Source organism: Streptomyces sp. NPDC002602, from assembly GCF_042889445.1.
GTDB lineage: Bacteria > Actinomycetota > Actinomycetes > Streptomycetales > Streptomycetaceae > Streptomyces.
This window is the reverse complement of sequence record NZ_JBIAQX010000006.1, coordinates 113,077-170,453: the sequence shown is the minus strand read 5'-3', so window position 1 is coordinate 170,453 and position 57,377 is coordinate 113,077. Positions and strand designations below refer to the sequence as shown.

Annotated in this window: 53 protein-coding genes, 3 tRNA genes and 3 pseudogenes (1 of these 59 running past the window's edge); 34 read left to right on the top strand and 25 right to left on the bottom strand. The window is 70.2% G+C overall.

All coding sequences use genetic code 11. The annotated features are described in order from the left end of the window. The 6 genes from murJ to trxA all read left to right on the top strand — a co-directional run. Positions 1-1,026, top strand: partial view of a murein biosynthesis integral membrane protein MurJ gene (murJ, locus tag ACFYW3_RS19110; RefSeq protein WP_351749813.1) — the final stretch only. Its footprint begins 1,152 nt before the window's first position; the window shows 1,026 of its 2,178 coding nt (coding positions 1,153-2,178); its start codon lies off the left edge, out of view; it ends in the stop codon at positions 1,024-1,026. Between the two features lie 117 nt (positions 1,027-1,143). After that, positions 1,144-2,874, top strand: a complete 1,731-nt coding sequence (locus tag ACFYW3_RS19105) for a protein kinase family protein (RefSeq protein WP_389386834.1) — start codon at positions 1,144-1,146, stop codon at positions 2,872-2,874. Between the two features lie 164 nt (positions 2,875-3,038). Beyond that, positions 3,039-3,737 (top strand): RNA polymerase sigma factor SigM, encoded by a 699-nt coding sequence (sigM, locus tag ACFYW3_RS19100; protein WP_389386833.1) that lies wholly within the window; start codon positions 3,039-3,041, stop codon positions 3,735-3,737. Further along, positions 3,734-4,678 (top strand): anti-sigma factor family protein, encoded by a 945-nt coding sequence (locus ACFYW3_RS19095; protein WP_389386832.1) that lies wholly within the window; start codon positions 3,734-3,736, stop codon positions 4,676-4,678. Before sigM ends, ACFYW3_RS19095 begins: the two co-directional genes overlap by 4 nt. A gap of 124 nt (positions 4,679-4,802) precedes the next feature. Further along, complete coding sequence (gene trxB / locus ACFYW3_RS19090; protein ID WP_389386831.1) at positions 4,803-5,762, top strand: thioredoxin-disulfide reductase; 960 nt, start codon at positions 4,803-4,805, stop codon at positions 5,760-5,762. 54 nt (positions 5,763-5,816) lie between these two features. After that, on the top strand, positions 5,817-6,161 hold the full coding sequence (gene trxA, locus ACFYW3_RS19085; RefSeq protein WP_053683941.1) for a thioredoxin: 345 nt from the start codon (positions 5,817-5,819) through the stop codon (positions 6,159-6,161). A 66-nt stretch (positions 6,162-6,227) separates the two neighbouring features. Here trxA and ACFYW3_RS19080 read toward each other — a convergent pair whose 3' ends face one another. The 9 genes from ACFYW3_RS19080 to rpmH form a co-directional block, all read right to left on the bottom strand. Next, the gene (locus ACFYW3_RS19080) at positions 6,228-6,851 is read right to left on the bottom strand and encodes a GNAT family N-acetyltransferase (protein ID WP_351749803.1); all 624 of its coding nucleotides are present in this window, start codon (positions 6,849-6,851) and stop codon (positions 6,228-6,230) included. A 90-nt stretch (positions 6,852-6,941) separates the two neighbouring features. After that, on the bottom strand, positions 6,942-8,030 hold the full coding sequence (locus ACFYW3_RS19075) for a ParB/RepB/Spo0J family partition protein (protein WP_389386830.1): 1,089 nt from the start codon (positions 8,028-8,030) through the stop codon (positions 6,942-6,944). Further along, on the bottom strand, positions 8,027-9,118 hold the full coding sequence (locus tag ACFYW3_RS19070; RefSeq protein ID WP_389386829.1) for a ParA family protein: 1,092 nt from the start codon (positions 9,116-9,118) through the stop codon (positions 8,027-8,029). Before ACFYW3_RS19070 ends, ACFYW3_RS19075 begins: the two co-directional genes overlap by 4 nt. Before the next feature lie 285 nt (positions 9,119-9,403). Then, entirely contained in the window at positions 9,404-10,120 is a 717-nt protein-coding gene (rsmG, locus tag ACFYW3_RS19065) for a 16S rRNA (guanine(527)-N(7))-methyltransferase RsmG (protein WP_351749798.1), read from the bottom strand. 109 nt (positions 10,121-10,229) lie between these two features. Then, positions 10,230-10,739 carry a R3H domain-containing nucleic acid-binding protein gene (locus ACFYW3_RS19060; protein WP_053683933.1) on the bottom strand — a complete coding sequence of 170 codons (510 nt, stop codon included), beginning with the start codon at positions 10,737-10,739 and terminating at the stop codon, positions 10,230-10,232. Positions 10,740-10,753: 14 nt separating this feature from the next. Then, a complete protein-coding gene (yidC, locus tag ACFYW3_RS19055) occupies positions 10,754-11,860 on the bottom strand; it encodes a membrane protein insertase YidC (RefSeq protein WP_351749796.1) in 1,107 nt (368 codons plus the stop codon). A gap of 3 nt (positions 11,861-11,863) precedes the next feature. Then, entirely contained in the window at positions 11,864-12,145 is a 282-nt protein-coding gene (gene yidD / locus ACFYW3_RS19050; protein ID WP_078950077.1) for a membrane protein insertion efficiency factor YidD, read from the bottom strand. Then, positions 12,142-12,516 carry a ribonuclease P protein component gene (gene rnpA / locus ACFYW3_RS19045; protein WP_351749794.1) on the bottom strand — a complete coding sequence of 125 codons (375 nt, stop codon included), beginning with the start codon at positions 12,514-12,516 and terminating at the stop codon, positions 12,142-12,144. Before rnpA ends, yidD begins: the two co-directional genes overlap by 4 nt. Positions 12,517-12,538: 22 nt before the next feature. After that, positions 12,539-12,676 (bottom strand): 50S ribosomal protein L34, encoded by a 138-nt coding sequence (rpmH, locus tag ACFYW3_RS19040; RefSeq protein WP_008741645.1) that lies wholly within the window; start codon positions 12,674-12,676, stop codon positions 12,539-12,541. Positions 12,677-13,041: 365 nt separating this feature from the next. Between rpmH and dnaA (ACFYW3_RS19035) the strand changes: the two are divergent. The 12 genes and pseudogenes from dnaA (ACFYW3_RS19035) to ACFYW3_RS18980 all read left to right on the top strand — a co-directional run. Further along, positions 13,042-13,581, top strand: a pseudogene (dnaA, locus tag ACFYW3_RS19035) (chromosomal replication initiator protein DnaA); the annotation flags it as partial. A gap of 135 nt (positions 13,582-13,716) precedes the next feature. Further along, positions 13,717-14,847: pseudogene (gene dnaA, locus ACFYW3_RS19030) on the top strand (chromosomal replication initiator protein DnaA); the annotation flags it as partial. Between the two features lie 902 nt (positions 14,848-15,749). Next, a complete protein-coding gene (dnaN, locus tag ACFYW3_RS19025; protein WP_053683927.1) occupies positions 15,750-16,880 on the top strand; it encodes a DNA polymerase III subunit beta in 1,131 nt (376 codons plus the stop codon). A gap of 178 nt (positions 16,881-17,058) precedes the next feature. Continuing rightward, entirely contained in the window at positions 17,059-17,934 is an 876-nt protein-coding gene (gnd, locus tag ACFYW3_RS19020) for a phosphogluconate dehydrogenase (NAD(+)-dependent, decarboxylating) (RefSeq protein ID WP_053683925.1), read from the top strand. Between the two features lie 101 nt (positions 17,935-18,035). Next, the gene (recF, locus tag ACFYW3_RS19015; protein ID WP_389386828.1) at positions 18,036-19,172 is read left to right on the top strand and encodes a DNA replication/repair protein RecF; all 1,137 of its coding nucleotides are present in this window, start codon (positions 18,036-18,038) and stop codon (positions 19,170-19,172) included. Continuing rightward, positions 19,169-19,744 (top strand): DUF721 domain-containing protein, encoded by a 576-nt coding sequence (locus ACFYW3_RS19010; protein ID WP_389386827.1) that lies wholly within the window; start codon positions 19,169-19,171, stop codon positions 19,742-19,744. Before recF ends, ACFYW3_RS19010 begins: the two co-directional genes overlap by 4 nt. Positions 19,745-20,186: 442 nt before the next feature. After that, positions 20,187-22,241, top strand: coding sequence for a DNA topoisomerase (ATP-hydrolyzing) subunit B (gyrB, locus tag ACFYW3_RS19005; RefSeq protein WP_351749791.1), 2,055 nt, complete (start codon positions 20,187-20,189; stop codon positions 22,239-22,241). 41 nt (positions 22,242-22,282) lie between these two features. Beyond that, positions 22,283-24,895, top strand: coding sequence for a DNA gyrase subunit A (gene gyrA, locus ACFYW3_RS19000; RefSeq protein ID WP_351749789.1), 2,613 nt, complete (start codon positions 22,283-22,285; stop codon positions 24,893-24,895). 3 nt (positions 24,896-24,898) lie between these two features. Next, the gene (locus ACFYW3_RS18995; protein WP_389386826.1) at positions 24,899-25,531 is read left to right on the top strand and encodes a DUF3566 domain-containing protein; all 633 of its coding nucleotides are present in this window, start codon (positions 24,899-24,901) and stop codon (positions 25,529-25,531) included. Positions 25,532-25,684: 153 nt separating this feature from the next. Next, positions 25,685-25,758 (top strand) — tRNA-Ile (locus ACFYW3_RS18990). 145 nt (positions 25,759-25,903) lie between these two features. Further along, positions 25,904-26,038 carry a DLW-39 family protein gene (locus tag ACFYW3_RS18985; RefSeq protein WP_208809277.1) on the top strand — a complete coding sequence of 45 codons (135 nt, stop codon included), beginning with the start codon at positions 25,904-25,906 and terminating at the stop codon, positions 26,036-26,038. A 122-nt stretch (positions 26,039-26,160) separates the two neighbouring features. After that, a complete protein-coding gene (locus ACFYW3_RS18980) occupies positions 26,161-27,474 on the top strand; it encodes a hypothetical protein (RefSeq protein WP_389386825.1) in 1,314 nt (437 codons plus the stop codon). A 141-nt stretch (positions 27,475-27,615) separates the two neighbouring features. Here the strand turns inward: ACFYW3_RS18980 and ACFYW3_RS18975 are convergent, their stop codons facing one another. Further along, entirely contained in the window at positions 27,616-29,082 is a 1,467-nt protein-coding gene (locus tag ACFYW3_RS18975; protein WP_389386824.1) for a protein kinase, read from the bottom strand. A gap of 59 nt (positions 29,083-29,141) precedes the next feature. Beyond that, entirely contained in the window at positions 29,142-29,690 is a 549-nt protein-coding gene (locus tag ACFYW3_RS18970) for a DNA-binding protein (RefSeq protein ID WP_351749781.1), read from the bottom strand. A gap of 160 nt (positions 29,691-29,850) precedes the next feature. Here ACFYW3_RS18970 and ACFYW3_RS18965 point away from each other — a divergent pair. Further along, positions 29,851-29,923: transfer RNA gene (locus ACFYW3_RS18965), tRNA-Ala, on the top strand. A 437-nt stretch (positions 29,924-30,360) separates the two neighbouring features. Further along, positions 30,361-30,894 carry a LysM peptidoglycan-binding domain-containing protein gene (locus ACFYW3_RS18960; protein WP_389386823.1) on the top strand — a complete coding sequence of 178 codons (534 nt, stop codon included), beginning with the start codon at positions 30,361-30,363 and terminating at the stop codon, positions 30,892-30,894. A gap of 87 nt (positions 30,895-30,981) precedes the next feature. Here the strand turns inward: ACFYW3_RS18960 and ACFYW3_RS18955 are convergent, their stop codons facing one another. Further along, positions 30,982-31,671 (bottom strand): DUF5324 family protein, encoded by a 690-nt coding sequence (locus ACFYW3_RS18955; RefSeq protein WP_351372384.1) that lies wholly within the window; start codon positions 31,669-31,671, stop codon positions 30,982-30,984. Between the two features lie 175 nt (positions 31,672-31,846). Between ACFYW3_RS18955 and ACFYW3_RS18950 the strand changes: the two genes are divergently transcribed. Beyond that, positions 31,847-32,374, top strand: coding sequence for a peptidylprolyl isomerase (locus tag ACFYW3_RS18950; RefSeq protein WP_351749938.1), 528 nt, complete (start codon positions 31,847-31,849; stop codon positions 32,372-32,374). Positions 32,375-32,612: 238 nt separating this feature from the next. Next, positions 32,613-33,494, top strand: a complete 882-nt coding sequence (locus ACFYW3_RS18945) for a rhomboid family intramembrane serine protease (protein WP_389386822.1) — start codon at positions 32,613-32,615, stop codon at positions 33,492-33,494. Positions 33,495-33,646: 152 nt separating this feature from the next. Here the strand turns inward: ACFYW3_RS18945 and crgA are convergent, their stop codons facing one another. Then, complete coding sequence (crgA, locus tag ACFYW3_RS18940) at positions 33,647-33,901, bottom strand: cell division protein CrgA (protein ID WP_267798996.1); 255 nt, start codon at positions 33,899-33,901, stop codon at positions 33,647-33,649. Between the two features lie 91 nt (positions 33,902-33,992). Here crgA and ACFYW3_RS18935 point away from each other — a divergent pair, with 91 nt between their 5' ends. From ACFYW3_RS18935 to ACFYW3_RS18910, 6 genes and pseudogenes are all read left to right on the top strand, one after another. Beyond that, positions 33,993-34,769, top strand: coding sequence for a DUF881 domain-containing protein (locus ACFYW3_RS18935; RefSeq protein ID WP_351749775.1), 777 nt, complete (start codon positions 33,993-33,995; stop codon positions 34,767-34,769). Next, on the top strand, positions 34,738-35,496 hold the full coding sequence (locus tag ACFYW3_RS18930) for a class E sortase (protein ID WP_351749773.1): 759 nt from the start codon (positions 34,738-34,740) through the stop codon (positions 35,494-35,496). Before ACFYW3_RS18935 ends, ACFYW3_RS18930 begins: the two co-directional genes overlap by 32 nt. 79 nt (positions 35,497-35,575) lie before the next feature. Then, positions 35,576-35,752 carry a hypothetical protein gene (locus tag ACFYW3_RS18925; RefSeq protein ID WP_030707621.1) on the top strand — a complete coding sequence of 59 codons (177 nt, stop codon included), beginning with the start codon at positions 35,576-35,578 and terminating at the stop codon, positions 35,750-35,752. Then, positions 35,749-36,387: an aminodeoxychorismate/anthranilate synthase component II gene (locus tag ACFYW3_RS18920; RefSeq protein ID WP_053675553.1), complete on the top strand. Its 639-nt coding sequence runs from the start codon at positions 35,749-35,751 to the stop codon at positions 36,385-36,387. Before ACFYW3_RS18925 ends, ACFYW3_RS18920 begins: the two co-directional genes overlap by 4 nt. 140 nt (positions 36,388-36,527) lie before the next feature. Then, positions 36,528-37,205, top strand: a pseudogene (locus ACFYW3_RS18915) (class E sortase); the annotation flags it as partial. A gap of 106 nt (positions 37,206-37,311) precedes the next feature. Continuing rightward, on the top strand, positions 37,312-38,049 hold the full coding sequence (locus tag ACFYW3_RS18910; protein ID WP_351749772.1) for a class E sortase: 738 nt from the start codon (positions 37,312-37,314) through the stop codon (positions 38,047-38,049). 150 nt (positions 38,050-38,199) lie between these two features. On the opposite strand, the gene pknB is transcribed toward ACFYW3_RS18910, so the two are convergent. The 6 genes from pknB to ACFYW3_RS18880 all read right to left on the bottom strand — a co-directional run bounded on the left by pknB (position 38,200) and on the right by ACFYW3_RS18880 (position 46,306). Next, positions 38,200-40,245 (bottom strand): Stk1 family PASTA domain-containing Ser/Thr kinase, encoded by a 2,046-nt coding sequence (gene pknB / locus ACFYW3_RS18905; protein ID WP_351749770.1) that lies wholly within the window; start codon positions 40,243-40,245, stop codon positions 38,200-38,202. Between the two features lie 192 nt (positions 40,246-40,437). Further along, positions 40,438-41,898: a penicillin-binding protein 2 gene (locus ACFYW3_RS18900; protein ID WP_351749768.1), complete on the bottom strand. Its 1,461-nt coding sequence runs from the start codon at positions 41,896-41,898 to the stop codon at positions 40,438-40,440. Continuing rightward, the gene (locus ACFYW3_RS18895; protein WP_267798989.1) at positions 41,895-43,319 is read right to left on the bottom strand and encodes an FtsW/RodA/SpoVE family cell cycle protein; all 1,425 of its coding nucleotides are present in this window, start codon (positions 43,317-43,319) and stop codon (positions 41,895-41,897) included. Before ACFYW3_RS18895 ends, ACFYW3_RS18900 begins: the two co-directional genes overlap by 4 nt. A 31-nt stretch (positions 43,320-43,350) precedes the next feature. After that, positions 43,351-44,808 carry a PP2C family serine/threonine-protein phosphatase gene (locus ACFYW3_RS18890; protein WP_351749765.1) on the bottom strand — a complete coding sequence of 486 codons (1,458 nt, stop codon included), beginning with the start codon at positions 44,806-44,808 and terminating at the stop codon, positions 43,351-43,353. Between the two features lie 144 nt (positions 44,809-44,952). After that, positions 44,953-45,450 (bottom strand): FHA domain-containing protein, encoded by a 498-nt coding sequence (locus ACFYW3_RS18885; RefSeq protein WP_351749763.1) that lies wholly within the window; start codon positions 45,448-45,450, stop codon positions 44,953-44,955. 10 nt (positions 45,451-45,460) lie between these two features. Beyond that, positions 45,461-46,306 (bottom strand): DUF3662 and FHA domain-containing protein, encoded by an 846-nt coding sequence (locus ACFYW3_RS18880; protein ID WP_351749762.1) that lies wholly within the window; start codon positions 46,304-46,306, stop codon positions 45,461-45,463. Positions 46,307-46,597: 291 nt separating this feature from the next. Between ACFYW3_RS18880 and ACFYW3_RS18875 the strand changes: the two genes are divergently transcribed. The 6 genes from ACFYW3_RS18875 to ACFYW3_RS18850 all read left to right on the top strand — a co-directional run bounded on the left by ACFYW3_RS18875 (position 46,598) and on the right by ACFYW3_RS18850 (position 52,227). Next, positions 46,598-46,680 (top strand) — tRNA-Leu (locus tag ACFYW3_RS18875). Between the two features lie 247 nt (positions 46,681-46,927). Next, positions 46,928-48,595 carry a sensor histidine kinase gene (locus tag ACFYW3_RS18870; protein ID WP_351749937.1) on the top strand — a complete coding sequence of 556 codons (1,668 nt, stop codon included), beginning with the start codon at positions 46,928-46,930 and terminating at the stop codon, positions 48,593-48,595. A gap of 8 nt (positions 48,596-48,603) precedes the next feature. After that, entirely contained in the window at positions 48,604-49,263 is a 660-nt protein-coding gene (locus tag ACFYW3_RS18865) for a response regulator transcription factor (RefSeq protein ID WP_351749760.1), read from the top strand. Positions 49,264-49,327: 64 nt separating this feature from the next. Next, on the top strand, positions 49,328-50,761 hold the full coding sequence (locus ACFYW3_RS18860; protein ID WP_389386821.1) for a DUF2252 domain-containing protein: 1,434 nt from the start codon (positions 49,328-49,330) through the stop codon (positions 50,759-50,761). 59 nt (positions 50,762-50,820) lie between these two features. Next, positions 50,821-51,759: a hypothetical protein gene (locus ACFYW3_RS18855; protein WP_389386820.1), complete on the top strand. Its 939-nt coding sequence runs from the start codon at positions 50,821-50,823 to the stop codon at positions 51,757-51,759. A 123-nt stretch (positions 51,760-51,882) separates the two neighbouring features. Then, positions 51,883-52,227, top strand: a complete 345-nt coding sequence (locus ACFYW3_RS18850; protein ID WP_267801881.1) for a rhodanese-like domain-containing protein — start codon at positions 51,883-51,885, stop codon at positions 52,225-52,227. A gap of 31 nt (positions 52,228-52,258) precedes the next feature. On the opposite strand, the gene ACFYW3_RS18845 is transcribed toward ACFYW3_RS18850, so the two are convergent. The 6 genes from ACFYW3_RS18845 to paaA form a co-directional block, all read right to left on the bottom strand. Continuing rightward, positions 52,259-53,401 carry an acyl-CoA dehydrogenase family protein gene (locus ACFYW3_RS18845; protein ID WP_389386819.1) on the bottom strand — a complete coding sequence of 381 codons (1,143 nt, stop codon included), beginning with the start codon at positions 53,399-53,401 and terminating at the stop codon, positions 52,259-52,261. 266 nt (positions 53,402-53,667) lie between these two features. Continuing rightward, positions 53,668-54,795, bottom strand: a complete 1,128-nt coding sequence (locus ACFYW3_RS18840; RefSeq protein WP_389386818.1) for a 2Fe-2S iron-sulfur cluster-binding protein — start codon at positions 54,793-54,795, stop codon at positions 53,668-53,670. Continuing rightward, positions 54,796-55,281, bottom strand: a complete 486-nt coding sequence (paaD, locus tag ACFYW3_RS18835) for a 1,2-phenylacetyl-CoA epoxidase subunit PaaD (RefSeq protein ID WP_351749935.1) — start codon at positions 55,279-55,281, stop codon at positions 54,796-54,798. 14 nt (positions 55,282-55,295) lie between these two features. Next, complete coding sequence (gene paaC / locus ACFYW3_RS18830) at positions 55,296-56,045, bottom strand: 1,2-phenylacetyl-CoA epoxidase subunit PaaC (protein WP_389386817.1); 750 nt, start codon at positions 56,043-56,045, stop codon at positions 55,296-55,298. Beyond that, complete coding sequence (gene paaB, locus ACFYW3_RS18825; protein WP_053675581.1) at positions 56,042-56,326, bottom strand: 1,2-phenylacetyl-CoA epoxidase subunit PaaB; 285 nt, start codon at positions 56,324-56,326, stop codon at positions 56,042-56,044. The genes paaC and paaB overlap by 4 nt, the downstream gene beginning before the upstream one ends. Further along, positions 56,323-57,327: a 1,2-phenylacetyl-CoA epoxidase subunit PaaA gene (gene paaA / locus ACFYW3_RS18820; protein WP_389386816.1), complete on the bottom strand. Its 1,005-nt coding sequence runs from the start codon at positions 57,325-57,327 to the stop codon at positions 56,323-56,325. The genes paaB and paaA overlap by 4 nt, the downstream gene beginning before the upstream one ends. Positions 57,328-57,377 lie beyond the last annotated feature (50 nt).

Here is a 57,377-nt window from a genome sequence, read left to right as displayed (position 1 = left end):
TTGGGTCTGGGCACCCTGCTCGGCCTCGTGGTCCAATCCCTCGCGATGATTCCGTACCTGCGCGACGCCGGCTTCAGGCCCCGCCTGCGCTTCGACTGGAAGGGCCACGGCCTGGGCAAGGCCGCGGGCCTGGCCAAGTGGACGTTCTTCTTCGTCCTCGCCAACCAGATCGGTCTCGTCGTCGTCACCCAGCTCGCCACCTGGGCGGGCGAGGTCGCCGCCAAGCAGGGCCACGGCGGTACCGGCATCACCGGCTACAACTACGCGCTGCTGCTGTGGCAGATGCCCCAGGCCATCATCACCGTCTCGGTCATGACCGCGGTCCTGCCGCGCATCTCCCGTTCCGCCCACGACGGCGACGCCGCCGCGGTCCGCGACGACATCTCCTACGGTCTGCGCACCTCAGCCGTCGCGATCGTGCCCTGCGCCTTCGCGTTCCTCGCGCTCGGTGTCCCCATGGCCACGCTGCTCTACGCCGGCTCCGGCGCCGACGACGCCCAGAACATCGGCTTCATCCTCATGGCCTTCGGCCTTGGCCTGATCCCGTACTCCGTGCAGTACGTCGTCCTGCGCGGCTTCTACGCCTACGAGGACACCCGGACGCCCTTCTACAACACGGTCATCGTCGCCGCCGTGAACGCGGGCGTCTCGGTCATCGCCTTCCTGGTCCTCCCCGAGCGCTGGGCCGTCGTCGGCATGGCCGCCGCCTACGGCCTCGGCTACGCGGTCGGTGTCGGCGTGGCCTGGCGCCGGCTGCGCACCCGGCTCGGCGGCGATCTCGACGGTGCCCACGTGATGCGCACCTACACCCGTCTCATCGGAGCCTGCGTCCCCGCCGCCGCCGTGGCGGGCGCCGTGGCGTACGGGGTCACCCAGTGGTTGGGGAACGGAGCAGGCGGCTCCCTCGCGGCGCTGGTCACCGGCTTCATCGCCCTGGCCGCCGTCTTCCTCGTCGCCGCGAAGCGGATGCGCGTCGAAGAGCTCAACTCGATGGTCGGAATGGTCCGCGGACGTTTGGGTCGCTGATGCGCACAACCGTCGGGCCCCATCGCGTGTCGTGCATAGCGTCGGACTGTGGGCACAATTGGCATGGCTTCGCAGACTGGCCGACAGCGCGCAACGGATGGGGAGGCAGGGACGACGGTGGCGGAACGTAGCACAGCTGCCGTCGACGTGGCCGACAACGGCGGCGACGAGCCGTCGGCCGCAGAGGCGGCCAAGGCCACGGCCGACGGGGTGGACACGCAGAACGGACGAGCCGCGGACGGTTCCATGCCCGAAACGGATGGCGAACGCATCAACCCGGCCCCGGTGGCCGCACCCGAACTCCACAGCGGTCACAAGCTCGCCAGGCGCTACCGGCTGGAGGAGTGCGTCACCCGTCTGGACGGATTCAGCAGTTGGCGCGCGATGGACGAGAAGCTCCGCCGCGCGGTGGGCGTCCACCTGCTGCCCGCCGACCACCCCCGGGCGCGGGCCGTCCTGGCCGCCGCCCGCTCCTCCGCCCTGCTCGGTGACCCCCGGTTCGTCCAGGTCCTCGACGCCGTGGAGGAGAACGACCTGGTCTACGTCGTCCACGAGTGGCTGCCCGACGCCACCGAGTTGACTTCGATCCTCGCCCTGGGGCCGCTTGAGGCCCACGAGGCCTACCAGCTGGTCAGTCAGGTCTCCCAGGCCATGACCGCCGCGCACCGCGAGGGTCTGGCCCATCTGCGGCTGACGCCCAGCGCGATACTCCGCACCTCCTCCGGCCAGTACCGGATCCGCGGGCTCGCCGTGAACGCCGCCCTGCGCGGCATCACCAGCGACACCCCGCAGCAGGCCGACACCGAGGCCGTGGGCGCGCTCCTGTACGCCGCCCTCACCCAGCGCTGGCCGTACGAGAACGACGCGTACGGCCTCGCGGGCCTGCCCAAGGGGGTCGGCCTGATCGCTCCCGATCAGGTGCGCGCCGGCGTCCACCGAGGCCTCGGCGAGCTCGCCATGAGGGCCCTCGCCAACGACGGGGCCACGGCCTCTCGTCAGGAGCCCGCCTTCACCACCCCGGAGGAGCTGGCCAAGGCGGTCGCGGCGATGCCCCGCATCCGGCCGCCGGAGCCCGCCTTCACGGCGCCGCCCGAGTACCAGCAGACCACCTACCAGCAGGGCAGCTACGGACGGCCCACGCCCATGGGCCTGCCGACCGTCCAGAACCACTCCGTCACGCCCCCGCCGCCCCCGCTGCAGAGCCGCACCGGCCGCGCCCTCAAGTGGAGCGTCGCCGCCCTGCTGATCGTCGCGCTCGGTCTGGGCAGTTGGCAGCTCGCCGACACCCTCCTGGACCGCATCAACCGGGGCGGCAACAACGGCGGCGAGAACAACACGCAGACGGACTCGACGGACGACACTCCGAAGAAGCCGGAGCCGGCCAAGCCCCTCAAGATCACGCGGGCTCAAGTGATCGCCTTCGGCGGGTCCGGAGTGAAGCCCGAGACGGCCGGAAACAGCGTCGACGGTGATGCCTCCTCCGCCTGGATCACTCCCCGCTACCAGAACTACCCCAAGTTCGGGAACCTCGAAGAGAACGGCAGCGGCATCATCGTCGATCTCGGGAGCGTCCAGAACGTCTCCGAGATCGACGTGGACTTCTACGTGGCCGGACAGCGCGCCGAGATGCGCGGCGCGGCGCCGGAGGCTTCCGCACCCGACTCCCTGTCCGCGTTCCCCCAGCAGATCACCAAGCTGGAGAAGGCCGACAAGAAGCTCCAGGCCACATTGGACACCCCGGTTCGAACCCGCTACGTGCTGATCCACATCACGGAGCTGCCGGACGACGGAACGGGCGGGTACCGCGGTGGCATCAGCGAGATCAAGGTACTCGGCCGCCCCTCCTGAGCCCCACCCCCGTGTGATGAAGCCGCCGCGCCGAAAGGGCCTCCACCCCTTCGGCAGCGCGGCTTCCTCATGTCGGCCGCGACCCGCGCGCGCCCCCGATCACCCGGTGGCCCTCGTGCTCGACCCACGCAGGCCCTAATCTCCATCCCGGAAGGGAGCGAGGTGTGACGCACGAAACAACGGCCGACGGCCACAGCGACCAGGAACTGCTGGCCCTGCACGTCGACGGGGACCCCGACGCCTTCGGCGAACTCGTACGCCGTCACCGCGACCGGTTGTGGGCCGTCGCCCTGCGCACCCTCGGCGACCGCGAGGAGGCGGCCGACGCCGTGCAGGACGCCCTGGTCTCCGCCTACCGGGCCGCCCACACGTTCCGGGGAGACTCGGCGGTCACGACCTGGCTGCACCGGATCACCGTGAACGCCTGCCTCGACCGCGCCCGCAAGGCGGCCACCCGCAAGACCTCCCCGCTCGACGACACGGAGCGGCTGGAGCGGCTCCTGGAGCCCCACGAGTCCGCGGAGGCCCCCGCGGAACGCCAGGACCTCCATCGCGAGCTACTGGCCGCCCTCGGCACCCTCCCGGCCGATCAGCGGGCCGCGCTGGTCCTCGTCGACATGCAGGGATACCCCGTCGCCGAGGCCGCCCGCCTGCTCGACGTGCCGACCGGCACCGTGAAGAGCCGCTGTGCGCGGGGCCGGGCGAAACTCGTCCCGCTGCTCACTCATCTGCGCACGAATGCCGGGGATAACACCGCCACCGAGCGGGGAAGGAACCGGACGCCGGGCACATCCGTCCCACCAGCGGCAGACCCCCGGCATCCAGACCCAGACGCAGTGAAGGGCGGAGGTGGACGTCCGTGAGCCCCACAACCGGCACGATCCGGCACCCGGACGTCTCGGAGATCTCCGACCTGACCGAAGGGCTGCTCTCGCCGTCGCGTGCCGTCGAGGTACGCCGGCACCTCGACACATGCGCCCTGTGCGCCGACGTCCGTGCCTCCCTGGAGGAAATCCGCTCCCTGCTCGGCACTCTTCCGGGTCCCCCCCGGATGCCGTCCGACGTCGCGGGCCGGATCGACGCGGCTCTCGCCGCCGAAGCGCTGCTCGGGTCCACGGCACACCGCGCCGAGCCCGAGGCCGCCCAAGCGCCCGAGAACAAGGACGACAGCAAGAGCGACAGCGATGTTTCACGTGAAACATCGCCCTCCCGGGTCCCCGGATCCGAGGCCCGCCGACCCGGTGGTCACCCGGCCGGCCCAACCGGCCCCGGCCGTCGCCGCGCCCGCCGCCGGATCGCGGTCATCGCCGGACTGGCCGGAGCGGCGGCCTGCGCTCTCGGAATCCTCTTCGTCAACGGCCTCGACGACACACGTCCCCAGAGCACCGCCGGTCGCAGCGACGCGGCGACCTCGACCGGTCGGTCCGACGAGGGCACCTACACCGCACAGGGACTCCAGGACAACGTCCGGCAACTGCTCGCCTCGGCGAAGCAAGACCCTGGCGTACAGGGGGAGAAGAACAACACATACGGAATGGAGAACGCTCCTCCTTCCGGGGTGGCTCCCTCCGACCGGCGGGCCGCGCCGGTCCCCCCGTGCGTGCAGGCCGCCACCGGCCGACCCGACACCCCGATCGCCACCGAACGCGGCACCTACCGGGGCACCGACGTGTACCTGGTCGTGCTCCCGCACCCAGGCGACCCCGCCAGGGCGGACGCCTATCTGGTCGACGCCGGCTGCGGTCGCACCCCCGCGGCAGCCCCGGGAAAGCCCCTCCTGACCGGGACCTACCCGCGGACCTGACACGTTCGGGACGGCACGCGGAAAAGTGGGGAATGCGCGCGCCGTAGGATCCGTTGGGTGGGGTGAAGGTCCGCACCGGCCCCCGGTAGGCAGCACGCAGTCCGCAGAGACGAGGAAAGAACCCGTGAGCGACGTACGAAACGTGATCATCATCGGCTCCGGGCCGGCCGGTTACACGGCCGCCCTGTACACCGCACGCGCTTCGCTCAACCCCTTGGTCTTCGAGGGCGCCGTCACCGCCGGCGGTGCGCTCATGAACACCACCGAGGTCGAGAACTTCCCCGGCTTCCAGGACGGCATCATGGGGCCTGAACTCATGGACAACATGCGCGGTCAGGCCGAGCGCTTCGGTGCCGAGCTGGTCCCCGACGACGTCGTGGCCGTGGACCTCACCGGTGACATCAAGACCGTCACCGACACGGCCGGCACCGTCCACCGTGCCAAGGCCGTCATCGTCACCACCGGTTCCCAGCACCGCAAGCTCGGCCTGCCGAACGAGGACACCCTCTCCGGCCGCGGAGTCTCCTGGTGCGCCACCTGTGACGGGTTCTTCTTCAAGGACCAGGACATCGCCGTCGTCGGCGGCGGCGACACCGCGATGGAGGAGGCGACCTTCCTCTCCCGCTTTGCCAAGAGCGTCACCATCGTCCACCGTCGTGACAGCCTGCGCGCCTCCAAGACCATGCAGGACCGCGCCTTCGCCGACCCGAAGATCAAGTTCGCCTGGGACAGCGAGGTCGCCGAGATCCACGGCGAGCAGAAGCTCTCCGGCCTCACCCTGCGCAACACCAAGACCGGTGAGACCTCCGAGCTGCCCGTGACCGGCCTCTTCATCGCCGTCGGCCACGACCCGCGTACCGAGCTCTTCACGGGGCAGTTGGACCTGGACGACGAGGGCTACCTCAAGGTCGCCGCACCGTCCACGCGCACCAACCTCGCCGGTGTCTTCGGCGCCGGCGACGTCGTGGACCACACGTACCGCCAGGCGATCACCGCCGCCGGCACCGGCTGCTCGGCCGCCCTCGACGCGGAGCGCTTCCTCGCCGCGGTCGCGGACGCCGAGAAGGCCCACGCGGCCGTCTGATCCAGCACCACCCCACACCCCGCACACCCCGCAGAAGGAAATAAGGAGGCCGCTGTGGCCGGCACCCTCAAGACCGTGACCGACGCCAGCTTCGATCAGGACGTCCTGGCCAGTGACAAGCCCGTCCTGGTGGACTTCTGGGCCGAATGGTGCGGCCCGTGCCGCCAGATCGCCCCGTCCCTGGAGGCCATCGCGGCCGAGTACGGCGACGAGATCGAGATCGTCAAGCTGAACATCGACCAGAACCCGGACACCGCCGCCAAGTACGGCGTCATGTCCATCCCGACCCTGAACGTCTACCAGGGCGGCGAGGTCGTCAAGACCATCGTCGGTGCCAAGCCGAAGGCCGCCATCCTGCGCGACCTCGATGGTTTCGTCACCATCAAGCCCGTCGGCTGATCCACCGCTTGTTTCACGTGAAACGGGGCCGCCCCTTGAAGGGGCGGCCCCGTTCGCATACCCGGTTCACGACGGACGCAGCGCCGGCTCCTTGCGCGCCCTGGCTCCGCCCAACAGCCGATCCAGTGCCAGCTCCACGTCTTCCTTCCACGAAAGCGTCGACCGCAGCTCCAGCCGCAACCTCGGGTGCGCCGGATGCGGCCGTACCGTCTTGAAGCCCACCGACAGAAGATGGTCCGCCGGCAACAGACAGGCCGGGCGTTCCCAGCGCGCGTCCCCGAACGCCTCGATCGCCCGGAAGCCCCGCCTCAGCAGGTCCTTCGCGACCGTCTGGACCATGACCCGCCCCAGACCCTGGCCCTGATATCCGGGCATGATCCACGCCGTGATCAACTGCACCGCGTCCGGAGACACCGGGCTGGTGGGGAACGAAGCGGCCCTCGGCACATACGCCGGCGGTGCGTACAGCACGAAGCCCACCGGCACCTCGTCGACGTAGACCACTCGGCCGCACGAGCCCCACTCCAGCAGGACGGCGGAGATCCAGGCCTCCTTCTCCAGCTCCGGAGTACCCGCCTTCACGGCGGCCTCACCGGTGACCGGATCGAGCTCCCAGAACACGCAGGCGCGGCAACGTCGGGGCAGATCCTGGAGGTTGTCCAGCGTGAGCGGCACCAACCGACGACCCATACACGCATCGTATCCGCTGCGACAAAGGGGCGGGTCGTACCGGACAACCGGCACGACCCGCCCCTCGGCTCCGCCATCGAAGCCCTGCTTCTACTCCCCGGAGAGACCCTGGTCGAGCACCCGGCCCTCGCCCGGTGCGAGCGTCCCCAGAATCCGCTCCAGATCCTCCATCGAGGCGAACTCGACGGTGATCTTGCCCTTCTTCTGGCCCAGGTCCACCTTCACCCGAGTCTCGAACCTGTCGGACAGCCGCGTCGCCAACTCGCTCAGCGCCGGCGCCACCCGGGCACCCGCCCGGGGACCCTTCGGCTTCACGCCGCTCGCCGGCTCCGAGCCCATCAGCGTCACGATCTCCTCGACCGCGCGCACCGACAGCCCCTCGGCCACGATCCGGTGCGCCAGCTTGTCCTGGAGCTCGGAGTCCTCCACGGACAGGAGGGCCCGCGCGTGACCGGCGGACAGGACACCCGCCGCGACCCGGCGCTGCACCGAGGCGGAAAGCCTCAGCAGTCGCAACGTGTTCGACACCTGCGGACGCGAACGCCCGATCCGGTCAGCCAACTGGTCATGCGTGCAGTTGAAGTCCTTGAGCAGTTGGTCGTACGCCGCCGCCTCCTCCAGCGGATTGAGCTGCGCACGGTGCAGGTTCTCCAGAAGCGCGTCCAGCAGCAGCTTCTCGTCGTCCGTGGCCCGGATGATCGCCGGGATGGAGTCCAGCCCGGCCTCCCGGCACGCCCGCCAACGCCGCTCGCCCATGATCAACTCATAGCGGCCCGGCGCGGACTGCCGCACCACCACCGGCTGGAGCAGGCCCACCTCCTGGATGGAGGTCACCAGCTCCGCCAACGCGTCCTCGTCGAACACATCACGCGGCTGGCGCGGGTTCGGCACGATCGCGTCCATCGGAAGCTCCGCGAACGTCGCCCCGGCCACCGCATTGGCCGTCGGCGCCGCCTGCTCCGGCACCCGCACCGGCGTGGCCGCCTCCGATGTTTCACGTGAAACATCGGCTTGTGCCAGCGCGGCGAGCTTCGCCGCCGCGATACCGCGTTCGGACGTCAGCACCTGCCCGGCCGGCGAAGACGTCGAACCGTCCCCGGCCACCGGCGTCCTCTCCTGCGGAGCTGCGGGAATCAGCGCGCCGAGCCCCCGTCCCAGCCCCCTACGTCGCTCACTCACTGGATCCCCTCCGCCATGCTCTGCGTGCTGTCGACGCCTGCGCCCACATGGGCGTGTTGGGCGTCGTAATGGATTCCGGCCCCCCGCAGCGCGATCTCCCGCGCGGCTTCCAGGTAGGAAAGGGCTCCGCTGGAGCCCGGGTCGTACGTGAGAACCGTCTGCCCGTAGCTCGGCGCCTCGGAGATGCGCACCGAGCGCGGGATGCTGGTCCTCAGCACCTCCTTGCCGAAGTGCGTGCGCACCTCGTCCGCCACCTGCGAGGCCAGCCGCGTCCTGCCGTCGTACATGGTCAGCAGGATCGTCGACACGTGCAGTGTCGGGTTCAGGTGAGCCCGCACCAGATCGACGTTGCGCAGCAGCTGCCCCAGACCCTCCAGTGCGTAGTACTCGCACTGGATCGGGATCAGTACCTCGGCGCCCGCGACCATGGCGTTCACCGTCAGCAGCCCCAGTGAGGGCGGGCAGTCGATCAGGATGTAGTCCAGCGGCTGCTCGTACGCCTGGATCGCCCGCTGGAGCCGGCTCTCGCGGGCCACCAGCGACACCAGCTCGATCTCGGCACCCGCCAGGTCGATCGTCGCCGGGGCGCAGAACAGGCCCTCCACGTCCAGCACCGGCTGGACGACCTCCAGCAGGGGCCGGCTGTCCACGAGAACGTCGTAGATGGACGGCACGTCCGCGTGGTGGTCGATGCCCAGGGCCGTCGAGGCGTTGCCCTGCGGGTCGAGGTCGATCACCAGCACCCGCGCACCGTGCAGGGCCAGCGAGGCCGCCAGATTCACGGTCGTCGTGGTCTTGCCCACGCCGCCCTTCTGGTTCGCCACCACCATGACCCGCGTCTGCGCGGGTCGGGGCAGGCGTTCACCCGCACGGCCCAGCGCGTCGACCGCGATCTGGGCGGCTCGACCGATGGGTGTGTCTTCGTTGTCCACCAGGGGCGGAGGCGATGTTTCACGTGAAACATCCTCGCCCGGCGATTCAGAGCGGGGACCAGGGACCGGATCGGCCATCGGCCCCGCGAGGTTGGCGTCGGACCGCACGGTGTCACTCTCCTCGACATCAGGCTCGCGATGAACAGAGCCTGCCATGTCACCGGGGCCGCGAACCAGCGGGGCCCGAACTCCTGTGGATGAATCCACCGATGTGGACAACTCCGTCCCCCCTGCGGCCTTGCGTTCGCGAGGGGACGCGGCCGCACGACCGCGGCTGATGATTCCGTGCAGCAGAGAGCGACGTTTCACGTGAAACACGATGCCCGGACGGAGTCTCAAGCTCCCTCCGACACTCCGGCACCCCTGCCGATAGGCCCCAACACGCCTGAAATCCCCGCAGAACGCACGGGGATTTCAGTGGTCGGTGGTGCTCGACGTCCGTCAGCGGCGGCGGCGCGTACGGCTCACCCGGGCGGCCTTGGCCCGTTTGGCAGCGAACCTCACCCCACCAGGGCTTTCTCCCACCTCGACCCGCACCACCGTGGACAGGGGGTCCACGACGCCCTCGCCCACGTGCAGCACCGAGGTCTTCACCACACCGAGCTTCGCCAGCGCGACCTTCGCCGCCACCAGCTCCTCCTCGGCGGTGTCACCCTTGAGCGCCAGCATCTCGCCGTACGGGCGCAGCAGGGGGACACCCCAGCCGGCCAGCCGGTCCAGCGGAGCCACCGCGCGCGCCGTCACCACGTGCACGGGCTGCACCTTGCCGAGGACCTCCTCGGCCCGGCCGCGCACCACGGTGACGTGGTCGAGGCCCAGAAGCTCCACGGCTTCCTGGAGGAAGTTCGTCCGACGCAGCAACGGTTCCAGCAACGTGATCTTCAGATCCCGGCGCACCAGCGCCAGGGGGATGCCTGGGAGACCGGCGCCGGAGCCCACATCGCACACGGTGACGCCCTCGGGCACGACCTCGGAGAGGACCGCGCAGTTCAACAGGTGCCGCTCCCACAACCTGGGCACCTCACGCGGGCCGATCAGACCGCGCTGGACCCCCGCGTCCGCCAGCAGCTCCGCGTACCGCACGGCTTCCGGGAAAAACTCGCCGAATACCGCACGCGCCTCTTCGGGCGCCGGGGGAAGCTCAGCTGCCTCCGTCACGGGGACCGTCCTTCCGTACAGACTCACTCTTCGAACAACGGGCACTGCCAGGCTTACAAACATCGGCCCCGCCTGCGACACAGACGGGGCCGACCTCACGCTCTTCCGATCAGGCCGGAAGCACAACGACGAAGCGCTGCGGCTCCTCGCCCTCGGACTCGCTCTTCAGGCCGGCGGCCGCCACGGCGTCGTGAACGACCTTGCGCTCGAACGGGGTCATGGGAGCCAGCTTCAGCGGCTCACCGGAGGCCTTCACGTCCGCCGCGGCCTGGGCGCCGATCACGGCCAGTTCCTCGCGCTTCTTGGCGCGGAACCCGGCGATGTCCAGCATCAGACGGCTGCGGTCCCCGGTCTCGCGGTGCACGGCGAGGCGGGTCAGTTCCTGCAGGGCCTCCAGGACCTCACCGTCGCGGCCCACGAGCTTCTGCAGGTCGCGAGCCGAGTCGCTGACGATCGACACCGCGGCGCGGTCCGCCTCGACGTCCATGTCGATGTCGCCGTCCAGGTCGGCGATGTCCAGCAGGCCCTCAAGGTAGTCGGCCGCGATCTCGCCCTCCTGCTCGAGGCGGGTGAGGGTGTCGCCGCCCTCAGCGGCGGCGGTGGTGGTGCCTTCCGTCACGGGAGGGGCTCCTTCTACTTCTTGGAGGGCTTGCTGGGGGGCGTCTGACGCTTCGACTTGGTCTGCCGCTTGGGCTGCTGCCGCTTGGTCGCGACACCGCCGCTCGCCGCGTCCTCATCGGCCGTGGCCTCAGAACTCTTGATCACGGAGCCGTCCGCCTGTGCGGCCATGCCCTGCTTCGTCAGCGCGGTGATGAACTTGCGCTCGTTGTCGTTGCGGTCCGGGCCCTTGGCGACGATCGCGGCGACGATCTTCTTCTTGCCGCGGCCCTTGATGGCACCGTGCGTGGTGACGTGCTTGACCAGACGGGTCAGGTACTGGTCCTGGGCCTTGCTTCCCGGCGTCGGGTTCTGGTTGATCACGTACATCTGCTGGCCCATGGTCCACAGGTTCGTGGTCAGCCAGTAGACGAGGACACCGACGGGGAAGTTGATGCCCATGACGGCGAAGATCACCGGGAAGATGTACATCAGCATCTTCTGCTGCTGCATGAACGGCGTCTTGACCGAGAGGTCGACGTTCTTCTGCATCAGCTGGCGCTGCGTGTAGAACTGCGACAGCGACATCATCACGATCATGACCGCGGTCACGACGCGGACGCTGGTCACCGAGGCGTCCAGGCTCGCGATCTTCTCGGCGCTGTCCGTGAACTTCGCGGCGAGCGGGGCTCCGAAGATGTGCGCCTTCTGGGCGCTCACCAGCAGCGTCTCGTTGATGTAGCCGATCGGCTTGCCGTTGGCGATGTTCGCGAGCACGTGGTAGAGCGCGAAGAAGAACGGCGACTGCGCGAGGATGGGAAGGCACGAGGAGAGCGGGTTGGTACCCGTCTCCTTGTACAGCTTCATCATCTCTTCGGACTGACGCTGCTTGTCGTTCTTGTAGCGCTCCTGGATCGCCTTCATCTTCGGCTGGAGCGCCTGCATGCCACGCGTCGACTTGATCTGCTTCACGAAGAGCGGGATCAGGCAGATACGAATCAAGATCACCAAGGACACGATGGACAGGCCCCAGGCCCATCCACTGTCGGCGCCGAAGATCGCGCCGTACACCGTGTGGAACTGGACGATGATCCATGACACGGGTGTGGTGATAAAGCTGAACAGACTGGCAATCGTGTCCACTAATCAGGCTCCTTGAGCATTGCGAGATCTACGCAACGCACTGCGCAGCTGCTCGTGCCAACGCGGGCGTTTCCGGGGTGGGACATGATCCACACCGCCCGGGGACCACGGATTGCACCGCAGGATCCGCCAGGCGGTCAGAACCGTCCCCTTCACCGCACCATGCCGGTCGATGGCCGTGAACCCGTAGTGCGAGCACGAGGGGTAGTAACGGCACACCGGCCCGAGCAGCGGACTGATCGTCCACTGGTACAGCTTGATCAAAGCGAGCAGCGGGTACTTCATCGAGCCGCGCCTCCCAGTAGCCGCTGCACGGCGGCGTCCAGGTCACGGGCCAGCTCGTCGAGGCCGGCATCACCCGAACCGGGCAAGGCCCGCACCACCACCAGGCTACCGGCGGGGAGCTGGGGGAGCCGTTCGCGGACAAGATGGCGCAAACGACGCTTGACCCGGTTGCGTACGACAGCGTTGCCGACAGCCTTGCTGACGACGAAACCCGCACGCGTCGAGGGATCGATCTCCCCCGGCTCGTGCGGGTCCGTTGCACCGCTGGTACGTAGGTGTACGACGAGAAGCGGGCGTCCTGCCCGCCGGCCCCGTCGTACCGCGCTCGCGAAGTCCTCGCGCCGCCTCAGCCGGTTTTCGGGAGACAGCACGACGTCACGACCTGCGTGTGGGTTACGCGGAAAGGGCGGCGCGGCCCTTGCCACGGCGGTTCGCGAGAATCGCGCGGCCGGCACGGGTACGCATCCGCAGGCGGAAGCCGTGGGTCTTGGCACGACGGCGGTTGTTCGGCTGGAAGGTGCGCTTGCTCACTCGGGGGCTCCAGAGAATGAATCGTTGTGGCGGGACATCGCCTGGCTGTCACCGTGCGCCCACGAAGGAGATGAAACTCGCGTGTTCGCCCGAGTGGCACCGCTACATGATCACTGTGTGTGATCTTCGCCCATCGGTAGGCAGGCGGCAGCAGCCATCGACAACTCGACCTCGTCACGGTACGCGCGGCTACGCCATCCGGTCAAACCGAGCCTCGGTGGCCCCACACTGTGCACAGGCTGTGGACAACGACTTGAACCCTACCCACCGGCCTGACTACCGTTGCCTGATCCCGGATTTTTTGTCCCGACCGTCCCAAAGAACCACACATTCGTGGGACCGGGACCTGTGAGAGAGCGTGCTCTGTGGCTGACGTACCTGCCGATCTTGCCGCAGTGTGGCCACGCGTGCTCGAGAAGCTCCTCGGAGAGGGGCAGCAAGGTATCGAGCCGAAGGACAAGCAGTGGGTCGAACGCTGCCAGCCCCTCGCGCTCGTCGCCGACACCGCCTTGCTGGCCGTCCCCAACGAATGGGGCAAGCGCGTACTCGAAGGCCGCCTCGCGCCGCTCATCAGTGACGCGCTCAGTCGCGAGTGCGGCCGCCCGATCCGGATCGCGATCACGGTGGACGACTCCGCCGGCGAGCCGGCGCCGCCCACCCCCTCCTCCCAGCAGCGCGAGTCCTACGAGCCGTACGGCGGCCAGCGTTCCGGCGGCCACACCGGTCATACGGGTCACAACGGTCCCGGGGGCCACACCGGTCCCGGCGACGACCAGTTGCCGTCCGCCCGGCCCGCCTACCCGGACTACCAGCAGCAGCGCCCCGAGCCCGGCGCCTGGCCCCGCGGCGGTCAACAGGACGACTACGGCTGGCAGCAGCCCCGTCTCGGCGGCTTCCCCGACCGCGACCCCTACGCCTCCCCCCAGCCCGGCTACCTCCAGCAGTCCGAGCCCTCGGGATACGACCAGGGTGGCTACGAGCAGCAGAAGTACGAGCAGTCCTCGTACGAGCAGCAGGACTCGCACCAGCAGCACGGGTACGAACGCCAGCAGTACGAGCAGCCGCAGCAGCGCCAGATCCCCAACCGGCCGGCGCCCTCGGCCCCGTCCGGCGGCTCCACCTCGGGCCCGCTGGAGCCGACCGCCCGCCTGAACCCCAAGTACCTCTTCGACACCTTCGTCATCGGCGCCTCCAACCGCTTCGCGCACGCCGCCGCGGTGGCCGTCGCCGAGGCGCCGGCGAAGGCGTACAACCCCCTCTTCATCTACGGGGAGTCGGGGCTGGGCAAGACGCACCTGCTGCACGCCATCGGGCACTACGCGCGGAGCCTCTATCCCGGCACCCGGGTGCGTTACGTGAGCTCCGAGGAGTTCACCAACGAGTTCATCAACTCCATCCGCGACGGCAAGGGCGACGCCTTCCGCAAGCGCTACCGCGAGATGGACATCCTGCTGGTCGACGACATCCAGTTCCTCGCGAGCAAGGAGTCGACGCAGGAGGAGTTCTTCCACACCTTCAACACGCTCCACAACGCCAACAAGCAGATCGTGCTGTCCTCCGACCGGCCGCCCAAGCAACTGGTCACCCTGGAGGACCGGCTGCGCAACCGCTTCGAGTGGGGCCTGATCACCGACGTCCAGCCGCCCGAGCTGGAGACCCGCATCGCGATCCTGCGCAAGAAGGCCGTGCAGGAGCAGCTCAACGCCCCGCCGGAGGTGCTGGAGTTCATCGCCTCCCGCATCTCGCGCAACATCCGCGAGTTGGAGGGGGCGCTGATCCGGGTCACCGCGTTCGCCAGCCTCAATCGGCAGCCGGTGGACCTGGGTCTGACGGAGGACGTCCTCAAGAACCTGATCCCGGGCGGCGAGGACAGCGCGCCCGAGATCACCGCCTCCGACATCATGGCCGCCACCGCGGACTACTTCGGGCTCACCGTCGACGACCTCTGCGGCTCCTCGCGCAGCCGGGTCCTGGTCACCGCCAGACAGATCGCCATGTACCTCTGCCGGGAGCTCACCGACCTCTCCCTCCCCAAGATCGGGGCGCAGTTCGGCGGCCGTGACCACACCACCGTCATGCACGCGGACCGCAAGATCCGCGCCCTGATGGCGGAACGACGCTCCATCTACAACCAGGTCACGGAGCTCACCAACCGCATCAAGAACGCCTGACACCGGCTCTCCGGAGCCGTGCGCGGGCCCTACGAAGGTCCCGTGAGGGCCCCTCAAACCCGTTTACAGGGCGCTCCCGGACCACAGCGGGGGCGCCCTTCTTCGTCCGCGCGCCCCTGCCCTGTTCGAATACGCCCCCTACGGAGCTCGTCATCCACAGATTGGCCGACTTTCTTCCGTCCACAGCCTGGGGACGGGTTCCGTCACCCACAATCTGTCCACAGGGGTGCAGGTTGAGGGCTCATCAGCCCAGCTCAGCAGCCTGTGGAATTGTGAGCAAGGGTCATCCACAGCCTGTGGACAAAGGAAGTGTCCACAGCACCGCGCACCTCTCTGTCCACCGCCGACCCACAGGTTCCCGCATCCTGTGCACAGGCGTGGAGGACTTCTCCACACCGTTGTCCACTGTTCGGCAACCAGGAGCCCCCCGTCACCGTCCGGAGTGAAAGCGGTCACACGGAAGTCGACGTTTGGCCTGTGGAGTACTGGGGAAAAGCTGGGGACGCACCTGTGGAGTAGTGAGGGTCATCTGGGGACGGCCTGTGCAGAACTTTTCGTTCTCCACAGAGACACCGTGTTGTCCACCGGTGTCGCCCACAGGGTGTGGGGATAAAAAACGCGGGCTGACCTGCGAAAACGGGCTTATCCACCGTTTCCACAGGCCCTACTACTACCCCCATAGAGAGTTAGCTCGGATTCGGTTTTCAAGCAGGTCCTGTGCACAACTCGGAGGACACCCGCCCCGACACCTCGCTTCCGACTTGACCGCCGGCAGCAACGAGTGTCGGCGCCGTACGTCAGACTGGTCCCCGGCATCGAGGCCTCGGTCCGTCGGGACAGCGAGCCATCGAGCCGACGACGAAGGCCGGCAGACGAGCGAGCAACAGCAGGAGGCGGTTCCGGTGAAGATCCGGGTGGAGCGCGACGTACTCGCGGAGGCGGTGGCTTGGGCGGCCCGCAGCCTCCCGGCCCGGCCGCCGGTGCCCGTTCTCGCGGGCCTGCTGCTGAAGGCCGAGGAGGGCACCCTGTCCCTCTCCGGCTTCGACTACGAGGTCTCGGCCCGCGTCTCCGTCGAGGCGGACGTCGAGGAGGACGGCACCGTCCTGGTCTCCGGTCGGCTGCTCGCCGACATCTGCCGGGCCCTGCCCAACCGTCCGGTGGAGATTTCCACAGACGGTGTACGGGCGACCGTGGTCTGTGGCTCCTCGCGATTCACACTCCACACCCTGCCTGTGGAGGAGTACCCGGCGCTGCCGCAGATGCCGACCGCGACCGGCACCGTGCCCGGCGAGGTCTTCGCCTCCGCCGCGGCCCAGGTGGCCATCGCCGCCGGCCGTGACGACACGCTGCCCGTGCTGACCGGTGTCCGCATCGAGATCGAGGGCGACCGCGTCACGCTGGCCTCCACCGACCGCTACCGCTTCGCCGTCCGCGAGTTCCTCTGGAAGCCGGAGAACCCGGACGCCTCGGCCGTGGCCCTGGTGCCCGCCAAGACGCTCCTGGACACCGCGAAGTCCCTGACCAGCGGCGACACCGTCACCCTGGCCCTGTCGGGCTCCGGCGCCGGTGAGGGCCTCATCGGCTTCGAGGGCGCGGGCCGCCGCACCACCACCCGGCTGCTCGAAGGCGACCTGCCGAAGTACCGCACGCTCTTCCCGACGGAGTTCAACTCCATCGCGGTGATCGAGACGGCGCCCTTCGTCGAGGCCGTCAAGCGCGTGGCCCTGGTCGCCGAGCGCAACACCCCGGTCCGCCTGAGCTTCGAGCAGGGCGTGCTGATCCTGGAGGCCGGTTCCTCCGACGACGCACAGGCTGTGGAGCGCGTCGACGCCAAGCTCGACGGCGACGACATCTCGATCGCCTTCAACCCGACCTTCCTGCTGGACGGTCTGAGCGCGATCGACTCGCCCGTCGCGCAGCTCAGCTTCACCACGTCGACCAAGCCGGCGCTGCTCAGCGGCCGCCCGGCGATCGACGCGGAGGCCGACGAGGCCTACAAGTACCTGATCATGCCGGTGCGCCTGTCCGGTTGAGTTCCTCCCGTCGGGCCCGGCCTCGCCACCGCGAGGCCGGGCCCGACGGCGTCCGGCGCGCGTCCGGGGCGTCCGTGGCGCCCCGGGGCGCGGCCCGGCGTAGGCTCGGATCCCGGGGCGGACCCCGGTACTCCAGGGCCCCCGGCACAGACGGCCACAACGCTTAAGGAACCACCTGATGGAGCTTGGTCTCGTCGGTCTCGGCAAGATGGGCGGCAACATGCGCGAGCGCATCCGCCGCGCAGGCCACACCGTCATCGGATACGACCGCAACCCTGACCTCGCCGATGTCCACAGCCTGCGGGAACTCGTGGACAGCCTGCAGGCCCCCCGCGTGGTGTGGGTGATGGTCCCGGCAGGTGCGGCGACGCAGTCCACCATCGACGAGCTCGGCGAGCTGCTCTCGCCCGGCGACGTCGTCGTGGACGGCGGCAACTCCCGCTGGACCGACGACGAGAAGCACGCCGAGGAGCTGAAGGCCAAGGGCATCGGCTTCGTCGACTGCGGCGTCTCCGGCGGCGTCTGGGGCCTGGCGAACGGCTACGCGCTCATGTACGGCGGCGACAAGGACCACGTCGCCGCGGTCCAGCCGGTGTTCGACGCCCTCAAGCCCGAGGGCGACTTCGGCTCCGTGCACGCGGGCAAGGTCGGCGCCGGCCACTTCGCGAAGATGGTCCACAACGGCATCGAGTACGCCATGATGCAGGCCTACGCCGAGGGCTGGGAGCTGCTGGAGGCGGTGGACTCGGTCACCGACGTCCGCGAGGTGTTCCGGTCCTGGCAGGAGGGAACGGTCATCCGTTCCTGGCTGCTGGACCTCGCCGTGAACGCGCTGGACGAGGACGAGCACCTCCAGCAGTTGCGCGGCTTCGCGGCGGACTCGGGCGAGGGCCGCTGGACGGTCGAGGCGGCCATCGACAACGCCGTGCCGCTGCCCGCGATCACCGCGTCGCTGTTCGCCCGCTTCGCGTCCCGTCAGGACGACTCCCCGCAGATGAAGATGATCGCCGCGCTGCGCAACCAGTTCGGCGGCCACGCGGTCGAGAAGGTCTAGTCGGGAAGGTCCGGCGGCCCGGTACGGCCGTGCCACCGGACCTCACCACACGACCACAGCACCACAGCGAGAAGCAGGAAGCCGGGGGAGGTCGGCGCCACATGCACGTTTCGCATCTCTCACTGGCCGACTTCCGCTCGTACGCCCGGGCCGAGGTTCCCCTCGGCCCGGGCGTCACCGCTTTCGTGGGCCCGAACGGCCAGGGCAAGACCAACCTCGTCGAGGCCATCGGCTATCTGGCCACCCTGGGCAGCCACCGCGTGTCCTCGGACGCCCCGCTGGTCCGGATGGGCGCGGAGCGGGCCGTCATCCGGGCCGCCGTCACCCAGGGCGAGCGGCAACAGCTCGTCGAACTCGAACTGAACCCGGGCCGCGCGAACCGGGCCCGGATCAACCGGTCCTCGCAGGTCAGGCCGCGGGACGTGCTGGGGATCGTCCGGACGGTGCTGTTCGCGCCCGAGGACCTGGCGCTGGTCAAGGGCGACCCCGGCGAGCGCCGCCGCTTCCTCGACGAGCTGGTCACCGCCCGTTCGCCCCGCATGGCCGCGGTCCGCTCCGACTACGAACGCGTGCTGAAGCAGCGCAACACCCTGCTCAAGTCGGCGGCCATGGCGCGCCGGCACGGCGGCCGGTCCATGGACCTGTCCACCCTCGACGTGTGGGACCAGCACCTCGCCCGCGCGGGCGCGGAACTCCTGGCCCAACGCCTCGACCTGATCTCCACCCTGCTGCCGCTGGCCGACAAGGCGTACGAGCAGCTCGCGCCCGGCGGCGGACCGCTCGGGCTGACGTACAAGTCCTCGGCCGGCGAGGCGGTGGACAGCGGCGAGGCGCGCACCCGCGAGGCCCTGTACGAGGTGGTCCTCGCGGCGCTCGCCGACGTGCGCAAGCAGGAGATCGAGCGGGGCGTGACCCTGGTGGGGCCGCACCGCGACGACGTGCTGCTGCGGCTCGGTGAACTGCCGGCGAGGGGCTACGCGAGCCACGGCGAGTCCTGGTCGTACGCGCTGGCGCTGCGCCTGGCCTCGTACGAGCTGCTGCGCTCCGAGGGCAGCGAGCCGGTGCTGATCCTCGACGACGTGTTCGCGGAGCTGGACAGCAGGCGCCGGGAGCGGCTGGCCGAACTGGTGTCCCCGGGGGAACAGGTCCTGGTGACCGCGGCCGTGGACGACGACGTCCCGGGGGTGCTGGCGGGGACGCGGTTCGGGGTGTCCGGCGGTGAGGTGACCCGACTGTGAGTGATCACGAGAAGAGCCCCGGAGGGAAGAGTCCCGGGGAGAAGCGACCGGAGCAGGGGCAGCCGGAGCGCAAGGCCCCGGAACCCTCCGGGGTGGACCTGGCGCGCCAGGCGCTGGCGGCGGCGCGCGAACAGGCGCGGGCCCGCGGCAACGCGGCGACGGGAAAGAACCGTCGGCAGCAGCCGGGCCTGCGGTCCGGCGCCCGCGCCGACGGCAGGGACCCGATGCCGTTGATGGCCGCGTTGGACCGGCTGCGCACGGAACGCGGCTGGGAGATGCCGATGGCGGTGGCGGGCGTCATGGAGCGCTGGTCGGAGATCGTCGGCCCGGATATCGCCGCGCACTGTGAACCGGAACGGTACGAAGACCGTGAGCTTCATGTGCGGTGTGATTCCTCGGCGTGGGCGGCACAGCTGAAACTGCTGGCTCCGCAGCTCGTGGCGCGGCTGAACGCCGAGCTGGGGCAGGGCACGGTACGGATGATCAAGGTGTCGGGTCCGGGTGGCCGGCCGAAGAGCCACGGGCCCTGGCGCGCGCCGGGCAGTACGGGGCCGGGCGACACCTACGGGTGAGCGGCGGTCGCCCCGGGCAGGGAGCGGCGGACCGCCCGGGAGTGCCGGGCGGTGACCCCGCGGCGCCCGACCGCGCACGGTGATCACGGCGCGGAGACGGTCCGGCGACGGGCGGGTTTCGGCCGGGTCGGGGCGGGTCCGCGAACGACCCCGCGGGCGCTTCCGCGGGTGGTGTCCCTCACCGTAGCGAGAGGTTGACAGGCCGAAGCGCTCAATGCCCGTGTGAGCCTCTTTGAGCCCCTCCCCGGATATGGGGAGTCGGAGAGAGGAGGTTCAGGGCGGCACATGCGGACTCAGGTACCCGCAAACCCCCATTCAGGTCCGTGGTACCGGTAGACTGAACCGAATCCCGCCCGCTTGCGGGATCCCGCTGACAAACGCTGACAACGCAGATCGACGCAGCCGCTCCTGCTTGCATGCCTGCTGGCCCGGAGTTCGGCCTGTGCTGTGCCAGAAAGGGCGCTTCGTGGCCGATTCCGGCAACCCCAACGACAACCAGTCCACAGCCGGCGACAACGGTGAGCCCGTTGCGTACACCGGCAATCAGATCCAGGTCCTCGAGGGCCTGGACGCGGTCCGCAAGCGGCCCGGCATGTACATCGGTTCGACCGGTGAGCGTGGTCTCCACCACCTCGTCCAGGAAGTCGTCGACAACTCGGTCGACGAGGCCATGGCCGGGCACGCGGACACCATCGACGTCACGATCCTCGCCGACGGCGGTGTACGCGTCGTCGACAACGGTCGCGGCATCCCCGTCGACATCGTGCCGTCCGAGGGGAAGCCGGCCGTCGAGGTCGTCCTCACCGTGCTGCACGCGGGCGGCAAGTTCGGCGGCGGCGGCTACGCCGTTTCCGGTGGTCTGCACGGCGTGGGCGTCTCCGTCGTGAACGCGCTGTCGACGAAGGTCTCGGTCGAGGTCAAGCGTGACGGCTACCGCTGGACCCAGGACTACAAGCTGGGCGTGCCGACGGCCCCGCTCGCGAAGAACGAGGAGACCGCCGACTCGGGCACCACGGTCACCTTCTGGGCCGACCCCGACGTCTTCGAGACCACCGAGTACTCCTTCGAGACGCTCTCCCGGCGCTTCCAGGAGATGGCCTTCCTCAACAAGGGCCTGACCCTGTCGCTGACCGACGAGCGCGAGTCCGCGAAGGCGACCGTCGGCGCCGACTCCGCCGAGGAGTCCGACGACGACCAGGCGCGCACGGTGAAGTACTACTACGAGGGCGGCATCGTCGACTTCGTGAAGTACCTCAACTCGCGCAAGGGCGAGATGATCCACCCGACCGTCATCGACGTCGAGGCCGAGGACAAGGAGCGCCTCCTCTCGGTCGAGATCGCGATGCAGTGGAACTCGCAGTACACCGAGGGCGTCTACTCCTTCGCGAACACGATCCACACCCACGAGGGCGGTACGCACGAGGAGGGCTTCCGTGCGGCCCTGACGGGTCTGGTGAACCGTTACGCGCGCGAGAAGAAGCTGCTCCGCGAGAAGGACGACAACCTCGCCGGCGAGGACATCCGCGAGGGTCTGACGGCGATCATCTCGGTCAAGCTGGGCGAGCCCCAGTTCGAGGGCCAGACGAAGACCAAGCTGGGCAACACGGAGGCCAAGACCTTCGTGCAGAAGGTCGTCCACGAGCACCTCAACGACTGGTTCGACCGCAACCCGGTCGAGGCCGCGGACATCATCCGCAAGTCGATCCAGGCCGCCACGGCCCGCGTCGCCGCCCGCAAGGCCCGCGACCTCACCCGTCGCAAGGGTCTGCTGGAGTCGGCCTCGCTGCCGGGCAAGCTGTCCGACTGCCAGTCCAACGACCCGACCAAGTGCGAGATCTTCATCGTCGAGGGCGACTCGGCCGGTGGTTCCGCGAAGTCCGGCCGCAACCCGATGTACCAGGCCATCCTGCCGATCCGAGGCAAGATCCTGAACGTCGAGAAGGCCCGTATCGACAAGATCCTCCAGAACACCGAGGTCCAGGCGCTGATCAGTGCCTTCGGTACCGGTGTGCACGAGGACTTCGACATCGAGAAGCTCCGCTATCACAAGATCATCCTGATGGCGGACGCCGACGTCGACGGCCAGCACATCAACACCCTGCTGCTGACCTTCCTGTTCCGCTTCATGCGGCCGCTGGTCGAGGCCGGGCACGTCTACCTCTCGCGCCCCCCGCTGTACAAGATCAAGTGGGGTCGCGACGACTTCGAGTACGCGTACTCGGACCGCGAGCGCGACGCCCTGGTCGAACTCGGCAAGGGGCAGGGCAAGCGGATCAGGGAAGACTCGATCCAGCGCTTCAAGGGTCTGGGCGAGATGAACGCCGAGGAACTGCGCGTCACCACCATGGACGTGGACCACCGCGTCCTCGGCCAGGTCACCCTGGACGACGCCGCGCAGGCGGACGACCTCTTCTCGGTGCTCATGGGCGAGGACGTCGAGGCCCGACGCTCCTTCATCCAGCGCAACGCCAAGGACGTTCGGTTCCTCGACATCTGAGTCGGCCTCCGCTGACCGCCTGAAAGGACTTCTGACCAGCAATGGCCGATGAAACCACCCCCACCGCCGAGAATCCCGCGGCGGAGCCGCCGCAGATGCGGATCGAGCCCGTCGGGCTCGAGACGGAGATGCAGCGCTCCTACCTCGACTACGCGATGTCCGTCATCGTCTCCCGCGCCCTGCCCGACGTACGGGACGGCCTCAAGCCGGTCCACCGTCGTGTGCTGTACGCGATGTACGACGGCGGCTACCGGCCCGAGAAGGGCTTCTACAAGTGCGCCCGCGTCGTCGGTGACGTCATGGGCACGTACCACCCGCACGGCGACAGCTCGATCTACGACGCCCTGGTCCGGCTGGCCCAGCCGTGGTCGATGCGCATGCCGCTCGTGGACTCCAACGGCAACTTCGGCTCCCCGGGCAACGACCCGGCCGCCGCGATGCGCTACACCGAGTGCAAGCTGATGCCGCTGGCCATGGAGATGCTCCGGGACATCGACGAGGAGACCGTCGACTTCCAGGACAACTACGACGGCCGCAACCAGGAGCCGACGGTCCTGCCGGCGCGCTTCCCGAACCTCCTGGTCAACGGCTCGGCCGGCATCGCCGTCGGCATGGCCACCAACATCCCGCCGCACAACCTGCGCGAGGTCGCCGCCGGTGCCCAGTGGGCACTGGAGCACCCCGAGGCCTCCCACGAGGAGCTCCAGGACGCGCTCGTCGAGCGGATCAAGGGCCCGGACTTCCCGTCGGGCGCCCTCGTCGTGGGCCGCAAGGGCATCGAGGAGGCGTACCGGACCGGGCGCGGCTCCATCACGATGCGCGCGGTGGTCGAGGTCGAGGAGATCCAGAACCGCCAGTGCCTGGTGGTCACGGAGCTTCCGTACCAGACCAACCCCGACAACCTGGCGCAGAAGATCGCCGACCTGGTGAAGGACGGCAAGGTCGGCGGCATCGCCGACGTCCGCGACGAGACCTCCTCGCGGACCGGCCAGCGCCTGGTGATCGTCCTCAAGCGCGACGCCGTCGCCAAGGTCGTGCTGAACAACCTGTACAAGCACACCGACCTCCAGTCGAACTTCAGCGCCAACATGCTGGCGCTCGTCGACGGAGTGCCGCGCACCCTGTCGATCGACGCGTTCATCCGCCACTGGGTGACGCACCAGATCGAGGTCATCGTCCGGCGCACGCGCTTCCGCCTGCGCAAGGCGGAGGAGCGCGCCCACATCCTGCGCGGTCTGCTCAAGGCGCTGGACGCGATCGACGAGGTCATCGCCCTCATCCGGCGCAGCAACACGGTCGAGATCGCCCGTGAGGGCCTGATGGGCCTGCTGTCGATCGACGAGATCCAGGCGAACGCCATCCTGGAGATGCAGCTCCGCCGCCTCGCGGCCCTGGAGCGGCAGAAGATCGTCGCCGAGCACGACGAACTCCAGGCCAAGATCAACGAGTACAACGCGATCCTGGCCTCCGAGGAGCGTCAGCGTCAGATCGTCAGCGAGGAACTGGCGGCGATCGTCGAGAAGTTCGGCGACGACCGACGCTCCAAGCTGGTCCCCTTCGACGGCGACATGTCCATGGAGGACCTGATCGCCGAAGAGGACATCGTCGTCACGATCACCCACGGCGGCTACGTCAAGCGGACCAAGACCGAGGACTACCGCTCGCAGAAGCGCGGCGGCAAGGGCGTGCGCGGCACGAAGCTGAAGCAGGACGACCTGGTCGACCACTTCTTCGTGTCCACCACGCACCACTGGCTGCTGTTCTTCACGAACAAGGGCCGCGTCTACCGCTCGAAGGCGTACGAACTCCCGGACGCCGGCCGTGACGCGCGCGGGCAGCACGTGGCGAACCTGCTGGCCTTCCAGCCGGACGAGAAGATCGCCCAGATCCTCGCGATCCGCGACTACGAGGCGGCGCCCTACCTGATCCTGGCCACCAAGGGCGGCCTGGTGAAGAAGACGGCCCTCAAGGACTACGACTCGCCCCGTTCGGGTGGTGTAATCGCCATCAACCTCCGCGAGACGGAGGACGGCAGCGACGACGAGCTCATCGGCGCGGAGCTGGTGTCCGCGGACGACGACCTCCTGCTCATCAGCAAGAAGGCGCAGTCGATCCGTTTCACCGCGACGGACGACTCGTTGCGTCCCATGGGACGTGCGACGTCCGGCGTGAAGGGCATGAGTTTCCGAGGCGGGGACGAACTGCTCTCGATGAGCGTGGTGCGGCCGGGTACGTTCGTCTTCACCGCGACGGACGGCGGCTACGCCAAGCGGACGGCAGTGGACGAGTACCGCGTCCAGGGTCGTGGTGGACTGGGCATCAAGGCGGCGAAGATCGTGGAGGATCGCGGTTCGCTCGTCGGCGCGCTGGTGGTCGACGAAACGGACGAGATTCTCGCCATCACGCTCAGCGGTGGTGTGATTCGTACGCGAGTCAACGAAGTCAGGGAGACCGGCCGTGACACCATGGGCGTCCAGCTGATCAACCTGGGTAAGCGCGACGCCGTGGTCGGCATCGCGCGCAACGCGGAGGCCGGTCAGGAAGCTGACGAGGTCGACGAGATCGAGAACGAGATCGGGACCGAGGCGGCCGACGGACAGGCCGCCGAGGCCGCCGAGGGCACGCAGCCCTCGGCTGGGGAGCACGAGGAGTAAGTCGTGAGTGGAGCCGCGGGCGCCGGACCGGCCAAGACTGGAGCGAACGGTGCCCGTGGCCCCGCCGCGGACTCCCAGGGGGGAACCGTGACGGATACCCGAGGATCGCAGCCGAAGTCGCCGACCGACGCCGGTCAGAACCGGGGCGGTCAGCCCTACCAGCCCCCGCAGGCCTACTCGGCGCCCTCGGGCCCGGGGGCGGCGCGCGGGAGCCAGGCCGGGGACACGCAGCGCCGGCCGCGCACCGGGGCCCGTACGGCGCCCCGGACGCGCAAGGCGCGACTGCGGGTGGCCAAGGCCGACCCGTGGTCGGTGATGAAGGTCAGCTTCCTCCTGTCGATCGCGCTGGGCGTCTGCACGGTCGTCGCGTCGGTGGTGCTGTGGATGGTCATGGACGCGATGGGCGTCTTCTCGACCGTCGGCGGCACGATCAGCGAGGCGACCGGATCGAACGAGAGCAACGGGTTCGACCTCCAGTCGTTCCTCTCGCTGCCTCGCGTGCTGATCTTCAGCTCGGTGATCGCGGTCATCGACGTGGTGCTCATGACGGCGCTGGCGACGCTCGGCTCGTTCATCTACAACCTGTCGGCGGGCTTCGTCGGAGGCGTCGAGCTGACGCTGGCCGAGGACGAGTGACCGACCGGTTCGAGGGCCGGCTCACCGGCTGACTGACCTGCGGGGACGCCGTCGTGGCGTCCCCCGGGTCGACCTCCGGAGAGCCCCCGGGAACGGATTTTGGACCTACCGGGTGTGTGCGCTAACCTTCAGGAGTCAGCGCGCAGCGCGGATGGGGCTATAGCTCAGTTGGTTAGAGCGCATCCCTGATAAGGATGAGGCCACAGGTTCAAATCCTGTTAGCCCCACAGTGTCGAAGACCCCCAGGCCCCCGGCCTGGGGGTCTTTGTCGTTGGGCCAGTTGAGGGGTTCCCAGATAACCGATCGGTATCGGTCGGTGTGTATTGTTGGGCGCCAGAAGTCCCCAACGTCAACGAAAGACGAGGTCGCGCGGTGAAGAAGCTGCTCCTGGTCGCACTGGCCGCCATCGGCGGGCTCCTCGTGTACCGCCAGATCCAGGCGGACCGTGCCGAGCAGGACCTGTGGACGGAGGCAACCGACTCCGTGCCTTCTGGTTCTGGCGTGTGAGACCCACGATTGATCCCATGAAGCCCCGGCTGCCGCTGCTGCCGGGGCTTTGTGCTGTTCTGTGACGAAAACTTGCAGTATGCAAAGATTTGGCTTGCGCTAGCAAACTCGGGGTGCGTGTGATGGATCGGGGACGTCAGGTACGCAGCGTCGTGCTGGCGGGGATCACCGGGCTGGGGCTCGTGACGGCGCTGCCGGGGGTCGCGTGGGCGGCGGGCCCGGCGCCGCGGCCGGTGCCGACGTACCGCGCGGCGGACGGGGCCGAGCAGGTCGAGGGCAAGCCCTCCTCCGCGGACACCCCGCCGCTGGAGATCGGGACGGTGTACGGGGACACCATCGGCCCGGAGGAACGCTTCTACCAACTCCGGCTCGACGCCACGTCCGACGTGTACGTCTCCGCGGTCGTCCGCCCGCCCGCCGGCGCCAAGGTCGGCTACGGCGACGGCATCGAGGTAGAGATCATCTCCGGCGCGGGGACCCGCTGTCCCGGCTACGCGCGGGCCGGCTTCGGCTACGACCCCGTTCCGGTGAGCGCGGCGGCCGTCCGGCGGGTCAAGGAGGACGGCGAGTGCCAGGCCGCCGCCACCTACTACGCGAAGGTCACGCGCACCGCGGCCAAGGACTCCGACCGGGGACGCTGGCCGGTCGAACTCCTCGTCCTGCGCGAGCCGGCCCTCGGCGGCGCCTCCCCCACCGTCGCGCCCAGCGTCTGGCCCTCGGCCTCTCCGACCCTGCCCGGCGGTGCCTCGCTCGCCCGGACCGGCGGCACCGGCTTCAACGACGCGCGCGCCCTCGGGACGGGGGTGTGGCGCGACGACCTGAGGCCCGGACAGACCCGGTACTACCGCGTCCCGCTGGACTGGGGCCGGCAGTTGGGGATCGGCGCGGAGATCGCGGCCGCCAGGATGACGAAGGAGTACGGCACGGCGTCCAACGGCCTCACGGTCTCGGTCTACAGCCCCTACCGGGCGCTGGTCGACTCCAAGGACGCCTCCTACGACGGCAAGCAGGCCGGGGTCACGCTGCCCAAGACGGCTCCGGTGGCGTACGAGAACCGTTTCTCCGACGACGCCGAGGTGCGCGGGACGCGGGTGGCCGGCTGGTACTACGTCGCCGTGACGCTGGGCGGGAAGGTCGGGGAGTTCACCGAGGACGCGGTACCGGTGCCGCTGACGCTGCGGATGGACGTCCTCGGCACCCCCGAGAAGGCGCCCGCGTACCGGGAGAGCCTGAGCGCGGCCGGGTTCGGGGTGGACGCCGCCGACCGCACCGCCGCCAAGGAGGGACTCACCGGGCCGGAGGCCGCCGCGGCCGAGGACACCCGCTCGGTGATGCGGGCAGTGGCCACCGGCGGCTTCGGGGCGGGGACGGCACTGCTGCTCGTGCTCGGGGGATGGATCCTGCTGTCCCGGCGGGGCGGGGCGGGACGCTCGTAGCTCCGGGGCGCCTCGGATGGACGGTCGCCTGGACGCGGTGGGTCGGACGCGGGTCGGTCGCATGCGGGTCGCGGCCGGTCGTGGGTGGGTCGGTCGTGGGTGGGTCGGTCGTGGGTCGGTCGTGGGTGGGTCGGACGTGGGTCAGGCGTGGGTCAGCGCCCAGACGCCCACCGCGAAGCAGAGGAGCGCGGCGGCGAGGATCCCGGCCGTGACCTTCGCCGGGGGCGGGGGGATCCGGAAGGCGCGGGGCGCCGCCGACACGGGCGTGGTCGGGCCGGGGAGTACGGCCGGCCCGGTCGGTGAGGCTGCTGCGGACTGGGCGGACTGGGCGGACTGGGCGGACTGGGCGGGCTGCGGCGGTGCCTCGGCGCCGAGCGGGGTGATGACCGGCTCGGGTGCGGCCGGCGGGGGCAGGTGGAAGCTGCCCGTCTCGGAGGGGCCGTACGCCGTCGGGGGCGGCCCGAACGCGTCGAGGGGCGCGGGCGGCGCGGCGTACGCGGCGGGGGCGGACGTCGGGATGGGCGGGGACGTCGGGATGGGTGTGGGCGTCGGGGTGTGGACGGGTGCGGGCGCGCCCGACGACGGGGTCCGGTCCGCGGGTGGGAGCGGGGGTGGGAGCGGTGCCACGGCGCCCGCGCGCGGGTCCGTCGGGGCGGTCCCACCAGGCCCCGGGCGCGCGGGCGGGACCCCGGCGGCGGTGGGGCCCTCGGGGATCACCGAGCCGGTTTTCCGCGGGCCCTCGGGATCGAAACCGGCGGGGAGCGGGCCGAGTTGGTCGAACACCTCCACCGGTTCCTCGTCCGGTGCGGCGGGCGGAAGCAGTTCCACGGCCTCGGCAAGGGCCTTGCGGGCCCCTGTGGCGGTTCTGAACCGGCTCTGGGGGTCTGGTTGGAGGAGGTTCGCGATGACGTCCCACAGGGGCGCGGGGACGCCTTCGGGGGCATCGGGGGTGCCGTGCGCCAGGAAGCGCTCCACCAGCGCCTGGGCATCGGGCTTGCGCCCCTGGAGCAGGTACAGGGCGACCAGGCCGGTGGCGAAGAAGTCGGCGGGGAAGTCGGGCTCCGCGCCGAGGAGTTGCTCGGGGGCGACGTAACCCGGCGTACCCACGACGTAGTTGGTCTCGGTGAGCCGCGGCTCACCCTTGCGCATGGAGATGCCGAAGTCGGACAGCCGCAGGTGCGGCCGCCCGGTTCCGGTGGCCGCCATCAGTATGTTGGCCGGTTTGATGTCGCGGTGGACGACGCCCTCCGCGTGGACCGCCGCCAAGCCCGCCAGGAGCTGGTCGAGCAGCGTGCACACGAACCGGGGCGGCAGGGGGCCGTAGTCCCCGATCACGTGGGCGAGTGAACCCCCGGCGACCAGGTCCATGGTGAACAGGACCTTGTCGTCGTCCGCCGCCCAACTGGCCGGAGCGAGCACGTGCGGATGATCGATCCGCAGGGCCTGCTCACGCACGAACCGCAGCAGGGTGTGGGCGTCACTCTGCATGAGGACCTTCGCGGCGACGTACCGACGACGGCGGTGGTCCCAGGCGCGCCAGACGGCGCCCGCTCCACCCCGACCGATCGGGTCGATCAGCTCGTACCGGCCCGCGAAGACCTCACCCATCGCTGTGCCCGTCCCCCGTCGTCCTCGGCCCGTTGTCAGTCGTCGTCGTCCGTCGTGACTCAGTTCTGGTGCGACTCGTAGTGCGCCACCGCGTCGGCGGTGCGACCCGCTCCGTACACCCGGAGGAACTCTGCCAGTTCCGGATGGCTGGGGGCGAGGGTCTCCGCCGCGTCGATGATGTCCCCGGCCGCCGAGACCGAGCGCAGCAGCGACTGGATCTCACGGACGACCCGCTTGACGGTGGGCGCGCCCGAACTGGATGCCGTCTGACCGCTGTTGCTGAGGACGGATCCCCCCTGGGTCTTCTTGATCTCGTCCATCCGGTCGGTGGCCTCCCCCGCGCTGACGCTTCCGTCGGCCACCTGACCGGCGAGATCCTGCAGTGCCTGGACCCGCTGGACCACGGCCGGATTGCCGATCTTGGCGCGCTGGCCGCTCATCAGTTGGGACAGCATCGGCGCCGAAAGCCCGAGGACGGCAGCGAGGCGAGCCTGGTTCAAGCCGAGGTCATCTATGAGCCGGCGGAAGAGCGCCCCCAACGGCTCCCCGTACCAACTGCGCTGGAGCTCTCTGGCTCTGGCCGTGGCCTCTTGCTGTACAGCGTCCACTCTTACTACTCCCCTTCGCTGGTGCGAACCTCGCGAGCATCTTACGGAGAGTGGTCGCGGGGCGGGAGTCCCTATCATTTTGCGGGATGAGGGGGTACACCCGGTACTCTGTTCTGCGGAACGACCACTCCTTCTCCGGGAGCGGCCGTGTCCACTTTTCGGGGCCTTAGCTCAGTTGGTAGAGCGCTGCCTTTGCAAGGCAGATGTCAGGAGTTCGAATCTCCTAGGCTCCACACCCTTAAGACCTCCCTGACCTGCGGAAACGCTTGTCAGGGAGGTCTTTTTCGTGCCCGCGACGGGGTGCGGTTCCTCGTGGGGGGTGTGGGGCGGGGGTTCTCAGGAGGGGGCGGTCAAGGTGAGGCCGTGAGGCGGAGGGCCGCGCCGGTGGCGAAGGGGCGGGTGGCAGCCGCCGAGGAGATCGGGGACAGGGGCAAGAGGACGATCGTGGTGATCGTCGACGCCCGGGAGAAGGCCGGCTTGCCCGAGCGGCGGCGGACCCCCCTCACACCCTCGCTCGCCGCGCACGTCGGCAGGGCCGGGAACTCCCGGGAACGTCCGGCCCGCGGAGTCGCCCGGACGGGTCAGTCACCCGGCCGGTCGGCGTCGGGTGACCGAGAGTGGAGGGAGGCACCGTGCCAGGGGGCGACACCACGCCGGAGGCGTACACACCATGGGAATCTTCGACTTCCTGAAGTCCGACAAGAAGAAGGCGCACGACGCCGCCGAGACGGCGAAGGAGCAGGTGGAGCAGCAGGCGGCGGCGAAGCCCGCCACCCCGGACGCGCCCAACGACCTCGGCGGTAAGTACACCGACGCCGCCGCGGCCACCAAGGCGGCCGCCGACCGGATGGCCGCCGCCGCTCCCCCGAAGCCCGCGCCGGCTCCCCCGAGGCCCGCCGCCGCTCCGCCGAAGTCCGCGCCGGCTCCGCCGAGGCCGCCCGCGCCGGGGCCGGTGGCGCACCACACGCCCACCCCCGCGTCCGCCGCGCACAAGGCGGTTCCGGCGGCGCCGGTGCCGAAGCCGGCGCCCGTCGCGAAGAAGCGCACGTACACCGTCAAGTCCGGCGACTCGTTGTCCGCGATCGCCCGCCGCGAGCTCGGCAACGAGGCCCGTTGGCGCGAGCTCTACGCCATGAACCGGGGAGTCGTCGGCTCCAACCCCGACCTGATCCACCCGGGGACGGTGCTCACCCTCCCCAACTGACCGCGGGGCGACGGGCACGGCGAGGGGCCCGGATCGAGATCGATCCGGGCCCCTCGCCGTGTCTTCCCGACTGCCGGGCGACTCCCGTTACTGCTGATCGTCGCCGGCCGAGCGGGCCTCCTGCTCCTTCGCCGCCAGCTCGTCGTCAAAGCTCGCCGGAGCGGAGTCGCGGGCCGACAGTTCGGTGGCCGCCGGCGGTTCGACGAGCCAGTCCGGGTTGGACTGACGGTCCCACCACTTCCAGGCCGCGTACGCGCCGCCGGCGACGACGCCGACCAGCAGAACGCCCTTGAACACCCGGCCCGTGCGGGCCCGGCGCTTCTGGCGTCGCACCAGCTTGCGCACTTCCTCCGCCGACACCTGGCCGCGCAGGGCGGCGAAGGCGGCGGTCGACCGGGAGGCGGCTTCCTCGGCCACCGGCTGCGCCGCGGCGAGCGCGCTTTCGAGTCGCGGCTGGGTGTACTCGGCTGCCTGTCGCGCGGCTCGTCGGGTCTGCTTCACCGCCTTCGTCGCGGCCCGGTCCACGTTCGGCGGCACGTGGGAGCGCGCCGCCTTGATGTGGGGGTGCAGATGGGAGTCGTACGTCGTACGCGCGTGCCGGGCAGCCTCGCCGGCCGCGTAGGAAATCTTGGGCGCCAGCAGCTCGTTCGCCTCATGCGCATAGTGCACAGCGGCGTCCTTGGCGGTTCCTGCGTACGGCGCCACCACTTCCGCTGCGTGCCGCATGCTCTCCCTGGCGCTCTCGGCTGCCGCGTGCACGCTGTCCTTGCGGGTCACGGGGTTCCTCCTCCTCGGTGGCGGACACAGTTCACCTTTCCACCCTTTGTCGGATCATGCCTTCCTTACCGTCGACCGGCATGCGTGACAGGGCATCCGAGTGGAGGATTTCTGTGCGTGGAAGCACCCCGTGGGAGTATCTGTACCGACAGTGATGACTATGGAAGGCAGATCCGTGGCCGAGAAGCTCTACGCCACCCTGAAGACGAACCACGGCGACATCGAGATCGAGCTGCTGGCGAACTTCGCCCCGAAGACCGTGCGGAACTTCGTGGAGCTCGCCACCGGCGCCCGCGAGTGGACGCGGCCCACGGACGGACAGAGGACCACGGACCCGCTGTACGACGGCACGGTCTTCCACCGGATCATCAGCGGTTTCATGATCCAGGGCGGTGACCCGCTCGGCAACGGAACCGGCGGTCCGGGCTACCAGTTCGCGGACGAGTTCCACCCCGACCTGGCCTTCACCAAGCCGTACCTCGTCGCCATGGCCAACGCCGGCCCGGGCACCAACGGCTCGCAGTTCTTCATCACCGTCGCGCCGACCGCCTGGCTGACACGCAAGCACACCATCTTCGGCGAGGTCACCGGAAAGGCCGGCCAGAAGATCGTGGACGCGATCGCCGGACTGCCGACCAACCCGCGCACCGAGCGCCCGCTCGACGACGTGATCATCCAGTCGGTCGTGATCGAGAAGCGCTGACCCTGATCGAGGAGCGCCGACCGTGATCGAGAAGCGCCGACCCTGATCGAGGAACGCCGACCTGATCGAGGAGCGCCGACCTCGACCGGGAATCCCGACCGGAAGTCGCCGACCGGGAGTCGCCGACCCCGACCCCCGGGAACCTTTTCGCCCCGCCCGTCCGTCCTGGATACATACCTGGACACCTACCGGACCGGCGGGGTGGCACCATCCGCCTCGCCACCGATCGAGGGGACCGATGGACACCGACCGCCTGCCGGGCTGTTACCGCCACCCGGACCGGGACACGGGCATCAGCTGCACCCGCTGCGAGCGTCCGATCTGTCCCGAGTGCATGATCAGCGCCTCGGTGGGCTTCCAGTGCCCCGAATGCGTCCGGGAGGGCTCCGGCACCGGCCACCGTCCCACCGCGAACGCCCCGCGCACCATCGCCGGCGGTGTGGTCGCCGCCGACCCCCACCTGGTCACCAAGATCCTCATCGGTGTCAACGTCGCCGTGTTCTTCGCGACCCTCCTGGCGCCGGGGATCGTCCTCCCCCTGGAACTGCTGGGCGGCTACGTCGACTACTGGGGCGGACCGCTCCACGGTGTCGCCGGCGGCGAGTACCACCGCCTGCTGACCTCGGTGTTCCTGCACACCCAGTGGTGGCACATCATCGGCAACATGCTCGCCCTGTGGGTGATCGGCGGCCCCCTGGAAGCGGCCCTCGGCCGGGCCCGCTACCTGACCCTCTACCTGTTGTCGGGCCTGGGCGGCAGCGCCCTCGTCTACCTGCTGACCCCGCCGTCCACCCAGACCCTCGGCGCGTCGGGCGCCATCTTCGGGCTGCTCGGCGCCACGGTCGTGCTGGCACGCAGGCTGCGCTACGAGATGCGCCCGGTCCTGATCATGGTCGGCCTGATGCTGCTGCTGACCTTCGTGCGGATCGGGGACGTCGAGGTGTCCTGGCAAGCCCACATCGGCGGCCTGGTCACCGGTGCGCTGGTAGCACTGGGGATGCTCCTGCCCGCCGCGGGCACGAAACGGGCGTTGATCCAGTGGGGGACGTGCACGGCGGTGTTTCTGCTGGTCATGGGTGTGATCGTGGTCCGTACGGCCGAACTGACCGCACTCACCTGATCACACCGGCGTCAACTCTCCACAGAGTTATCCACAGATCTTCTGTCTTTTCCTCAGGTGTGGATGACGCTGTGGATAACTCATGGGGAGAGCTTCCCTGGGCGGTCCCGCTGCGCTAGGCGCGCGGGACTACCCGCACCGCGTGGGGAGGGCTACTTCCACTGCGTGGAGACGCCGAACCCGGCCGCGATGAAGCCGAATCCGACCACGATGTTCCAGTTGCCCAGCGCCTCGATCGGCAGCTGGGTATCGGTCACGTAGAAGACGACGATCCAGGCCAGACCGATCAGGAAGAAGGCCAGCATGACCGGGGCCACCCAGCTCCGGTTCGTCAGCCTGATCGTCTGCGCCTGCCGCGTGGGCGGCGGGGTGTAGTCGTCCTTCTTGCGGATACGTGACTTCGGCACGAGGGGCTCTCCTGTCGATGCGCTGGGGACCTTGCCTGCCCCGGGCGTCCGTTAGCGTAGTGGACCTGTGGCGTTGAAGGAGAAGGCTACGTTGAGCAATTCCGACGACTCCTCCGCGGGTCCCCGTGGCCGGGCCAGGCCCGTCCGGTTGTTGACCGCTGCCGTTTTCGCCCTGGCCGGCCTCATCTTCGTCACCAGTTTCAACACGTCCAAGGGTACGAACATTCGCACGGACGGCTCACTCCTGAAGCTGTCCGACCTCATCCACGAGCGCAGCCAGGACAACGCCGAGCTGGAGCGGACCACCGCGGCCGTGCGCGACCAGGTGGACGCCCTCGCGGAGCGCGACGACGGGAGCACCAGGGCCGAGGACGCCAAGCTGGCCGCCCTGCGCACAGCCTCGGGCACCGAGGAGCTGTCCGGCAAGGGTCTGACGGTCACGCTCAACGACGCGCCGCCGAACGCCACGGCCCGCATCCCCAACGTTCCCGAACCCCAGCCCAACGACCTCGTCATCCACCAGCAGGACCTCCAGGCCGTGGTGAACGCGCTGTGGCTCGGTGGCGCCGAGGGCATCGAGGTCATGGACCAGCGGTTGATCGCCACCAGCGCCGTGCGCTGCGTGGGCAACACGCTGATCCTCCAGGGCCGGGTCTACTCGCCCCCCTACAAGGTGTCGGCGGTCGGCGATCCGCGCGCGTTGCGCAAGGCCCTGGCGGCCTCGCCCGCCCTGCAGAACTACCAGCTGTACGTGAACGCGTACGGGCTCGGCTGGAAAGTGGAGGAGCACAAGGAGCTGACACTCCCGGCCTACTCCGGCACAGTGGACCTCCACTATGCGAAGCCCGTGGAATCCGCCACGCCCTGATGTCGCACTGCGGCTGCTGGTACGGACGTTCAGCGAGGTGTGTCTGACCGTCGGCACCGTGATCGTGTTGTTCGTCGCCTACGTGCTCCTGTGGACCGGGGTCAAGGCCGACCGGGCCATGGACGGGGAGATGGCCCGGATGCGCGACCGCTGGGCCGCTCCCGCCGCCCACCCGCCCGCTCCCGCTCCGGCCGTGCCGACGGCCGCCCCGAGCCCCTCGACGAGCCCCTCGACACGGCCGGAGCCCGCGCGGATCCCCGAGGGCCGGGCCTTCGCCGAGATGTACGTGCCCCGCTTCGGCCGGGACTGGAACAAGCCCGTGCTGGAGGGCACCGGCACCGAGCTGCTCAAGAAGGGCCTCGGCCACTACCCGGGCAGCGGCCGGCTCGGCGAGACCGGGAACTTCGCGGTCGCCGGGCACCGGCGCACGTACGGGGACCCCTTCAAGGACATCCCCGAGCTGCGGCCGGGGGACAGCGTGATCCTCAAGGACGCGACGACCTGGTACACCTACACGGTCCGGGCCGCGCCGCTGCGCACCCTGCCCGACGAGACCGGGGTGGTCGACGCGGTGCCCGCGCGCTCCCCCTTCACCACCCCCGGCCGCTACCTGACCCTGACCACCTGCGATCCGGAGTGGGGCCACAGCCACCGGCTGATCGTCTGGGCCGAACTCACGGGCACCCGGGGAGCCGCCGAAGGCGGACCCGAGGGTTTGTCGAGCTGACCCCTGTCGTCGGGCCGCTGCCTTTAGTCTGTTGCGGTACCGCCCCCGCGGTGCGTGGGACGAAAGGGACGCGGACGGAATGTACGGCTGGATCTGGCGGCACCTGCCCGGCAACGCGTTGGTCCGCGCGCTGATCTCTCTCGTACTGGTCCTCGCGGTGGTCTTCGTGCTGTTCCAGTACGTCTTCCCGTGGGCCGAGCCGCTCCTTCCGTTCAACGATGTGACGGTGGACGAGGGATCGGGAGCCACTCCGTGAGCGCGCGCATTCTGGTTGTCGACAACTACGACAGCTTTGTCTTCAATCTGGTCCAGTACCTCTACCAGCTCGGCGCCGAATGCGAGGTGCTGCGCAACGACGAGGTCGAGCTCGCGCACGCGCAGGACGGTTTCGACGGCGTGCTCCTGTCGCCCGGACCCGGCACCCCCGAGGAGGCCGGCGTCTGCGTGGACATGGTGCGGCACTGCGCGGAGACCGGTGTGCCGGTCTTCGGCGTCTGCCTCGGCATGCAGTCGATGGCCGTCGCCTACGGAGGGGTGGTGGGCCGGGCTCCCGAGCTGCTGCACGGCAAGACCTCGCCCGTGACGCACGAGGGGCTCGGGGTCTTCGAGGGACTGCCGTCGCCGTTCACCGCGACCCGCTACCACTCGCTCGCCGCCGAGCCGCTGACCCTGCCGGACGTGCTGGAGGTCACCGCGCGCACCGAGGACGGCATCATCATGGGGCTGCGGCACCGAGAGCACGACGTCGAGGGCGTGCAGTTCCACCCCGAGTCGGTGCTGACCGAGTGGGGCCACCGGATGCTCGCCAACTGGCTCGTGCGCTGCGGTGACACCGGGGCCGTCGGGCGTTCGGTGGGGCTGGCCCCGGTGGTGGGCAAGGCCGTCGCGTGACGTCGGTCGCGCCGTCCGTGCCCACGGAGGGACGGGCCGCGCGGCGCAGGGCGGCGCAGCAGGCCGCGAAGCGCTCCCACGCGCGGGGACGCAGGCGGGGCGGGCGCCGGCGTCGGCCCCCGCGCTCGGGCGGCCCGCTGGTGGTGTTGAGCCGGACGCTCGGGGAGCTGTTCATCACGACGGGCCTCGTGATGCTGCTGTTCGTCACCTACCAGCTCTGGTACACGAACCTGCTGGCGGAGCGGGCGGTGGACGGAGCCGCCGGATCGCTGCGCCAGAACTGGGAACGCAACCCGGGCGCCGCCGCCGCGCCGCAGGTCGAGGCCTTCGAGCCCGGCCAGGGCTTCGCGATCATGTACATCCCGAAGCTGGACGTGAAGGTGCCGGTGGCCGAGGGCATCAGCAAGCCCAAGGTGCTGGACAAGGGGCTCGTCGGGCACTACTCCGAGGGCTCCCTGAAGACGGCGATGCCGGCGGACAAGCAGGGCAACTTCGCGGTGGCCGGACACCGGAACACCCACGGTGAGCCGTTCCGCTACATCAACAAGCTGGTGCCCGGGGACCCGATCGTGGTGGAGACGCGGGACGCGTACTACACGTACGAGATGACCTCGGCGTTGGCGCAGACCTCGCCCGCGAACGTGTCGGTGATCAAGCCGGTGCCGGAGGGTTCCGGCTTCACGACCGCGGGCCGGTACCTCACACTGACGACCTGCACCCCGGAGTTCACCAGCACCTACCGGATGATCGTATGGGGCAGGATGGTCGAGGAACGCCCCCGCAGCCAGGGTGCTCCGCCCGCGCTGAAGAGCCCGTGAGAGCCAGTGAGAGCCCGTAACCAAGAGCCCCCGGAGAGCCGGCGGGGCCCGCGAGGGCCCGTGAAGAGCCGCCCGACCGCTCGTACGTCGTAGAGGACGAATCGCAGTGTCTCGTGCCCGCCGTCGCCGTTCCGCACCGCCGACCCGCAATCGCGGCGTGCTCGCCGGTTTCCTGAGCCTGCTGGGCGAACTCCTGATCACGGTCGGACTGGTCCTGGGCCTGTTCGTGGCCTACTCGCTGTGGTGGACGAACGTGCTCGCCGACCGGCACGCGTCGGCCAAGGGCGACGCCGTCCGCGAGCAGTGGCAGAACTCGCCCGCCTCCTCCGACCAGAAGCCCGCCGCGCCGGGGGCGCTCGACACCCAGGGCGGCATCGGCTTCCTGCACGTGCCCGCGATGAAGAACGGCGAGGTGCTGGTCAAGCCGGGCATCGCACCGGACGTCCTGAACGACGGGGTCGCCGGCTACTACACGGAGCCGGTCAAGTCCGCGCTGCCGTGGGACGCCAAGGGCAACTTCTCGCTGGCCGCGCACCGGGACGGGCACGGCGCCAAGTTCCACAACATCGACAAGCTGCGCGACGGCGACGCGATCGTCTTCGAGACGCGCGACACCTGGTACGTGTACAAGGTCTTCGCGGAGCTGCGCCAGACCTCCAAGTACAACGTGGACGTGCTCAGCCCGATCCCCAAGGAGTCGGGCCGGACCACCGCCGGCCGCTACATCACGCTCACCACCTGCACGCCGGTGTACACCTCGAAGTACCGGTACATCGTCTGGGGCGAGTTGCAGCGGACCGAGAAGGTGGACGGCGACCGCACCCCGCCCGCGGAACTGCGCTGAGCGGTCCCGCCCGGGCGTCCCCCGGCCCCCGGACGGCCCTGGAAGGGCCCTGTGGGCGCCCGTGGGGCGCACGTGACGGAAAGGGCCCGGCCCCCTCCCGATGGGAGGGGGCCGGGCCCTTCGAGTGTCGCGCCGCGGCGGCGGGGTCGGTCAGCGGCCGAGGCCGCCGATGAAGCCCCCGTTGCCGCCGTTGTTACCGCCGTTGTTGCCCCCGTTGTCGCCGCCGCCCTTGGGGAAGGTACGGACGTTGATGACGGTGCCCGTCGGGACCTGACTGCCGACGCCGGGGTTGGAGTCGAACACCACCGCGTCGTCCTCGGAAGGCCCGCTGAGGACCGCGCCGAAGGACAGGCCGACCCCCTGGAGGGTCTGCTTCGCCTGGCCCACGGTCTGGCCGGTCAGCGCCGGCACGGCGACCGGGGCCACCTGCTCCTTGGCGATGGTGATGTTGACCGTGGTGTCCTTGTCGAGGGTCTCGCCCGGCTTGTACTGCTGCGCGAAGACCGTCTTCGCCGGCGTGCCGGCGGGGGCGTTCTCCTCGGTGACGCTGCCCAGCCTCAGCTTGGCGTCCTGGAGCGCCTTCGCGGCCTGCGCCTGGTTCTTGCCGGTGAGGTCCGGGACCGTGCCCTTCGAGACCTCCTTGGCCACCGTCAGGGTGACCGTGGAACCCTTCTCGGCCTCGGTGCCCGACTTCGGGTCCTGATCGAGGACGATGCCCGCGGGCCGGTCGGACTCCACGGTCTTCTTCTGGACCTCGAAGCCCTTGGCCTTCAGGTCCGCCTCGGCCTTGTCGAACTCCAGGCTGCGCACGTCGATGACGGCCACCGGGGGCGCGCCCGAGGAGATCTTGACCGTGACGCTGCTGCCCTTGTCCACCTTGGTGTCGGCGGCCGGATCCTGCTCGCAGATCTTGCCCTTCGGCTGGTTGTCGCACTTCATCTCGCCGCCCTGGACCACCTGGAGGCCGCTGTTCTTGCCCCGTTCCTGCGCCGCGACCAGGGTGTCGCCGATCAGCTTGGGGACGCTGGCCCGGTTGTCGGCGCCGTTCCCGTCGAAGATGGTTCTGCCGATGAGGATGGCGCCGACCAGGACGAGGACGCCCGCCAGGACCAGCAGGATCGTCGAGGCACGGCTCTTCTTCTGCGGCCGCCGGCCGTGGCCCTGGTCGTAGCCGCCCTGGTCGCCGTATCCGTAGCCGCCGTCGCCCGAACCCGCCGGCGGCATCATCGACGTCTGGCCGGAGTCCGCCGCGCGCAGGGCGGTGGTGGGCTGGTCGTAACCCCCCTGGTGGCCGTAGCCGCCCTGGTCGGGGTAGCCGTAGCCGGCCGCGCCCATGGATGCGGTCGCGGTGACGGGCTGGCCGTCGAGGCAGGCCTCGATGTCCGCCCGCATCTCGTCGGCGGACTGGTAGCGGTAGTCGGGGTCCTTGACCAGGGCCTTGAGGACGATGGCGTCCATCACGGGCGTGATCTCGGGGTCGAAGTTCGACGGGGGCTGCGGCTCTTCCCGGACGTGCTGGTAGGCGACGGCCACGGGGGAGTCGCCGACGAACGGGGGTCGGACGCACAGCAGTTCGTACAGCAGGCAGCCGGCCGAGTAGAGGTCGGAACGGGCGTCGACCTGCTCGCCCTTGGCCTGTTCCGGGGAGAGGTACTGGGCGGTGCCGATGACGGCGGCGGTCTGCGTCATGGTCATGCCGGAATCGCCCATGGCGCGGGCGATGCCGAAGTCCATGACCTTGACCTGGCCGGTGCGGGTCAGCATCACGTTCGCGGGCTTGATGTCGCGGTGCACGATGCCGGCGCGGTGGGAGTACTCCAGGGCCTGGAGGATGCCGATGCACATTTCGAGCGTGCGCTCGGGCAGCAGCTTGCGCCCGGAGTGCAGCAGCTCGCGCAGGGTGGATCCGTCGACGTACTCCATCACGATGTACGGGATGGAGATGTTGTCGACGTAGTCCTCGCCGGTGTCGTAGACGGCGACGATCGCCGGGTGGTTGAGCGACGCGGCGGACTGGGCCTCGCGGCGGAACCGGGCCTGGAAGGACGGGTCGCGCGCGAGGTCGGCGCGCAGGGTCTTCACGGCGACGGTACGGCCGAGCCGGGTGTCGTGACCGAGGTAGACCTCGGCCATGCCACCGCGGCCGAGCACGTGGCTCAGCTCGTACCGGCCGCCGAGGCGACGCGGCTCTTCCATAACTTGCAGCCCTCTCCGTCAGTCCCGACCGCACCGGTGTGTGGTCCGGCGGTGTGCTGTTCGCGCAAAGGCTACCGGCCGATCGTGGGTGATCGGTTCGTGACCACAGGCTGATACCCGACCGGTACCGTACGCTCCGATCCGGACCGGATCAGTGGTCCGGATCACCCTCCCCGCCGTGCCGGCGGACGCTCATTCCTTGCTCTTCAGTACGGCTTCCATGACGGCCTTCGCGACGGGCGCGGCCAGGCCGCCGCCGCTGATGTCCTCGCGTTCGGCGGCGCTGTCCTCGATCACGACGGCGACGGCGACGGGCGAGGTGCCGTCGGGGTTCTCGGCGTAGGAGATGAACCAGGCGTAGGGGCGCTTGGCGTTCTTCTCGCCGTGCTGGGCGGTGCCGGTCTTGCCGCCGACGACGACGTCCTTGATCTTGGCCGGGGTGCCCGTGCCCTTCTCGACGACGTTGACCATCATCTGCTGGACCTTCTGCGCGTTCGCCGGGGAGAGCGGGCGGCTCATCTCCTGCGGCTCGTGCTTCTCGACGGTGTCGAGATTGGGAGCGGTCAGCGCGTCGACCATGTACGGCTTCATCAGCTTGCCGTCGTTCGCGATGGCGGCGGTGACCATGGCCATCTGGAGCGGGGTGGCGGCGGTGTTGAACTGACCGATGGAGCTCTGCGCGTTGCCGTCCTTGCCCATGGTCTTGTCGTAGACGCTGGCGAAGGCGCGGACCGGGGTGTCGACGGTGCTGTTGAAGCCGAACTTCTGGGCGGTCTCGACCATCTTGTCGCGGCCGACCTTGTCGCCCATGTTCGCGAACACGGAGTTGCAGGAGACCTGGAGCGCGAAGTTCAGCGTCGCCTTCTCGCAGCCGCTCGCGTGGTTGACCATCGGGGTCCGGGTGCCGGGCAGCATGTACGGCTCGGGAGTGTCCGTGGCGGCGTTGATGTCGCTCACCACGTTGTTCTCCAGGGCGGCCGCGGCCGTGACCACCTTGAAGGTGGAGCCCGGCGGGTAGGTCTCGCGCAGGGCGCGGTTGACCAGGTTCTTTTCCTCGCTGTCCTTCAGCTGGACCCAGGCCTTCTCGTCGTTCTTCGAGAAGCCCGCGAAGCTGGACGGGTCGTACGAGGGGGTGCTGACCAGGGCCAGGATGGCGCCCGTGCGCGGGTCGAGCGCCGCGACGGCCCCCTTCTTGTTGCCCAACTGCTTGAACGCGGCCTTCTGCGCGGCCGCGTTCAGGGTGGTGATGACGTTGCCGCCGGCCTTCTTCTCGCCGGTGAACATGCCGATGGTGCGGTCGAAGAACAGCCGGTCGTCGTTGCCGGTGAGGATGCCGTCGTCGAGGCTCTCCAACTGCGTGGAGCCGAAGGCCTGCGAGGCGTACCCGGTGACGGGCGCCCACAGGGGGCCGTCGAGGTAGGTCCGCTTGTACTTGAAGTCACTGCCGTCGGTCACGGAGGAGCCGGTGATCGGCTTGCCCTCGACGATGATGTTGCCGCGTTCCGTGGCGTACTGCGCGATCTGGACCCGGCGGTTCTCCTTGCGCGTGCTGAGGTCCTCGGCCTGGACGTACTGCAACCAGTTGGTCCGCACGAGCAGCGCGAGGACGAGGAGCCCGCAGAACAGCGAGATGCGACGCAGGGGCTTGTTCATGACGGACGAACCACCTGGGTCATCTCGGAGTCGGGGGACGGAGCGGGGGCCGGAGCGGGGCGCCGTGCGGTGTCGCTGATCCGGATGAGGATGGCGATGAGGACCCAGTTCGCGAGGACGGAGGAGCCGCCCGAAGCGAGGAAGGGCATCGTCATGCCGGTGAGGGGGATGAGGCCCATGACTCCGCCGGCGACGACGAAGATCTGGATGGCGAAGGCGCCGGAGAGACCGATGGCGAACAGCTTGCCGAAGGGGTCCCGGGCGGCGAGGGCGGTGCGGGCACCGCGCTCGATGATCAGGCCGTAGATCAGGAGGAAGGCCATCACGCCGGCCAGGCCGAGTTCTTCGCCGACCGTGGAGAAGATGAAGTCGGAGTTGGCGGCGAAGCCGATCAGGTCGGAGTTGCCCTGTCCCCAGCCGGTGCCGAGGACGCCACCGGAACCGAAGCTCATGATCGACTGGCCGACCTGCTCGCAGGCCCCGGACTTGGCGTAGCAGGCGAAGGGATCGAGCCAGGCGTCCACACGGGCCTTGACGTGGCTCGCGGTGGTGCCGACGACGACGGCGCCGCCGACGGACATGAGCAGGCCGATGACGATCCAACTCGTGCGCTCGGTGGCGACGTACAGCATGATCACGAACATGCCGAAGAACAGCAGCGAGGTACCGAGGTCGTTCTCGAAGATGAGGACGAGCAGGCTCATCGCCCAGATCATCAGGATCGGGCCGAGGTCGCGGCCGCGCGGCAGGTAGAGCCCCATGAAGCGGCGGCTGGCCAGGGCCAGGGCGTCACGCTTGACCATCAGGTAGCCGGCGAAGAAGATCGCGATGACGATCTTCGCGAACTCGCCCGGCTGGATGGAGAAGCCGCCGACGCTGATCCAGATCTTCGCGCCGAAGACGTCGGCGCCCAGGCCCGGGACGACGGGCAGGATCAGCAGGACCAGCGCGGCCGCCATCGAGATGTACGTGAACCGCTGGAGCACCCGGTGGTCCTTGAGGACCAGCAGCACGCCCACGAACATGGCCAGCGCCATCGCCGTGTACATCATCTGCCGCGGCGCCGACTCGGAGAACGCGCCGAAGCTCCGCTTCGCGAGGTTCTGGAGCCGCTCGGACTGGTCGAGCCGGTAGATCAGCACCAGCCCGAGGCCGTTGAGCAGGGTGGCGAGCGGCAGCAGCAGCGGGTCGGCGTACTTCGCGTAGCGACGCACGGCGACGTGCGCGAGACCGGCCAGGACGCCGAGGCCGAGACCGTAGGTCACCATGCCCGGGGGCAGGGAGCCGTTCATGGCCAGGCCCACGTTGGCGTAGGCGAAGATCGGGATGACCACGGCGAAGCCGAGCAGCAGGAGCTCGGTGTTCCGCCGGCTCGGCGCCTCGATGGCGCCGATGGTGGTCGTGTTGGTGACAACGCTCATGGTGTGGCAGGCCCCCTGCGCCCGCGTATCTCTACTGCTTTTCGCACTGGCCGGCCAGTTGCCGCTCGGCGGCGGTCAGGCTGGGGCCGGGTGTCGTGCTGGGCTTCGCCTCGGCGGCGCGGCGGGCTTCGTCCTTCTTGCAGGCGGACACCTGCGCGCTGAGCTCGTCGATCTTCTGACGCGCTCCGTCGAGGCTGTCCTCGCTGATGGTGGCCTCGACCTGCTTGCGCTTGAACGGCGGCAGGTACTTGAGTTCGATGTCGGGGTGATCCGCCTCGACCTTCGAGAGGTTGATCCACGCGAGGTTCTGGCTGATGCCGCGGTACAGCGCCACGTGCTCGTCCTTGACGCCCACGTAGAACTGGGTCTGCGTCCACCGGTGGCCTGCGTACACGCCGCCGCCGATGAGCCCGGCCACGAGCAGCAGGAGCAGCGTGCGCACGGTCCACTTGCGGCCCTTGCCGCGACGTCTGCGCGGGTGGTCGTACGTGTCCTCTTCGGCGTCGTAGGCGTCGGGTTCGCCGAAGCTGCCGTACGCGCCGCCGCCCTTGCCCTGCTCCTGGTCGGGGTAGCCGTAGCCGGTGGCCTCGCCGCTGCCGGGAGGGCCGAAGGAGCCCGCGGGCGGGGGGGCCTGGCGGCCGAGCCCGGAGGCGCGGCCGGCGGGGGTCTGCATGGCGTTGCCGTCGAACAGCTGGTGCTGGTTCTCGGCGACCGCGCCCACGACGACCGGGCTGTCGTTGATCTGGGCGGCCAGGGTGTCGCCGCTGTCGGTGTCGAGGACGTCGGCGACGATGCAGGTGATGTTGTCGGGTCCGCCGCCGCGCAGGGCGAGTTGGATCAGCGCCTGCACGGTCTCGTGGGGGCCGTGGTAGTCGGCGAGGGTCTCCTCCAGGGTCTGGTGGGAGACCACGCCGGAGAGCCCGTCGGAGCAGATGAGGTAGCGGTCGCCGGCGCGGACCTCGCGGATCGACAGGTCGGGTTCGACGATGTCGCCGCTGCCGAGCGCACGCATCAGCAGCGAGCGCTGCGGGTGGGTGGTGGCTTCCTCTTCGGTGATCCGGCCCTCGTCGACGAGCCGTTGCACCCAGGTGTGGTCCTGGGTGATCTGCGTGAGGACACCGTCGCGGAGCAGGTAGGCGCGGGAGTCGCCGACGTGCACGAGGCCGAGCCTCTGGCCGGTCCACAGCAGGGCGGTGAGCGTGGTGCCCATGCCTTCGAGCTGGGGGTCCTCCTCGACCATGACGCGCAACTGGTCGTTGGCGCGCTGCACGGCCACGCTGAGCGCGGTGAGGATGTCGGAGCCCGGGACGTCGTCGTCGAGCTGCACGAGCGTGGAGATCACCTCGGAGCTCGCGACCTCACCGGCGGCCTGGCCGCCCATGCCGTCGGCGATCGCGAGGAGACGGGGCCCGGCGTAGCCGGAGTCCTCGTTCCCCTCGCGGATCATGCCCTTGTGCGATCCGGCGGCGAACCGCAGGGACAGACTCATGCGCACCTGCCCTGTCGACGATGCCTCCGGGTACAACCGGTCTCGAGCCACACTGCCCACCCTCCGGTCGGGAGCGCGCTCCGGTCGCAGTCCCCGGTGGGACGGACCGCCGCGGCTCGCTCGCTCCGCTCGCTCATTCTGGTACTACTTCCGCAGCTCGATGACGGTCTTGCCGATGCGGATCGGGGCGCCCGGCGGAATGGGCGTCGGGGTGGTCAGCCTGGTCCGGTCGAGATACGTGCCGTTGGTGGACCCGAGGTCCTCGACGATCCACTGGCCGTCACGATCCGGGTAGATCCTGGCATGACGGCTCGACGCGTAGTCGTCGTCCAGCACGATCGTCGAGTCGTGGGCGCGACCCAGCGTGATCGTCTGCCCGGCGAGGGCGACGGTGGTGCCCGTGAGGGTGCCCTCCGAGACGACCAGCTTGGTCGGCGCACCGCGCCGCTGGCGCTGCTGTGGTGGCGCGGACTGCCGCCCCGACTGTTGCGGAGCGCTGTTGGCGCCTCCCCGGCGGGAGCCGCGTTGCGTGACTCGCGTTCCGAAGAGGTCGCTGCGAATGACCTGGACGGCCACGATGACGAACAGCCACAAAACGGCCAGGAAACCCAACCGCATGACCGTCAGGGTCAGCTCTGACATTGCCCCCGCTTCACCCTTCGGCTTGCCGATAAATGATGGTGGTGCTGCCCACGACGATCCGCGAGCCGTCGCGGAGCGTAGCGCGGGTGGTGTGCTGCCCGTCCACCACGATGCCGTTGGTGGACCCCAGATCCTGGATCGTCGGGGGCGTTCCGGTCCGGATCTCACAGTGCCGGCGGGAAACGCCGGGGTCGTCGATCCGCACATCGGCCTCGGTGCTTCGGCCGAGTACGAGCGTGCCGCGCGAGATCTGATGGCGGGTGCCGTTGATCTCGATCCAACGGCGCGTGGTGCCTGCGCCGCCGGAAGTCATGGGGGCCGCTCCGCCGGGGCCGCCGGGGGCGGTCCTGCGGGCGCCGGGTCCGCCGGGGGGCGGGGCGCTGGGCATGGGCGGGGCGGCGGCCGGGGGGTACCCGTATCCGCCCTGCGGGCTGTCGGGAGCCGGGGCCTGCGCCAGGGGGCCGCCGCCGGGCTGGGAGGTGCTGGAGGCGAGCGTACGGCTTCGGACGCGGTAGAGGCCCGTGTCGAGGTCGTCGGCCTTCTCCAGATGGACCTTGATCGGCCCCATGAAGCTGTAGCGCTGCTGCTTGGCGTAGTCGCGGACGAGGCCCGCGAGCTCGTCGCCGAGCTGACCGGAGTAGGGACTCAGGCGGTCGTAGTCGCCGGCGCTGAGTTCCACGATGAAGTCGTTGGGTACGACGGTCCGCTCGCGGTTCCAGATGGTGGCGTTGTTGTCGCACTCCCGCTGGAGGGCGCCGGCGATCTCCACCGGCTGGACCTCGGACTTGAACACCTTGGCGAAGGTGCCGTTCACCAGACCTTCGAGTCGCTGCTCGAACCGCTTCAGGACTCCCATGGGGCACCTCCTCCGTCGTTGTCGCCCTGTACTGCTTACTGATCGTATCCACGCGTGGCGGATTCGGCTGGTTCCCCTTCGGCCTCGTGCCGATGAGTGTTGGTCCTCACAAGCGATCGTAGGGGCGCTCAAGGGACAGTGTCCCGCACCGGGACGGGAGTGCGGGAGGGGCTGTCGAGGGTGAGGTGGGGGGAGCGGGAAAAGGGATGTGATTCCACCCCGTCTGGCGTGCTAATCTTTCGACGTCGCCAGGGGAACGGCCCGAAAGGGAAGATCCACTGGTAGCCGCTCGGGCGAGTGGCGGAACGGCAGACGCGCTGGCTTCAGGTGCCAGTGTCCTTCGGGACGTGGGGGTTCAAATCCCCCCTCGCCCACTTCGATTGGTTCTCGAACCACTCGGGTCGAATTGAGAGAACCCCCACTCCGGGGAAATCCGGAGTGGGGGTTCTTTCGTCGTGTCCGGGGGCGATGTGTGACGGCCCTCTCTCCGCGGTCTTCACGCCGTCGTCCCCCGAGGCCTTCGCGCGACGTCAGACTTTCGTCGGGCGGGGCGCGACGAAAGTGGGCGGCGGGCGACGCGCGCGGGTGTCTAGGGTCGGGCGCGTGGAAGCGACGGCGGGGATGCGTGCGGGCCGGGACTGGCTGAGGGGGCCGGAGCCCTGGTCCCGCCGGATGGTGGCGGGGGACCTGGCGATGGCCGGTGTGATCGCCCTGCTCGGCCTGGGGATCGAGGAGCTCGACAACGGCACCCCGCTGCGGATGTCGGCCGGCGTCCTGGCCGTGGTGGCGCTGACGCTGTTGCGCCGGCGGCTGCCCGCGACCACGCTGATCGTGGGTGCGGCGGTGTCGCCGTTCCTGCCCGGAACGTTCCTGATCACGGCCCTGCTGGGCTGGTCGGCGGGGCGCCGGATCGAGGACGTCGGTCGGGCCCTGGGGGCCTTCACCGCCGCCTTCGTCGCGGAGGTCGGCTTCAGTGTGGTGGCCGAGTGGTCGCACACACGGCTCCTGCTGACGATCGTGTTCTCCACGCTGATGTTCCTGGCCGTCACCGTCATGCCGGGTCTCGCCAGCCGGTACTGGTCCCAGCGCCGTACGTTGCTGCGCGCCCTCCAGGAGCGCAACGGGCAACTGATGCGCGAGCGGGCGATGGTCGCCGGGCAGGCTCGACTGCGGGAACGGCAGCGCATCGCGCAGGACATGCACGACAGCCTGGGCCACCAACTGGCGCTGATCTCGGTGCACACCGGCGCCCTTGAGGTGGACCCGAAACTCACCGACCGCCAGCGCGAGGCGGTGGGGGTGCTGCGGCACGCCTCGGTGGCGGCGATGCACGAACTGCGCGAGGTGGTCGGGATCCTGCGCGACGGGGTCGAGGCGCCGGTCCCCGTGGAGGAGGCGTCGCAGCCCGCTGCCCGCGGGGTGGCGGGCATCGCCGGGCTCGTGGAGGCGGCGCGGATCGCGGGCACCGACGTCCGGCTGACCGTCTCGGGTCGGCAGCGGCCGCTGGTGGCGGCCTGCGACCACGCGGCGTACCGAATCGCACAGGAGGCGCTCACCAACGCCTACAAGCACGCCCCGGGGGCGCGGATCACGGTGGAACTGCGGTACGAGGACGACTCCCTCGTGGTGGAGATCGCCAACGGCCCGGCGGAGGGCCCGGGGGCCGGCGAGGTGGTGTCCGGCGGGCAGGGGCTGACGGGGCTGCGCGAGCGGGCCCGACTGGTCGGCGGCATGGTCCACACGGGGGCCGGCGAGGGCGGCGGGTTCCGGGTGGCGGGCGTCCTGCCGTACGGGGCGGAACCGGCCGGGACGGTCGAGGACATGGCCGACGACTTCGGCCAGCAGACGCAGGCGATGGGGCTGAAGGGCGCGCCGCCGATGGACTGGGCGGCCGTCGACCGGGAGTTGGCGGTCCGCGGACGCAGCCGCACCGGCGGGGTCGCGTTGGGCTGCGGCATCGCGGTCGCCGCGGTGGTCCTGCTCGTCATCGTCCTCGGGGCGGGCGTGGCCCTGCTGGTGGGTACCGCGAACAACGCCATGATCAGCGAGTCGGAGTACGACTCGACGCACGTGGGCGAGGCGGAGGACGCGGTCCGCGGGCGGCTGCCCGACGGCGACAGCATCCTGACGTCGGGCTTGGCGGGGAAGGGGCCGAAGCAGCCGCCCGGTACGGACTGCGTGGCGTTGCTCTCCGCGGAGGAGACGCGGCTGAACACCGATACGGTTTACCGGTTCTGCTTCAAGGACGGGAAGCTCGTCGACAAACAGACGTACGAGGTCAAGCAGTAGGAGCACGGGTGACACCCAGAGTGATCCGCGTCGTGATCGCCGACGACGAGCCGCTGATCCGGGCGGGCATAAGGATGATCCTGACCTCGGCGTCGGACATCGAGGTCGTGGCGGAGGCGGCCAACGGCCGGGAGGCGGTGGAACTGGCCCGGGCACACCACCCGGACGTGATGCTGCTCGACATCCAGATGCCGGTCATGGACGGGCTGACGGCACTGGGCGAACTGGGCCGCGCCGTGCCCGAGGTGCGGGCCCTGATCCTCACCACCTTCGGCGAGCGGGAGAACGTCCTGCGCGCGCTGGGCGAGGGCGGCGCCGGGTTCCTGCTGAAGGACTCCGCGCCGGGTGAACTGATCGGCGCGGTGCGGGCCGCGGCGGCCGGCGACGCCTACCTCTCGCCCGCGGCGACCCGGCACGTGGTGGACCAGTTGGCCTCCGGGCAGTCCACCGGGCGGGGCGAGGAGGCCCGTCGTCGCGTGGCCGGGCTGAGCGAGCGGGAGCGGGGGGTGCTCGCCCTGCTCGGCGAGGGACTGTCCAACGCGGAGGCCGGGCGCCGACTGCACATGAGCGAGGCCACCGTGAAGACCTACGTCAGCCGGATCCTGGCCAAGCTGAAGTGCGAGAACCGGGTGCAGGCGGCCCTGCTGGCCAGGGACGCGGGCCTGTAGATACGGTCGGGGCCCGCGTCGATGACGCGGGCCGAGTACGACGTTACGGGTGGGGGCGGCAGGCATGGCGACGGTACCGGGGCAGCGCGAGAGAGCGGCTGACGTGACGGACGGCGGGCGGATCCCGGTGGTGGAGGGGTTCGCCCCCCGCGTCGAGGGGGGATCCCCCAAGGAGGCCGGCAAGGCGCTGAGGCTGCGGGTGCCGCGCACGGCGCACGCGCTGTTCGAGCCCCCGACCGACCGGCCCGACGCCGTGCGGGCCGTCGAGGAGTCCAATGTGGGCCGGGTCGCCGAGCTGACGCCGATACGGGTGGGCAGGATGGCCGCCAACCCCTTCGCGTTCCTGCGCGGGTCGGCCGGTCTCATGGCGCACGACCTGTCCGGCGGTCCGGTGACCGGTGTCGGCGCCCAGATCTGCGGTGACGCGCACGCGGCGAACTTCGGCCTCTACGGGGACGCGCGCGGGCGACTGGTCATCGACCTGAACGACTTCGACGAGACCGAGTTCGGTCCGTGGGAGTGGGACGTCAAGCGGCTGGCGACCTCGCTGGTGCTGGCGGGGCGGGTGGCCGGGGCCGACGAGGACACCTGCCGGGCCGCGGCCCTGGACGCGGTGGGCGCGTACCGCCGGACCCTGAGGCTGCTGGCCAAGCTGCCGGCGCTGGACGCCTGGAACGCCATCGCCGACGAGGAACTGGTCTCGCACGCCGACGCGCGGGATCTGCTGGGCACGTTGGAGCGGGTCTCGGAGAAGGCCCGCAACAACACCTCGGCCCGGTTCGCCGCCCGGTCGACGGAGGTCGGGACCGACGGACGGCGCCGCTTCGTGGACGCGCTGCCCGTGCTGCGCCGGGTCGGCGACGCCGAGGCCGCGGCCGTGGCGGCCTCGCTCGGCCCGTACCTGCACACCCTCCAGGGGGACCGGCTGCCGCTGCTGGCCCGGTACGCGATCCAGGACGTGGCCTTCCGCGTGGTCGGGACCGGGAGCGTCGGGACGCGCTCGTACGTGGTGCTGCTGCTGGACCACCGGGGAGAGCCGTTGGTCCTCCAGGTGAAGGAGGCCCGGCCCTCGGTGCTGCTTCCGCACCTGCCCGCGCTGGGCTTCCACGCGGCGCCGGAGGAGCATGACGGGCGCCGGGTGGTGGCCGGGCAGAAGCGGATGCAGGTGGTCTCGGACATCCTGCTGGGCTGGACCACGGTGGAGGGGCGGCCGTTCCAGGTGCGCCAGTTCCGCAACCGCAAGGGCAGCGTGGACCCGGCGGCGCTGGCCGTGGACCAGATCGACGACTACGGCCGGATGACCGGGGCCCTGCTGGCCCGGGCGCACGCGCACAGCGTCGATCCCCGACTGCTGGCCGGGTACTGCGGCAAGAACGAGGAGCTGGACGAGGCCATGGCCGACTTCGCGGTGGCCTACGCGGACCGCAGCGAGGCCGATCACGAGGTCCTGGTGACGGCCGTGCGCAACGGGCGGATCGCGGCCGAGGCCGGGGTCTGAGTGTTTCACGTGAAACATCGGCCCGACCGGACCGGCCGGACCGGCCTTAGGGTGGCCGGGTGAGCGAGCAGACCGAGCAGAGCGACCAGACAGTTCCCGAAGAGCCCGTCGCGTCCACCGACGCCGGTGTCGGCGCCGGTGGGGCCGGTGAGTCCGGTGGTGCAGGTGAGTCCGGTGGTGTCGGTGGCTCCGACGCCGCCGGTGACGCCGCCGGGGCCGGTGAGGAGCGGCCCGAGGCGCGGTTGGACCGGGCGGTACGGGCGGCCGAGCAGGCGCTCATCGAGTTCGAGATCGCGGTGGAGACCTTCCGGGTGGAGGTCGAGAACTTCTCCCGCCTGCACCACCAGAAACTCGGACCGATGTACTCGCGTCTCGACGAGCTGGACGCTCTGATCGCGGAGGCCAAGGCGGCGCGCAGCGGTGACCCCGAGGATCTGCGACGGGCGCACGAGGCACGCGCCCTGGTGATGCCGATGCCCGGTGTCGACGAGCTGTTCAACGACTGGCTGGACTCGGACGGGATGTCCGACGACGCGTCCGCCATGCTCACCGAGCGGTCCGTGCGGCCTCCGGAGCGGGTGCGGCCGTCGGAAGAGGTGCGCAAGCTCTACCGCGAGCTGGTCCGCAAGGCGCACCCCGACCTCGCGCAGGACGAGACCGAGCGGGAGCGGCGCGACGCCTTCATCATGCGGGTCAACGCGGCCTACGGGCGGGGCGAGGAGAAGGCGCTGCGCGAGCTGGCCGAGGAGTGGGCGGCGGGCCCCGTGCCGGAGGCCGCCCGGCCGAGCGAGAGCGAGGAGCTGTACGCCCGGCTGGAGTGGCTGGCGGCGCGCAAGGAACTGCTGGCGGTCGTGGCGCGGGAGCTGGAGGACAGCGCGATCGGGTCGATGCTGCGGATGGCGCCGGAGGATCCGGACCGGCTGCTGGAGGAGATCGCGGAACAGTTGCTGGAGCGGGTGTCCGAGCGAGAGTCGGAACTCGCCGAACTGGCCGGGTAGCGCGGCGGCGCGGAGCGCCGGGAGGCGCCTCGCGCGCGGGGCGGGCGGCGCCTGGTGGCTGGGGCGTCGGTGGGCGGTCGGATAGGTTGGCAGCCGGATTCGTGACGAGAGAAGGCGACAGCTATGAACTTCGGACCGCTTCCCTCGGTGGACGCCGCCGCGGTGCCCTCCGAAGGCTTTGTCCTGGACGTCCGTGAGGACGACGAATGGGCGGCCGGACATGTCGAGGGCGCGCTGCACATCCCGATGAGCGACTTCGTCGCCCGCTTCGGCGAGCTGACCGAGGCCATCGAGGACGGCGGCCGGGTGCACGTGATGTGCCGGGTCGGCGGGCGCTCCGCGCAGGTCACCCAGTACCTGGTGCGCCAGGGCATCGACGCCGTGAACATCGACGGCGGCATGCAGGCCTGGGACGGTGCCGGGCGCCCGATGGTGACGGACAACGGGAACCCGGCCTTCGTGCTGTAGTCCGCACGGGGGTCGCGCCCCCGGGGTTCGCTCAGGCGAGGGGGTGGGCGGCCAGCAGGTCGCCCAGGGCCTCCTCGTGCGCCGCGGCCGGGCCCAACTGGAGTTCCAGTTGCTTGGCCCATGCGTGGTAGCGGTGCAGCGGGTACTCGGTGTCGGCGCCGAAGCCTCCGTGCAGGTGCTGGGCGGTCTGCACGACCCGGCGTACGCCCTCCGAGGCCCAGATCTTGGCCACCGCGACGTCCCCGGCGATCGGCAGCGGCCCGCCCGCGCCGGCCGTCGCCGATTCGAGCCGCCAGGCGGCCTGCCAGAGGGTCACCTCCATGGCCCGCAGGTCGATGTAGCGGTCGGCCGCCTGGACGGCCACGGCCTGGAAAGTGGCGATGGGGAAGCCGAACTGCTCGCGCTTGCCGGTGTACTGGCCGGTCATCGTGAGCACGGCCTCCCCCAGCCCGAGCGCGAGCGCGCACGTGCCGGTGGTCAGCAGCCGGCGGAGTCCGTCCCAGGCGTCGGGCGCGTCGAGAAGGTGCGTCGCGGGCACCCGTACGCCGTCCAGGGAGAGCTCGGCGAGCCGCTCCCCGCTCGTCGAGTACTGGTCCGCGAGGGTCACCCCCTCGCCGGTGCGCGGCACCAGCGCGAGCACGGCCTCACCTTCCCCGGCGTGGGCCGGGACGGCGATCCAGTCGGTGTTGTGCCCCCAGGCGACGGAGGTCTGCACCCCGTCCAGGACCCAGTGCGCGCCGTCCCGCCGTGCGGAGACGGCGAGTTCGGCGGGATCGTGGCCGGTGCGACCGTGCGCGGCGGCGGTGAGGACGATCTCGCCCCGACCGGCGCCGGGCAGCAGGGCGGCCGCCAACTCGGTGCTGCCGTGGGCCTGGACGGCCATGGCGGTGGCACAGTGCTCCAGCAGCGGCACCCGGGCCAGCACCTTCGCCGCCTCGCGGAGCACCAGGCACAGGGCGATGGCGTCGAGTCCCGCACCGCCGTGTTCCTCGGCGAGGACCAGGCTCAGCAGGTCGGATCCGGCGAGCCCGGCCCACAGGGGGCGATCGAAGTCGTCGGCCACGGCTCCGGGCGAGAGGGCGGGGCTGGGCACGCCGTCGGGGGCGACGTCCGCGAACACGGCCCTCGCCGCCTCGACGGCCGCCTGCTGTTCCTCGGTGAAGGTGAAGTCCACTGCCTGTCCTCCCGCGTGCACCGGATCCCGTTCAGACCTGACGGGGCGTCAAGATAGAATAGGTTCTTGAAAATGCACAGCCCCGAGCATGCGCGGGGAAGGAAGAATGCACAGCCCCGAGAATGCACAGCCCCGAGAACGCGCGGCTCTGAGAACGCGCGGCCCTGAGAACGCGCGGCCCCGAGAACGCGCGGCCCCGAGAACGTGCGGGGAAGAACGAGCGGCCCTGGAAGCGCACGGCCCCCGGGGCAGGCGGTCCGGTCGGGTCAGCGGTCGAAGTCGATCTCCACTTCCTCCGTCACCGCGTGCGACTGGCAGGCCAGCACGAAGCCGGCCTCCGTCTCCTCCGTCTCCAGCGCGAAGTTGCGGTCCATCCGGACCTCGCCCGACACCAGGAACGCCCGGCAGGTGCCGCACACCCCGCCCTTGCAGGCGTACGGGGCGTCCGCGCGGTTGCGCAGCACCGCGTCCAACAGGGACTCGCCGTCCTCGACGGGCCAGGTGCCCGAGCGGCCGTCGAGCCGCGCCGTGACGCGCCCCTGGGTGGCGGTCGCGGTACGGACCGGGGCCGACGGGGCGGCGTCCTCGACGTGGAAGATCTCCTCGTGCACCCGGGTCCGGCCGACGCCCAGCGCGCCCAGGGCCCGTTCCGCGCCCTGCACCAGGCCGTAGGGGCCGCACAGGAACCAGCCGGTCACCTCGGCCACCGGCAGCAGCGCGGGCAGCAGCGTCGTCAGGCGCTCCTCGTCCAGCCGGCCGGACGGCAGCCCGGCCTCCTGCTCCTCGCGGGACAGGACGGTCACCAACTGGAAGCGGTCCGGGTAGCGGTCCTTGAGGTCCGCGACCTCCTCCAGGAACATCGTCGAGGCGGCCGTACGGTCGCTGCGCACCAGGCAGAACCGGGCGTCGGGTCGGGCCGACAGCAGCGAGGCGGCGATCGACAGCACCGGGGTGATCCCGCTGCCGCCGACGATCGCCGCATAGTACGCGGCGGCCGGCGCGGCCGCCGGGTCCAGCACGAACCGCCCGGCGGGGACCATCACGTCGAGCACGTCGCCGGCGGCGATCTCCTTGTGCGCGAACGTGGAGAACTCCCCGCCCTCCACCAGGCGCACCCCGACCCGCAGCAGCGCGGGACCGGCGGCGCCGGGCGCGGGCGAGCAGATCGAGTACGTACGGCGGACCTCCGTCCCCTCCGGGCCGCGTCGGCGCAGGGTGAGGTGCTGGCCGGGAGCGTGGAGGTACTCGGCGCGCAACTCCTGCGGCACGCTCAGGGTCAGCGCCACCGAGTCGTCGGTGAGCCGGTCGATCGCCGCCACCGTCAAGGAGTGGAACGCGCCGTGGCGCGCGGGGCGCGCGGACACCGGTGTGGGCGACGGCGGGGACACGGCCATCTAGAGCTCCTTGAAGTGGTCGAACGGTTCGCGGCAGGCGACACAGCGGCGCAGCGCCTTGCACGCGGTGGAGGAGAACCGGCTGAGCAGCTCGGTGTCGGTCGATCCGCAGTGGGGGCAGCGGACCGACAGCGTGAGCGGGACCGGTCCGCCGGCGGAATGGGGGCGGGGCGGGGCGATGCCGAACTCGGCCAGCTTGCGGCGGCCTTCGGCGCTGATGTCGTCGGTCGACCAGGCGGGGGCCAGGACCGTCCGCACCCGGACCTCCGGTATGCCGTGGTCGGTCAGGATCCGCCGGATGTCGTCGGACATCGCCTCGATGGCCGGGCAGCCGGTGTAGGTCGGGGTGAGGGTGACCTCGACGTGCCCGTCGTCGTACATCCGGACCCCGCGCATGACGCCGAGCTCGGCGAGGCTGAGGACGGGCAGCTCGGGGTCGGGGACCGACCCGGCCAGGTCGGCCAGCTCGGCCTCCAGCCGGGTCATCTCCGTGCCGGTGGTCACCACGACGCTCCCGGGTGGCTGCGGTGCAGGTGCTGCATTTCCGCGAGCATCCGCCCGAACGACTCGGTGTGCAGCCCCTCGCGGCCGGCGCCGGCGGCCCAGGCGCCCGTGCGCCGACCTTCGGGCAGGGTGAGCCCGGCCCGCTCCAGCACGGCGCCCACGGCGGCCGACCAACGCTGCTCCAGGGCCTGCCAGTCCACGCCGTCGAGCCCGTCGATCGGCCGGAACATCTCCCCGGTGTAGCGCCACAGCGCGTTCAGCGCGGTCAGCATCCGGGCGCGGCTCTCCTCGGTGCCGTCGCCGAGCCGCAGCGTCCACTGTTCGGCGTGGTCGCGGTGGTACGCGGTCTCCTTGACGGCTTTGGCCGCCAGCGGGGCGAACGGGCCGTCGCCCGCGGCCAGCACCGTGTACAGCTCGTGCTGGTAGAGGGAGAAGTAGAGCTGGCGGGCGATGGTGTGGGCGAAGTCGCCGTTCGGCTGCTCGACCAGTTGGAGGTTGCGGAAGGACCGCTCGTCGCGCAGGAACGCCAGCTCGTCCTCGTCCCCGGCCATGGAGAGCAGGACGCGGGCCTGTCCGAGCAGGTCGAGGGCGATGTTGGCGAGGGCGACCTCCTCCTCCAGGACGGGGGCGTGGCCCGCCCACTCGCCGAGGCGGTGGGACAGGATCAGCGCGTCGTCGCCGAGGGCGAGGGCGGCTGGGCGGAGCGTGGCGGGGCTGGTCTCGGTGGTGGTGTCGGTGCCGCTCACAGGTGGCGCACCCCCTCGGGGATCTCGTAGAAGGTGGGGTGCCGGTACGGCTTGTCGGCGGACGGGGCGAAGAACGGGTCCCGCTCGTCGGGGGACGAGGCGGTGATCCCTGTGGAGGGCACCACCCAGATCGAGACGCCCTCGTTGCGCCGCGTGTACAGGTCACGGGCGTTGCGCAGGGCCATCTCCGCGTCCGGTGCGTGGAGACTTCCGGCGTGCGTGTGCGAGAGGCCGCGGCGTGAGCGCACGAACACCTCCCACAGGGGCCAGTTCTGCGTCATACCCGTGCCTCGCTTTCGGTGCTTGCCTTGCTCGCTTGCTTCTCGGCGTACGCCGCGGCCGCGTCGCGGACCCAGGCGCCTTCCTCGTGCGCCGTGCGGCGGCGCGTGAGGCGTTCCTCGTTGCAGGGGCCGTTGCCCTTGAGGACGTCCCAGAACTCGGCCCAGTCGATGGCGCCGAAGTCGTGGTGTCCGCTCTCCTCGTTCCACTTGATGTGCGGGTCGGGCAGCGTCAGGCCCAGCGCCTCGGCCTGCGGCACGGCGATGTCCACGAAGCGCCGGCGCAGCTCGTCATTGGTGTGGCGCTTGATGCGCCAGGCCATGGACTGCGCGGAGTGCGCCGACTCGTCGTCCGGCGGGCCGAACATCATCAGCGAGGGCCACCACCAGCGGTCGACGGCGTCCTGCGCCATCGCGTGCTGCTCCTCGGTGCCCTTCGAGAGCGCCATCAGCAGCTCGAAGCCCTGGCGCTGGTGGAAGGACTCCTCCTTGCAGATCCGGACCATGGCGCGGGCGTACGGGCCGTAGGAGCAGCGGCAGATCGGAACCTGGTTGGTGATCGCCGCGCCGTCCACGAGCCAGCCGATCGCGCCGACGTCGGCCCAGGTCAGGGTGGGGTAGTTGAAGATCGACGAGTACTTCTGCTTGCCCGAGTGGAGCTTGTCGAGGAGTTCGTCGCGGCTGGTGCCGAGGGTCTCCGCGGCGCTGTACAGGTACAGGCCGTGGCCGGCCTCGTCCTGGACCTTGGCCATCAGGATCGCCTTGCGGCGGAGCGAGGGCGCGCGGGTGATCCAGTTGGCCTCGGGCTGCATGCCGATGATCTCGGAGTGCGCGTGCTGGGCCATCTGGCGGACCAGGGAGGCGCGGTACTCGTCGGGCATCCAGTCGCGCGGCTCCACTCGCTCGTCCGCGGCCACGGCGGCGTCGAAGGCAGCCAGCAGCCGGCCCCCGAGGTCGGCCCCCAGGGCTTCTTCCTGCCCGGACTCCGGGGTCACTGTGACCATTGCGGGCTCCCTGTCAGAGTTTGTCGGCCGGCCGCCGGTCCCCCGACCGA

Bases quoted from the DNA above. Each gene is read 5' to 3' on its own strand.
- ACFYW3_RS18870 (WP_351749937.1), top strand. From the start codon at position 46,928: ATGCGTGCGGGCCGGGACTGGCTGAGGGGGCCGGAGCCCTGGTCCCGC.
- gnd (WP_053683925.1), top strand. From the start codon at position 17,059: ATGGAGCTTGGTCTCGTCGGTCTCGGCAAGATGGGCGGCAACATGCGC.
- pknB (WP_351749770.1), bottom strand. From the start codon at position 40,245: ATGGAAGAGCCGCGTCGCCTCGGCGGCCGGTACGAGCTGAGCCACGTG.
- gyrA (WP_351749789.1), top strand. From the start codon at position 22,283: ATGGCCGATGAAACCACCCCCACCGCCGAGAATCCCGCGGCGGAGCCG.
- ACFYW3_RS18840 (WP_389386818.1), bottom strand. From the start codon at position 54,795: ATGGCCGTGTCCCCGCCGTCGCCCACACCGGTGTCCGCGCGCCCCGCG.
- yidD (WP_078950077.1), bottom strand. From the start codon at position 12,145: ATGAAGTACCCGCTGCTCGCTTTGATCAAGCTGTACCAGTGGACGATC.
- ACFYW3_RS18895 (WP_267798989.1), bottom strand. From the start codon at position 43,319: ATGAGCGTTGTCACCAACACGACCACCATCGGCGCCATCGAGGCGCCG.
- ACFYW3_RS18945 (WP_389386822.1), top strand. From the start codon at position 32,613: ATGGACACCGACCGCCTGCCGGGCTGTTACCGCCACCCGGACCGGGAC.
- ACFYW3_RS18885 (WP_351749763.1), bottom strand. From the start codon at position 45,450: ATGTCAGAGCTGACCCTGACGGTCATGCGGTTGGGTTTCCTGGCCGTT.
- ACFYW3_RS18900 (WP_351749768.1), bottom strand. From the start codon at position 41,898: ATGAACAAGCCCCTGCGTCGCATCTCGCTGTTCTGCGGGCTCCTCGTC.
- paaB (WP_053675581.1), bottom strand. From the start codon at position 56,326: ATGACGCAGAACTGGCCCCTGTGGGAGGTGTTCGTGCGCTCACGCCGC.
- ACFYW3_RS19070 (WP_389386829.1), bottom strand. From the start codon at position 9,118: ATGGCAGGCTCTGTTCATCGCGAGCCTGATGTCGAGGAGAGTGACACC.
- ACFYW3_RS18925 (WP_030707621.1), top strand. From the start codon at position 35,576: ATGTACGGCTGGATCTGGCGGCACCTGCCCGGCAACGCGTTGGTCCGC.
- ACFYW3_RS18960 (WP_389386823.1), top strand. From the start codon at position 30,361: ATGGGAATCTTCGACTTCCTGAAGTCCGACAAGAAGAAGGCGCACGAC.
- ACFYW3_RS18980 (WP_389386825.1), top strand. From the start codon at position 26,161: ATGGATCGGGGACGTCAGGTACGCAGCGTCGTGCTGGCGGGGATCACC.
- ACFYW3_RS18890 (WP_351749765.1), bottom strand. From the start codon at position 44,808: ATGAGTCTGTCCCTGCGGTTCGCCGCCGGATCGCACAAGGGCATGATC.
- paaD (WP_351749935.1), bottom strand. From the start codon at position 55,281: ATGACCCGGCTGGAGGCCGAGCTGGCCGACCTGGCCGGGTCGGTCCCC.
- paaA (WP_389386816.1), bottom strand. From the start codon at position 57,327: ATGGTCACAGTGACCCCGGAGTCCGGGCAGGAAGAAGCCCTGGGGGCC.
- ACFYW3_RS18975 (WP_389386824.1), bottom strand. From the start codon at position 29,082: ATGGGTGAGGTCTTCGCGGGCCGGTACGAGCTGATCGACCCGATCGGT.
- ACFYW3_RS18880 (WP_351749762.1), bottom strand. From the start codon at position 46,306: ATGGGAGTCCTGAAGCGGTTCGAGCAGCGACTCGAAGGTCTGGTGAAC.
- ACFYW3_RS18930 (WP_351749773.1), top strand. From the start codon at position 34,738: ATGCGAAGCCCGTGGAATCCGCCACGCCCTGATGTCGCACTGCGGCTG.
- ACFYW3_RS18860 (WP_389386821.1), top strand. From the start codon at position 49,328: ATGGCGACGGTACCGGGGCAGCGCGAGAGAGCGGCTGACGTGACGGAC.
- ACFYW3_RS19080 (WP_351749803.1), bottom strand. From the start codon at position 6,851: ATGGGTCGTCGGTTGGTGCCGCTCACGCTGGACAACCTCCAGGATCTG.
- recF (WP_389386828.1), top strand. From the start codon at position 18,036: ATGCACGTTTCGCATCTCTCACTGGCCGACTTCCGCTCGTACGCCCGG.
- ACFYW3_RS18850 (WP_267801881.1), top strand. From the start codon at position 51,883: ATGAACTTCGGACCGCTTCCCTCGGTGGACGCCGCCGCGGTGCCCTCC.